The sequence below is a fragment of the Streptomyces thermocarboxydus genome (genome assembly GCF_024760485.1).
Lineage (GTDB): Bacteria > Actinomycetota > Actinomycetes > Streptomycetales > Streptomycetaceae > Streptomyces > Streptomyces cellulosae.
Window position 1 is genome coordinate 6,839,056 of the sequence record NZ_CP058273.1, and the last position, 57,671, is coordinate 6,896,726.

Annotated in this window: 45 protein-coding genes and 1 pseudogene (2 of these 46 only partly in view); 30 read left to right on the forward strand and 16 right to left on the reverse strand. The window is 73.5% G+C overall.

The genetic code is table 11. The features are described from left to right. The 3 genes from AY578_RS31300 to AY578_RS31310 form a co-directional block, all read left to right on the forward strand. Positions 1-354, forward strand: partial view of a roadblock/LC7 domain-containing protein gene (locus AY578_RS31300; protein ID WP_136237508.1) — the 3' portion only. 21 nt of this gene lie to the left of the window's left edge; only the last 354 of its 375 coding nucleotides appear in the window; its start codon lies off the left edge, out of view; its stop codon occupies positions 352-354. A gap of 190 nt (positions 355-544) precedes the next feature. Then, positions 545-2,293, forward strand: coding sequence for a sensor histidine kinase (locus AY578_RS31305; protein WP_136237507.1), 1,749 nt, complete (start codon positions 545-547; stop codon positions 2,291-2,293). Between the two features lie 196 nt (positions 2,294-2,489). Beyond that, positions 2,490-4,862 carry a glycoside hydrolase family 65 protein gene (locus tag AY578_RS31310; RefSeq protein WP_136237506.1) on the forward strand — a complete coding sequence of 791 codons (2,373 nt, stop codon included), beginning with the start codon at positions 2,490-2,492 and terminating at the stop codon, positions 4,860-4,862. Positions 4,863-4,937: 75 nt separating this feature from the next. Here the strand turns inward: AY578_RS31310 and AY578_RS31315 are convergent, their stop codons facing one another. From AY578_RS31315 to AY578_RS31330, 4 genes are all read right to left on the reverse strand, one after another. Then, positions 4,938-6,302, reverse strand: a complete 1,365-nt coding sequence (locus AY578_RS31315; RefSeq protein ID WP_028958959.1) for an FAD-dependent oxidoreductase — start codon at positions 6,300-6,302, stop codon at positions 4,938-4,940. Between the two features lie 127 nt (positions 6,303-6,429). Next, the gene (locus AY578_RS31320) at positions 6,430-9,081 is read right to left on the reverse strand and encodes a SpoIIE family protein phosphatase (protein WP_202415648.1); all 2,652 of its coding nucleotides are present in this window, start codon (positions 9,079-9,081) and stop codon (positions 6,430-6,432) included. A gap of 606 nt (positions 9,082-9,687) precedes the next feature. Continuing rightward, positions 9,688-10,233 carry a hypothetical protein gene (locus AY578_RS31325; RefSeq protein WP_026244182.1) on the reverse strand — a complete coding sequence of 182 codons (546 nt, stop codon included), beginning with the start codon at positions 10,231-10,233 and terminating at the stop codon, positions 9,688-9,690. Between the two features lie 30 nt (positions 10,234-10,263). Then, positions 10,264-10,809: an ATP-binding protein gene (locus AY578_RS31330; RefSeq protein ID WP_258906618.1), complete on the reverse strand. Its 546-nt coding sequence runs from the start codon at positions 10,807-10,809 to the stop codon at positions 10,264-10,266. 174 nt (positions 10,810-10,983) lie between these two features. Here AY578_RS31330 and AY578_RS31335 point away from each other — a divergent pair, with 174 nt between their 5' ends. Both AY578_RS31335 and AY578_RS31340 read left to right on the forward strand, forming a co-directional pair. Then, positions 10,984-11,238 carry a DUF397 domain-containing protein gene (locus tag AY578_RS31335; RefSeq protein WP_078504683.1) on the forward strand — a complete coding sequence of 85 codons (255 nt, stop codon included), beginning with the start codon at positions 10,984-10,986 and terminating at the stop codon, positions 11,236-11,238. Positions 11,239-11,439: 201 nt separating this feature from the next. Next, complete coding sequence (locus AY578_RS31340; RefSeq protein WP_028958956.1) at positions 11,440-12,363, forward strand: helix-turn-helix domain-containing protein; 924 nt, start codon at positions 11,440-11,442, stop codon at positions 12,361-12,363. Positions 12,364-12,445: 82 nt separating this feature from the next. On the opposite strand, the gene AY578_RS31345 is transcribed toward AY578_RS31340, so the two are convergent. Then, a complete protein-coding gene (locus tag AY578_RS31345) occupies positions 12,446-13,267 on the reverse strand; it encodes an SAM-dependent methyltransferase (protein ID WP_019527264.1) in 822 nt (273 codons plus the stop codon). A gap of 231 nt (positions 13,268-13,498) precedes the next feature. Between AY578_RS31345 and AY578_RS31350 the strand changes: the two genes are divergently transcribed. The 3 genes from AY578_RS31350 to AY578_RS31360 all read left to right on the forward strand — a co-directional run bounded on the left by AY578_RS31350 (position 13,499) and on the right by AY578_RS31360 (position 18,220). Continuing rightward, positions 13,499-15,892 (forward strand): molybdopterin oxidoreductase family protein, encoded by a 2,394-nt coding sequence (locus tag AY578_RS31350; RefSeq protein WP_136237504.1) that lies wholly within the window; start codon positions 13,499-13,501, stop codon positions 15,890-15,892. Then, a complete protein-coding gene (locus AY578_RS31355) occupies positions 15,889-16,380 on the forward strand; it encodes a hypothetical protein (protein ID WP_028958954.1) in 492 nt (163 codons plus the stop codon). The genes AY578_RS31350 and AY578_RS31355 overlap by 4 nt, the downstream gene beginning before the upstream one ends. Positions 16,381-16,513: 133 nt before the next feature. Next, positions 16,514-18,220 (forward strand): tetratricopeptide repeat protein, encoded by a 1,707-nt coding sequence (locus AY578_RS31360; protein WP_019527267.1) that lies wholly within the window; start codon positions 16,514-16,516, stop codon positions 18,218-18,220. Between the two features lie 70 nt (positions 18,221-18,290). Here AY578_RS31360 and AY578_RS31365 read toward each other — a convergent pair whose 3' ends face one another. Then, positions 18,291-18,494: a hypothetical protein gene (locus AY578_RS31365; protein WP_026244183.1), complete on the reverse strand. Its 204-nt coding sequence runs from the start codon at positions 18,492-18,494 to the stop codon at positions 18,291-18,293. Positions 18,495-18,608: 114 nt separating this feature from the next. Here AY578_RS31365 and AY578_RS31370 point away from each other — a divergent pair, with 114 nt between their 5' ends. From AY578_RS31370 to AY578_RS31410, 9 genes and pseudogenes are all read left to right on the forward strand, one after another. Beyond that, on the forward strand, positions 18,609-18,821 hold the full coding sequence (locus AY578_RS31370; protein WP_019527269.1) for a hypothetical protein: 213 nt from the start codon (positions 18,609-18,611) through the stop codon (positions 18,819-18,821). A 429-nt stretch (positions 18,822-19,250) separates the two neighbouring features. Next, positions 19,251-20,153 (forward strand): bis(hydroxyethyl) terephthalate hydrolase, encoded by a 903-nt coding sequence (gene bdeA, locus AY578_RS31375; RefSeq protein WP_026244184.1) that lies wholly within the window; start codon positions 19,251-19,253, stop codon positions 20,151-20,153. 210 nt (positions 20,154-20,363) lie between these two features. Then, a pseudogene (locus AY578_RS34190) lies at positions 20,364-23,161 on the forward strand (helix-turn-helix transcriptional regulator). Between the two features lie 143 nt (positions 23,162-23,304). Further along, positions 23,305-24,576 carry an RsbRD N-terminal domain-containing protein gene (locus AY578_RS31385; protein WP_258906624.1) on the forward strand — a complete coding sequence of 424 codons (1,272 nt, stop codon included), beginning with the start codon at positions 23,305-23,307 and terminating at the stop codon, positions 24,574-24,576. 498 nt (positions 24,577-25,074) lie between these two features. Beyond that, positions 25,075-25,863 carry an ABC transporter ATP-binding protein gene (locus AY578_RS31390; RefSeq protein WP_136237503.1) on the forward strand — a complete coding sequence of 263 codons (789 nt, stop codon included), beginning with the start codon at positions 25,075-25,077 and terminating at the stop codon, positions 25,861-25,863. Next, complete coding sequence (locus tag AY578_RS31395; protein ID WP_052183361.1) at positions 25,860-26,696, forward strand: ABC transporter ATP-binding protein; 837 nt, start codon at positions 25,860-25,862, stop codon at positions 26,694-26,696. Before AY578_RS31390 ends, AY578_RS31395 begins: the two co-directional genes overlap by 4 nt. Beyond that, on the forward strand, positions 26,693-27,589 hold the full coding sequence (locus tag AY578_RS31400) for a branched-chain amino acid ABC transporter permease (RefSeq protein WP_019527275.1): 897 nt from the start codon (positions 26,693-26,695) through the stop codon (positions 27,587-27,589). Before AY578_RS31395 ends, AY578_RS31400 begins: the two co-directional genes overlap by 4 nt. Next, positions 27,582-28,724 carry a branched-chain amino acid ABC transporter permease gene (locus AY578_RS31405; RefSeq protein WP_028960992.1) on the forward strand — a complete coding sequence of 381 codons (1,143 nt, stop codon included), beginning with the start codon at positions 27,582-27,584 and terminating at the stop codon, positions 28,722-28,724. The genes AY578_RS31400 and AY578_RS31405 overlap by 8 nt, the downstream gene beginning before the upstream one ends. Continuing rightward, positions 28,721-30,001: an ABC transporter substrate-binding protein gene (locus AY578_RS31410; protein WP_136237502.1), complete on the forward strand. Its 1,281-nt coding sequence runs from the start codon at positions 28,721-28,723 to the stop codon at positions 29,999-30,001. The genes AY578_RS31405 and AY578_RS31410 overlap by 4 nt, the downstream gene beginning before the upstream one ends. Positions 30,002-30,046: 45 nt before the next feature. On the opposite strand, the gene AY578_RS31415 is transcribed toward AY578_RS31410, so the two are convergent. Together AY578_RS31415 and mgrA are read right to left on the reverse strand one after the other, a co-directional pair. Continuing rightward, positions 30,047-30,526: an MSMEG_6728 family protein gene (locus tag AY578_RS31415; protein ID WP_136237501.1), complete on the reverse strand. Its 480-nt coding sequence runs from the start codon at positions 30,524-30,526 to the stop codon at positions 30,047-30,049. A gap of 104 nt (positions 30,527-30,630) precedes the next feature. Continuing rightward, on the reverse strand, positions 30,631-31,677 hold the full coding sequence (gene mgrA / locus AY578_RS31420) for an L-glyceraldehyde 3-phosphate reductase (protein ID WP_028960995.1): 1,047 nt from the start codon (positions 31,675-31,677) through the stop codon (positions 30,631-30,633). A 222-nt stretch (positions 31,678-31,899) separates the two neighbouring features. Here mgrA and AY578_RS31425 point away from each other — a divergent pair, with 222 nt between their 5' ends. Beyond that, on the forward strand, positions 31,900-32,439 hold the full coding sequence (locus AY578_RS31425) for a snapalysin family zinc-dependent metalloprotease (RefSeq protein ID WP_028960996.1): 540 nt from the start codon (positions 31,900-31,902) through the stop codon (positions 32,437-32,439). Between the two features lie 205 nt (positions 32,440-32,644). Here AY578_RS31425 and AY578_RS31430 read toward each other — a convergent pair whose 3' ends face one another. The 5 genes from AY578_RS31430 to AY578_RS31450 all read right to left on the reverse strand — a co-directional run bounded on the left by AY578_RS31430 (position 32,645) and on the right by AY578_RS31450 (position 39,693). Continuing rightward, positions 32,645-33,967: a lipase family protein gene (locus AY578_RS31430; protein ID WP_028960997.1), complete on the reverse strand. Its 1,323-nt coding sequence runs from the start codon at positions 33,965-33,967 to the stop codon at positions 32,645-32,647. Positions 33,968-34,160: 193 nt separating this feature from the next. Continuing rightward, the gene (locus tag AY578_RS31435; RefSeq protein WP_019527282.1) at positions 34,161-35,333 is read right to left on the reverse strand and encodes a S1 family peptidase; all 1,173 of its coding nucleotides are present in this window, start codon (positions 35,331-35,333) and stop codon (positions 34,161-34,163) included. Between the two features lie 154 nt (positions 35,334-35,487). After that, positions 35,488-37,200, reverse strand: a complete 1,713-nt coding sequence (locus tag AY578_RS31440) for a SpoIIE family protein phosphatase (protein WP_136237500.1) — start codon at positions 37,198-37,200, stop codon at positions 35,488-35,490. Between the two features lie 169 nt (positions 37,201-37,369). Continuing rightward, the gene (locus tag AY578_RS31445; protein ID WP_136237499.1) at positions 37,370-38,308 is read right to left on the reverse strand and encodes a hypothetical protein; all 939 of its coding nucleotides are present in this window, start codon (positions 38,306-38,308) and stop codon (positions 37,370-37,372) included. A 77-nt stretch (positions 38,309-38,385) separates the two neighbouring features. Continuing rightward, the gene (locus AY578_RS31450; RefSeq protein ID WP_019527285.1) at positions 38,386-39,693 is read right to left on the reverse strand and encodes a cation:proton antiporter; all 1,308 of its coding nucleotides are present in this window, start codon (positions 39,691-39,693) and stop codon (positions 38,386-38,388) included. 69 nt (positions 39,694-39,762) lie between these two features. Between AY578_RS31450 and AY578_RS31455 the strand changes: the two genes are divergently transcribed. Next, positions 39,763-40,329, forward strand: a complete 567-nt coding sequence (locus AY578_RS31455) for a DUF2269 family protein (RefSeq protein WP_028960998.1) — start codon at positions 39,763-39,765, stop codon at positions 40,327-40,329. Between the two features lie 36 nt (positions 40,330-40,365). On the opposite strand, the gene htpG is transcribed toward AY578_RS31455, so the two are convergent. Together htpG and AY578_RS31465 are read right to left on the reverse strand one after the other, a co-directional pair. Beyond that, positions 40,366-42,273 (reverse strand): molecular chaperone HtpG, encoded by a 1,908-nt coding sequence (gene htpG / locus AY578_RS31460; protein ID WP_028960999.1) that lies wholly within the window; start codon positions 42,271-42,273, stop codon positions 40,366-40,368. A gap of 68 nt (positions 42,274-42,341) precedes the next feature. Then, positions 42,342-42,977 carry a TetR/AcrR family transcriptional regulator gene (locus tag AY578_RS31465; RefSeq protein ID WP_019527288.1) on the reverse strand — a complete coding sequence of 212 codons (636 nt, stop codon included), beginning with the start codon at positions 42,975-42,977 and terminating at the stop codon, positions 42,342-42,344. Positions 42,978-43,083: 106 nt separating this feature from the next. On the opposite strand from AY578_RS31465, the gene AY578_RS31470 reads away from it, so the two are divergent. From AY578_RS31470 to AY578_RS31505, 8 genes are all read left to right on the forward strand, one after another. Continuing rightward, on the forward strand, positions 43,084-43,995 hold the full coding sequence (locus AY578_RS31470; protein WP_019527289.1) for an NAD(P)-dependent oxidoreductase: 912 nt from the start codon (positions 43,084-43,086) through the stop codon (positions 43,993-43,995). Between the two features lie 42 nt (positions 43,996-44,037). Beyond that, a complete protein-coding gene (locus tag AY578_RS31475) occupies positions 44,038-44,844 on the forward strand; it encodes an alpha/beta fold hydrolase (RefSeq protein ID WP_028961000.1) in 807 nt (268 codons plus the stop codon). Then, positions 44,841-46,088 (forward strand): PP2C family protein-serine/threonine phosphatase, encoded by a 1,248-nt coding sequence (locus AY578_RS31480; RefSeq protein WP_028961001.1) that lies wholly within the window; start codon positions 44,841-44,843, stop codon positions 46,086-46,088. Before AY578_RS31475 ends, AY578_RS31480 begins: the two co-directional genes overlap by 4 nt. Before the next feature lie 46 nt (positions 46,089-46,134). Further along, on the forward strand, positions 46,135-46,470 hold the full coding sequence (locus tag AY578_RS31485) for an STAS domain-containing protein (RefSeq protein ID WP_028961002.1): 336 nt from the start codon (positions 46,135-46,137) through the stop codon (positions 46,468-46,470). A gap of 218 nt (positions 46,471-46,688) precedes the next feature. Continuing rightward, positions 46,689-47,828 (forward strand): carboxylate-amine ligase, encoded by a 1,140-nt coding sequence (locus tag AY578_RS31490; RefSeq protein WP_258906637.1) that lies wholly within the window; start codon positions 46,689-46,691, stop codon positions 47,826-47,828. A 157-nt stretch (positions 47,829-47,985) separates the two neighbouring features. After that, positions 47,986-49,770 (forward strand): N-acetylglutaminylglutamine amidotransferase, encoded by a 1,785-nt coding sequence (locus tag AY578_RS31495; RefSeq protein ID WP_137209952.1) that lies wholly within the window; start codon positions 47,986-47,988, stop codon positions 49,768-49,770. Next, entirely contained in the window at positions 49,767-51,866 is a 2,100-nt protein-coding gene (locus AY578_RS31500; protein ID WP_136237492.1) for a S9 family peptidase, read from the forward strand. Before AY578_RS31495 ends, AY578_RS31500 begins: the two co-directional genes overlap by 4 nt. An 88-nt stretch (positions 51,867-51,954) precedes the next feature. Next, positions 51,955-52,398: an ATP-binding protein gene (locus tag AY578_RS31505; RefSeq protein WP_026244188.1), complete on the forward strand. Its 444-nt coding sequence runs from the start codon at positions 51,955-51,957 to the stop codon at positions 52,396-52,398. Between the two features lie 23 nt (positions 52,399-52,421). On the opposite strand, the gene AY578_RS31510 is transcribed toward AY578_RS31505, so the two are convergent. Next, positions 52,422-54,557 carry an alpha-galactosidase gene (locus tag AY578_RS31510; RefSeq protein WP_161108666.1) on the reverse strand — a complete coding sequence of 712 codons (2,136 nt, stop codon included), beginning with the start codon at positions 54,555-54,557 and terminating at the stop codon, positions 52,422-52,424. 178 nt (positions 54,558-54,735) lie between these two features. Between AY578_RS31510 and AY578_RS31515 the strand changes: the two genes are divergently transcribed. The 3 genes from AY578_RS31515 to msrA form a co-directional block, all read left to right on the forward strand. Next, positions 54,736-55,902 carry an ROK family transcriptional regulator gene (locus tag AY578_RS31515; protein ID WP_161108665.1) on the forward strand — a complete coding sequence of 389 codons (1,167 nt, stop codon included), beginning with the start codon at positions 54,736-54,738 and terminating at the stop codon, positions 55,900-55,902. Between the two features lie 263 nt (positions 55,903-56,165). Beyond that, complete coding sequence (locus AY578_RS31520) at positions 56,166-57,275, forward strand: SGNH/GDSL hydrolase family protein (RefSeq protein WP_215188919.1); 1,110 nt, start codon at positions 56,166-56,168, stop codon at positions 57,273-57,275. Between the two features lie 133 nt (positions 57,276-57,408). Continuing rightward, positions 57,409-57,671: the 5' portion of a peptide-methionine (S)-S-oxide reductase MsrA gene (gene msrA, locus AY578_RS31525; RefSeq protein ID WP_019527300.1), read on the forward strand. Its footprint extends 250 nt past the window's final position; 263 of the gene's 513 nt are visible here — the first part of the coding sequence; the start codon lies at positions 57,409-57,411; the stop codon falls past the right edge of the window.

Below are 57,671 nucleotides of genomic sequence, written 5' to 3' on the forward strand. Positions count from 1 at the left end.
CTCAAGGAATGCCTCAGCTCCATCGACGGCGCCACGGCCGCCGCACTCGTCGACTACACCAGCGGCATGGCCCTCGGCACCCTGGGCGGCGGCAAGGACCTCAACCTGGAGGTCGCCGCCGCCGGCAACACCGACGTGGTGCGGTCCAAGCTGCGCACCATGGAGCTGCTGGGGCTGAAGGAGGAGATCGAGGACATCCTGATCACCCTCAACAGCCAGTACCACCTGATCCGCCTGCTCAAGGGGCGCGGCGGCAACGGCCTGTTCCTCTACCTGGTGCTCGACTCGGGCCGCGCCAACCTGGCGATGGCGCGCCATCAGATGCGCCGCATCGAGAACGAGCTGGAGGTCTGACACCCCGCCCGTCCGCGGCCCCGCGCCCCGCCCGCCGGCGCGCGGGGCCGCGGACGTTCCCGTCGGGCATCCCGCCGGATGCGCGGCCTGCCGAATGCCGTACCGTCACGTTTACTGGACCGTTACCGACGCCCGCCCCCGGAGGACGCCGGGCGGGCGGTGCCGGAGTGTGGGGACAGGAGGCACACGGGTGACAGACGCCGGGCGGGACACGCCCCCGGAGCGGGACGAGGACGCGCGCGTACGTTTGCCGCAGCTCAGGCTGGACGAACTGCTGGAGGAGCTGCAGGCGCGGATCGACGCGGCCCGCGGCACCCGCGACCGGGTGCGCAGCCTCCTCGAGGCGGTCCTCTCCGTCGGCCGCGAGCTCGATCTGGAACAGGCGCTGTACTCCATCGTGGAGGCCGCCGCCGCCCTCGTCGACGCCCGGTACGCGGCCCTCGGCGTGATCGGCCCGGACGGCAGGCGGCTGTCCGCCTTCCACACCGTCGGCGTCAGCGACGAGGAGATCGCCCGCATCGGCCACTACCCGGAGGGCCACGGCATCCTCGGCGAGCTGATCCGCCACCCCGAGCCGCTGCGCGTGCCCAAGCTGTCCGAGCACCCCGCCTCCTACGGCTTCCCGCCGCACCACCCGCCGATGAACACCTTCCTCGGCGTCCCGATCCGTGTCCGCGACCAGGTCTTCGGCAACCTGTACCTGACCGAGAAGCGCGGCGGGGCGCAGTTCGACGAGGAGGACGAGTCGGTCCTGTCCACCCTCGCCGTCGCCGCCGGCGTCGCCATCGACAACGCCCGCCTCTACGAGGAGTCCCGGCTGAGGGAGCGCTGGCTCCAGGTCCACGCCGAGATCACCCACGGGCTGATGTCCGGCAGCGGGCGCGGCGACGCACTGCTGCTCGTCGCCGAGCGGGCCCGTGAGATCACCGGCGCCGCCCTCGCCGTCGTCGCCGTGCCCATGGAGGGCATCGACTCGCTGGCCGTGGAACTCGCCCTCGGACAGGACGCCGAGACGCACCGCGGCCTCGTCGTGCCGGTCGAGGGCAGCTTCCTCGGCCAGGCGTTCGCCTCCGCCGCGCCCGTCACCTCCGCGGACATCGCCCACGACGAACGGGTGTTCCCGGGCCCGCAGTCGCTCACCGGCCTGGGTCCCGCCGTGGCGGTGCCGATCGGCGGGGAGGACGGCGTGCGCGGCATCCTGCTGCTGATCCGCGCGGCCGGCGGTCATGTCTTCACGGACAAGGAGATCGAACCGCTGCGGGGCTTCGCCGCCCAGGCCGCCGTGGCGATGGAGCTGGCCGAGCGCCGCCAGGACGCCGAGCAGATCGCCCTCCTGGAGGACCGCGACCGTATCGCCCGCGACCTGCACGACCTGGCCATCCAGCGGCTGTTCGCCACCGGCATGACCCTGCAGAGCGCCGGCCGGTTCATCGAGCACAAGGAGGCCTCCGAGCGGGTGCTGCGGGCCGTCGACGACCTCGACGAGACCATCAAGATCATCCGCTCGACCATCTTCGGCCTGCGCTCCCGCACCCCCGCCGGCGGCTCCGGGACCGGCCTGCGCGCCCGCGTCGTCCGGATCGTCGGGGAGACCGCCCCGCTGCTGGGCTTCGCGCCCAGCGTGCGGATGGAAGGCCTGATCGACACCCATGCGTCCAAGGAGGCCGCCGACCACCTGGTGGCCGTGCTCTCCGAGGCGCTCACCAACGTCGCCCGGCACGCCCGCGCGAGCCGCGCCCAGGTGGCCGTGGAGACTGACGGGCGCGAACTGCGGCTCACGGTCGCGGACGACGGCGTGGGCCTGCCGGCCGGCGGGCGCCGCAGCGGTCTGCGCAACATGGCGGAGCGCGCCGAGCAGCTCGGCGGCTCCTTCGAGGTCACGGAGACCCCGGGCGGCGGCACGACCCTGGTGTGGCGGGTGCCGGTGGGCGACTCGTAGCCCCCGTCCCCGGCGGGGTGTGTTCCGCTCCCGCCGGGGGTACTCGGAGCGCCGTTCCGGTCGCGGCGGGACCGCCCGGCCCCGCGTCCGGGAGGACTCGCCGCCGGTGACGGCGCCGGGCCGCTGCCGGCCCCGGCGCCCTCGCACGGGCCGCACGGCCGCGTGCGCGGCGGTCGTCGGCGGGAGGAGCGGCGAAGTGACGGGCTGGACCTGGAGGTACGAGGGCTACGACCCGGCCGACGAGCGCCTGCGCGAATCGCTGTGCACCCTCGGCAACGGCTACTTCGCCACCCGTGGCGTCCTCGCGGAGTGCACCGCCGACACCGTGCACTACCCCGGCACCTACGCGGCCGGCGTCTACAACCGGCTCGTCTCCTCGGTCGGCGGCCGCCGGGTGGAGAACGAGGACGTCGTCAACCTGCCCAACTGGCTGCCCCTGCGCTTCCGCCGCCCCGGCGGCGCCTGGATCGGTCCCGACACCACGCCCGTCCTCGAGCACAACGTCACCCTGCACCTGTCCTCCGGCCTGATGGAGCGCCTGACCCGGTACGGGCTCGGGGCGGGCGCCGCGCTCCTGGTCCGTCAGCTGCGGTTCGTGCACATGGCCGACCCCCACCTCGCGGGTCTGCGCACCGAGTTCACCGCCGAGGGGTTCTCCGGGCCGCTCGTGGTCGAGGCGGCGCTCGACGGCGGCGTCACCAACGCCGGGGTGCCCCGCTACGCCGACCTGGACGGCCGCCACCTCACCCACGTGGTCACCGGCACCTCGCAGCAGGACGCCGTATGGCTGCGCTGCCGCACCCGGACCTCCGACGTCCGGATCGCCTACGCCGCCCGGCTGACCTCGCCGGCGTCCGTCACCGTCACCCACGACCGGCCCCGCGCGGTGCAGACGACCCGGCTGGAACTGACGGAGGGGAAGACCCTGACGGTCGACAAGGTCGTCGCCCTGCACACCTCCCGCGACGCGGCGATCAGCGACCCGATGCACGCCGCCGTCGACCGGGTGCACCGGGCCGCCCCTTTCGACGAGCTGCTGGCGCCCCATCTGACGGCCTGGCAGCAGCTGTGGCGGCGGTCGGAACCGGACGTGCCGGACGAGGTGGGGCGCATCCTGCGGCTGCACCTCTTCCACGTCCTGCAGACCCTCTCCCCGCACACCGCCGACCTGGACGTGGGGGTGCCGGCGCGCGGGCTGCACGGCGAGGCGTACCGGGGGCACGTGTTCTGGGACGAGCTGTTCGTGCTGCCGTACCTGAACCTGCACTTCCCGGAGGTGTCCCGGGCGCTGCTGCACTACCGGTACCGGCGCCTGGAACGCGCCCGGACGGCGGCTCACGACGCCGGGCGGCGCGGCGCGATGTACCCGTGGCAGTCCGGCAGCGACGGCCGGGAGGAGACCCAGCAGCTGCACCTCAACCCGCGGTCGGGCCGCTGGCTGCCCGACCACTCCCGCCTCCAGCACCACGTGGGCTCGGCGATCGCCTACAACGTGTGGGAGTACTGCGAGGCCGCGGGCGACGAGGAGTTCCTGCACACCAAGGGCGCCGAGATGCTGCTGCAGATCTCCCGCTTCTGGGCCGGCTCCGCCGCCTTCGACGAAGGGCTCGGCCGCTACCGCATCAAGGGCGTGATGGGCCCCGACGAGTACCACGACGCCTACCCGGACGCCGGCCGCCCCGGCCTCGACGACAACGCCTACACCAACGTCACCGCCACCTGGGTGCTGGCCCGCACCCTGGAGGTGCTGCGCCACCTGCCGGAGCCGCGCCGCCGCGAACTGGCCGAGCGCACCGGCCTGGACGAGGCCGAACTCGAGCACTGGGACCACATCTCCCGCACCCTGCACGTCCCTTTCCACGACGGCGTCATCAGCCAGTTCGAGGGGTACGGCGAACTCGCGGAGCTGGACTGGCGGAGCTACCGGCGCCGGTACGGCGACATCCGGCGGCTCGACCGGATCCTGGAGGCCGAGGGAGACTCCGTCAACCGCTACCAGGCGTCCAAGCAGGCGGACGTCCTCATGCTGGGCTACCTGTTCTCACCGGCCGAACTCCAGGGCGTCTTCCGGCGGCTGGGGCTCAGCCTGGACGAGCGGACCTGGCGGCGCACGGTGGACTACTACCTGCACCGCACCAGCCACGGCTCCACCCTCAGCGGCCTGGTGCACGGCTGGGTCCTGGCCCGGGCGCGCCGCAGGGACGCCTGGAAGTTCTGCCAGGAGGCCCTCCAGTCGGACATCGCCGACATCCAGGGCGGCACCACGGGCGAGGGCATCCACCTCGGCGCCATGGCCGGCACCCTCGACCTGGTGCAGCGCGGCCTCACCGGCCTGGAGACCCGGGGCGGCGCCCTGTGGCTCGACCCCGTGCCGCTGCCGGAGCTGTCCTCCTACGGCTTCACCGTCCGCTACCACGGCCACTGGGGGGTACGGCTGCGCCTGGAGAGCGGATCGCTCGAGATCACCGTGCCGTCCGCCGGCCGCTACCCGATCGAGGTGCATCTGCCCGGACACCGCGCGGTGCGCGTGGACCCGGGGGAGACGGCCCGGCTCGCCCTGCTGGAATGACGACGCCGGGCGCCCGGCCGGCACGGAACCGGCCGGACGCCCGGCGGACGGACCCCCGTCGGGGCCCGGGCGACGTCAGGCGCCGCTCTCGCGGAGCATGTCCTCGCGCTCGACGATCTTCACGCGCTCACGGCCCTGCGGCTCGCCCAACGCCTTCTCCGCCGCGTCCAGGCGGTACCAGCCGTCCCAGGTGGTGTAGCGGACACCGCGCTCGGCGAGGAACGCGTCCACGGCCTCGGGGGCCGGCGACGCGGGCGTGCCGAGGCGCCCGTTGGCGTAGTCGTCCAGCAGGTTCGACACGGTCTCGTTGGCGTCGCCCTTGGTGTGCCCGATCAGGCCCACCGGACCACGCCGGATCCAGCCGGTGACGTACGTCGACGACAGGTGCTCGCCGGTCTCCTGGATCACGCGGCCGCCCTCGTCCGGGACGGTGCCCGAGTCGATGTCCCAGGGCAGCTTGGGCAGCTTGTCGGAGAGGTAGCCGACCGCGCGGTACACCGCGGTGACGTCCCAGTCCTTGAACTCGCCGGTGCCCTTGACGTTGCCCGTGCCGTCGAGGGCGGTGCGCTCGGTGCGCAGGCCCACGACCTTGCCGTCCTCGCCGAGGATCTCGGTGGGCGACTCGAAGAAGTGCAGGAACAGCTTGTGCGGACGGTCGCCGACGTCGCGGATCGCCCAGTTCTCCAGGGTCTTGGCGACCATGTCGGCCTGCTTGTTGCCGCGCCGGGTGGCGATCGAGCCGTCGTCGTAGTCGATGTCCTCGGGGTCGACGATGACCTCGATGCTGGGGGAGTGGTCCAGCTCGCGCAGTTCCATCGGGCTGAACTTCGCCTGCGCCGGGCCGCGGCGGCCGAAGACGTGGATCTCCATCGCCTTGTTGGCCTTCAGGCCCTCGTAGACGTTCGGCGGGATCTCCGTGGGCAGCAGCTCGTCGGCCGTCTTGGCGAGGATGCGCGCCACGTCCAGGGCGACGTTGCCGACGCCGAGGACGGCGACCTTCTCGGCCTCCAGCGGCCAGGTGCGGGGCACGTCCGGGTGGCCGTCGTACCAGGACACGAAGTCCGCGGCGCCGTAGGAGCCGTCCAGGTCGATGCCCGGGATCGGCAGCGCGCGGTCGGCCGTGGCGCCGGTGGCGAAGATCACACCGTCGTAGAAGGCGCGGAGGTCGTCGAGGTGCACGTCGGTGCCGTAGTCCACGTTGCCGAACAGCCGGATCTGCGGCTTGTCGAGCACCTGGTGGAGGGCGGTGATGATGCCCTTGATCCGCGGGTGGTCGGGGGCGACGCCGTAACGGATCAGTCCGAACGGCGCCGGCATGCGCTCGAAGATGTCGATGGACACACCGGGGTCGGCGGCCACGTCGGACTTGAGCAGGGCGTCGGCGGCGTAGATCCCGGCGGGGCCGGATCCGACGATGGCTACCCGCAGGGGGCGGGGCATGGTCAGGTTCCCTTCGAGCGATGACAAGCGTCTCGTGGGGAAGCCTAAACTCAGGCTTGCCTTACCTGGTACGCGGGTCCGGCCTATGAGCCCATAAGCCGACCTTATGCCATGTCCCGAGGTGATCTTATGACAAGGCGCCCGGGCTCTCCGGCAGGTTCTGCTCCGCCCAGATCACCTTGCCCGCGGGCAGATAGCGGGTGCCCCAGCGCTCGGCGAGCTGCGCCACCAGGAACAGTCCGCGCCCGCCCTCGTCCGTCATGGTCGCGTACCGCAGATGCGGGGCGGTGCTGCTGGCGTCGTACACCTCGCAGATCAGATGGCGCTCGTACAGCATCCGCACCTGGATGGGGGCGCCGCCGTGCCGCATCGCGTTCGTCACCAGCTCACTGAGGATCAGCTCCGTGCCGAACGTCAGCTCCTCCAGGCCCCACTCGGCGAGCTTCCGCGTCACCGCGGCCCGCAGCTCGCCCACCGCCGCCGGGTCCGCCGGCACCGGCCACTCGGCGATCCGGTCGGCGGGCAGCGCCCGGGCCCGCGCCACGATCAGCGCGATGTCGTCCGCCGCCTTCCCCGGGCGCTGCGAGTCCAGCACGGCCCTGCAGGTCTCCTCCGGGGACGGGCCGGCGCCCGCCAGTGCCTCCCGCAGCCGCTCCAGGCCGACGTCGATGTCGTGCTCACGGTCCTCGACCAGCCCGTCGGTGTACAGCACCAGCCTGCTGCCCTCCGGCAGCTCCAGCTCCGCCGACTCGAACGGCAGCCCGCCCAGGCCCAGCGGGGGACCGGCCGGCACGTCCGGGAACTCCACATGCCCGTCCGGGCGGACCAGCGCCGGCGGCGGATGGCCCGCGCGCGCCACCGCACAGCGCCGCGACACCGGGTCGTACACCGCGTACAGGCACGTCGCCCCGATGACCGGGGCGACGTGCTCGTCCTGCGCCTCGTCCTGGTCGATCCGGCCCACCAGCTCGTCCAGCAGCGCGAGCAGCTCGCCCGGCGGCAGGTCCAGCGCGGAGAAGTTGTGCACCGCCGTGCGCAGCCGGCCCATCGTCGCCGCCGCGTGCAGACCGTGCCCGACGACGTCCCCGACCACCAGCGCCACCCGGGCCCCCGACAGCGGCAGCACGTCGAACCAGTCGCCGCCCACCCCGGCCTGCGCCGGCAGATAGCGGTACGCGATCTCCAGCGCGTTCTGCTCCGGCAGCGTGCGCGGCAGCAGGCTGCGCTGCAGCGTCACCGCCATGCTGTGCTCGCGCGTGTAGCGGCGGGCGTTGTCGATGGACACCGCGGCCCGCGCCACCAGCTCCTCCGCCAGCGCCAGCTCCTCCTCGTCGAACGGCTCCGGCTTGCGCGACCGCCAGAAGCTGACCACGCCCAGGACCAGCGAGCCGGCCCGCAGCGGCACCGTGATCAGCGAGTGGATGCCGTACTCGACGACCTGCGCGGAGCGCTCCTTGTCCTGCGCCTGCCAGCCCGGCGCCTCGTCGAGCCGCGGCTCCAGGACCGCGCGCCCGGTGGCCAGGCTCCGGCCCTGCGGGGACGACTCGACGAAGTGGATCTGCTGGTCCCTCGGGTAGAGCGGGGCGTCCTCCGCGATGCCGGTCCGGGCCGTGCGGCGCAGCGCGGCGGCCGCGTCGGGGTGCCCGCCCGCCAGCACCGACTCGAACAGGTCCACGGTGGCGAAGTCCGCGAACCGGGGCACGGCCAGGTCCGACAGCTCCTGCGCGGTCCGCGCCACGTCCAGACTCGTCCCGATGCCCACGCCCGCGTCGTACAGCATGTTCAGCCGCTCGCGGGACTCCTCCGCCCGGCCGGACAGCGCCCGCAGCTCCGTGGTGTCGCGGACGGTGGTGACGCTGCCCCGGTGCCTTCCCGCCGGGTCGGTGGGCCGCTGGTTGACGGCGAGCAGCCGGTCGCCCACCGGAAGCACCTCGTCCGTGGCCGTGCGGCCCGACGACAGCAGCTCCGTCGTGGCCGGATCCAGACCCAGATTCCGTACGTGCCGGCCCTCGGCGTCCTCGGGGAGGCTGAACAGACGGCGCGCCTCGTCGTTCGCGAGCAGCAGGGTGCCGTCGCCGTCGAGGATCATCACGCCCTCGCGCACCGCGTGCAGCACGGCGTCGTGGTGTTCGTACATCCGGGTCATCTCGTGCGGACCCAGGCCGTGGGTCTGGTGCAGCAGGCGTCTGCTGATCAGGGCCGCCCCGCCGGTCGCCAGGGCCAGCGCGGCGAGCGCCGCGCCCAGCACCAGCGGGAGCTGCGCCTCGGTCGCCCCGCCGACGTTCTCCAGCGTGATGCCGGCCGAGACCAGGCCGACGACCTCGCCGTCCGGGTTCTCCACCGGCACCACGGCCTGCACCAGCCGGCCGATGGTCCCCTCGATCTCCTCCACGACCGGCTCGCCGTTCAGCGCGGGCTCGATGGTGCCGACGAAGTGCTTGCCGATGCGGTCGGGGCGGGGGTGCGTGTACCGGATGCCGTCGGTGTTCATCACCACGACGAAGTCGACGTGCGACCGCTTGCGGGCGGCCTCGGCGCGCGGCTGGAGAACGGCCGTGGGGTCGGGGGAGTCCAGCGCCTCGATCGTGCCGGGGGCGTTGGCGAAGGCCTCGGCGACGGCGAGGGAGCGGTTGCGGGCCTCCTCGGAGTTGTCCCGCTGCGCCTGCAGCACCAGCGCCACGACGGCCGCGACGACCAGCAGCAGCACCATCACCAGGAGCAGCACGAACACCTGTCCGGCGACGCTGCGCCCGCTCAGCACCGACCGCAGCCCCGCCATCGGATGCCACCCGGAGCGACCGCTCTCCTGCCGCCGACGCCGCACGGAAGCCGCCGCGCCGGACCGCTGGGGCGACCGGGTCCGGGATCGACCCATGAGTCGGACCATGTGCCATGTCTACACTGCCGGGCGAATCGAGGCGAGGGTAGGCCGAGGGGCGGCACCTCAGTGAACCTGCGGTTCCTCCCGCCCACCCCAGGGGGCGCGGGGAACCGCGCGCCCGGCCCCTGTGGCGCCGCAGCCGCCATACCACCGCAGGTGGCAGTGGTCCGGGCGGGCGCGGTAAGTGCCGGTGCGGCGCCGCGGGGGTTGTTCGCGCAGTTCCCCGCGCCCCTGGGGAGGCGTGCCACGCGCGAGGCGCGAAAGGTCCGGGGACGGGTGCGGCGCCGTACCGGCTGGTCGCGCGGTTCCCCGCGCCCCTGGGGAGGTGGGGCGGACCGTGGGATCGAAAGAGTGCACGTGTGCGGGTCGCGCGCGGCCTTTCCCCCCGGCCGCGCGCGACCCTCCCCCCGACGCGCGACTCGTCCCCCGAGCAGTCGCGCGTCATCTTGTCCGGGCACGCCCGTCACCGGGGGCCCGGAGTCCGGAGTCCGGAGAACTCTGTGTTCAGTCGGCCAGCGCCCGCGCCAGCTCCGTGCTGGCGCGCGCGACCTCCGTGTCCGGCTCGGACAGGAGCCGGTTCAGCTCCCCGCGCCGCGCCCGCACCGCCTGCCGGGCCGCCCGCTCCCACACCACCGGGTTCTCCCGGCGGTTCAGGAGCTTCGGGTACGCCGCGGCCGTGCTCTCCCACTGCCGGGCGTCGGCGATGGCCTTGAGCAGCTGGATGATCCCCGCCCGCACGGTGACGTGGGGCAGCTGCGCCAGCTCCCAGAGGAAGGGGACCGTGGCGGCGGTCGCCTGCTCCGTGACGAAGCCGTACTGGCAGATCCGTTTCCGCAGATCCTCGAGGGCGGCCCGGGCGGTGTCGGCGTCGCCCCAGGCGATGCCGTTCAGCAGCAGGGGGATGGCGGCCGCCGATCCGGTGGAGTCCTGCATGTCGGCCCACGGCACCTGGGACAGGGCCGCGAGGGGCGTGGACCGTGCCACTCCGGTGGGGGACGTGTGGCGCACTGGGCGCTCGCTGCTCGGCTGTTCCGTAGAAGCGCTGCGCATGGCGTGGGTGCCTTTCCGCGGGCAGTCGGGTCAGGTGGGCGGGCGGGTGGACAACCGGGCCCACACCGTCTTGCCTGCCGGGACGGCGGGGAACCAGCCCCACGCCTCGGACAGGGCGTCGACGATGCGGAGCCCCCGGCCGTGCTCCTCCAGGTCGGCGTCTCCGCCGGGAGGCCGGCGCACGGGCGGGCGGTCGTCGGGGTCGGTGACCGTGAGCAGCAGGTGCGCCGGCTCCAGCCGGAACCCCAGCCGTACGTCCGGCTCACCCGGGCAGCGTGCCGCCGCGTGCGTGACGGCGTTGGCGGCCAGCTCGGTCATGACCAAGGCGGCGTCGTCGCTGCACTGCTGCAGCGACCAGTCCCCGAGGGTGTCGCGGGTGAAGGACCGCACCCGCGCGAGGCCCTCCCTGCTGCAGGCGATGCTCACCGCCGTGTGGGGGGCGGCGGCGGGCACCGTCTGCAGTGGGGACCCGTCCTCGTGCGGCACCGCGGGCAGCGGGCCGAACGACCCGGCGCCGCCTGCCGGTAAGACGGCCGAGGCCGTCGGCCGGAGCGTCAAGTGCGCAGGTGATGACACGGCATCTCCTCGATGCGACGTCAGGACGGGGCGCTCCCACGGGGGTTGACGCCACGGCTATTATCCACGCTGTCAGCGCTCCCGTGCAATTGCACGGGAAATTGCGCGAGAATTTTCGCCAAGTGCGGCGCCGGCCGTGCGGGGCGGGACGAGATCGGCAGCAAGGAGACAGCGGTGCCTGGAGTGCGGAACGGAGTGCGGGCCTCCCAGTTGGACGCCCGCTGGATCAAGAGCCGGCACAGCAACGCCGAAGGCAACTGTGTCGAGGTCGCACCGCTGTCCGGCGGTGACGTCGCGATGCGCAACTCCCGCGACCCCGACGGCCCGGCCCTCGTGTACACCGCCGCCGAGCTGGCCGCCTTCCTGGCGGGCGCCAAGGACGGCGAGTTCGACCACCTGGTCGGACGACGCGGTACCTCGTCCTCATGACGGGTCGTCCCGTCCGAGCGAGGGGCCATCGCGCCCGCTGACCGCCGTGCGGCCGGCGCCGGACCCTTGCCGGGTGCGCCGGCGCCGGTGAAGCGGATTCCAACTGCCCCACTTCGATCGGCATTTCACATCCGGATGCGGTGAGGCAGGGTCAGATGCGATAGTGTGAATCGCCCTTGTGCCGGTCTGCTGGGAGTCAGGATGTCCGCCGCGTCGCATCGTATCTCCCGTCTGGAACCCTACCTGGACAGGCCCGAGCCCGCGCCGACCTTGCTCAAGATGCTGGTGGGCGTGCAGCTGGCCGGTTTCCGTGAGGATTGCGGACTGTCCCAGGACCAGGCGGCCCGCTCCGTCGGCTTCAGCGGGGCCAAGCTGTCCCGCATCGAGTCCGGCAAGGGCCGCCGCCCGCCGACCGAGGCGGATGTGCGGAAGCTGCTCGACCTCTACGGCACCGACGGCTACGAGGCCTCCGTCCTCCTCAAGCTGCTCCAGCGGGCCGGCGAGCCGGGCTGGTGGCAGCGGTACGACAAGCGGCTGATGCCCGAGTGGTTCGACCGCCTGGTCGGACTCCAGGAGGCCGCCGCCACGATCCGTACGTTCGAGATCCAGTACGTCCCCGGACTGCTGCAGACCGCCGACTACACCCGCGCGGTCGTCGAACGCGGACTTCCCAACGCCCCGGCGAGTGAGGTGCAGCGCCGCGTCGAGCTGCGCATGCGCCGCGCCCAGCTGCTGCTCCGCGAGGACGCCCCGCAGCTGTGGGCGGTCATCGACGAGTCGGTCCTGCTGCGCGTCCTCGGCGACCGCACCGTGATGCGCGACCAGCTCGACCATCTCGCGAAGATGGCCGAGCGGCCCAACGTCACCCTGCAGATCGTCCCGCTGAACGTCACCAACGCCTCGGCGCCCGCCATCCCGGTGACCTATCTGCGCTTCGGCGGACTCGACCTGCCCGATGTGGTCTACCTGGAGCACATCAAAAGCGCCAACTTCCTCGAGGACCGCGACGAGACCGAGGAGTACCGGATCGTGCTCGACCGTCTCGCCGACGAGGCGCTCACGCCCCGCGAGTCCGTCGAGATGCTGCGCCGCACGATCGACGAGCGCTACGCGCTGTCCTCCTGATCCAGGATCACTCGCTCCCCGTCAGAACCGACGCACCTCCCCGCCACGAGATCCGGGGAGGGGCGTCGCGCTGTCGTGAGGGTTACGAGGGCAGCCGGCCCACGCCGCCGAACTCGATCCACTCCTGGGTGAGCTGACGGGGCGCCACCTCGGTGTCCGGACGCCAGGTGGAGACCTCCACCAGGCCCGGCTCCAGGATCTCCAGCCCCTCGAAGAGCGCCTCGACGTCCTTCTCCTGGCGGACCCGGCCCCAGTGCCCCTGGGTCGCCTGGTCCATGAAGTCGGTGACGAACTTGCGGACCTTCTCGTCCTCGCTGACCAACTGGCACATCACCATGAAGCTGCCCGGCGCGAGCCGCTCCCGCACCCGGTTGGCGACCGCCAGCGGACCGTCGGTGTCACTGTCCGGGATGCAGTGGAAGACCGAGTTGAACAGCACGCACACCGGCTCGTCGAAGTTGATCAGCCGCTGCGTCTCGGCGTGGCCGAATATCCCGTCGGTGTCGCGCATGTCGGCCTGGATGACCACCGTGCGCTCGTCCTGCTCCAGCAGGGCCCGGCCGTGCACCAGCACCATCGGGTCGTTGTCGACGTACACGACATGGGTGGTGGGGTCGATGCGCTGTGCCACCTGGTGCACGTTGTCCTGCGTGGGCAGGCCGGAGCCGTGGTCCAGGTACTGGCGGATGCCGTACTCCTGGGTGAGCGTGCGGACCACGCGCTGCAGGAAACGGCGGTTGTTCAGCGCCAGCCGGCGGGTGCTCGGCACGACCTTGTCGAGCTCCTCGACCGCGGTGCGGTCCGCAGCGTAGTTGTCCTTGCCGCCGAGGTAGTAGTCGTACATACGCGCGGCCGTCGGCACGGTCGCGTCGATCTCGGTGGACAGCTGCTTACCGGTGTGCATCGTTCCCCCTGCGGAGTGCCGCGCCAACTGGACTGGCTGGACAGGAAATACATCCTAGGGAGGGCCGTACGGCCCTTGCCAGCCCGTCGGCGAACATGACCCCGAAGGAATGGTGAAGGAATGTCAGGTCGTCACGCTGAGTGGCGTGATGTGTGTGATGCGTGATGGTCTGGCCCCGGAAGGTGTGGGTACCCGCCCCGCGCATTGCCGTACCGAGGAGGTCGGACCACCGTGGACCGTACGCCGGACCGGATCGCCAACCCCTGGGGTGCACGCACCCCTTACGCACCCGGCGAGCCCTGGCCGGTGCGCACCGACCTGCACCTCGCGGACGGGGTCACGGAGGAGGACGTCGAGCGGTGGGTGCCGTCCGCGTCGATCCTGCACTCCAACGGCGACGCGATGGACATCGCCGTGCGCGCAGGACGCATCGTCGGCGTCCGCGGCCGCGCGGGCGACCGGGTCAACCGCGGCCGGCTCGGTCCCAAGGACCTCTACGGCTGGCAGGCCAACCACTCCCGGGACCGACTCACCCGCCCCCTCGTCCGCGAGAACGGCCGCCTGGTCGAGACCGACTGGGACACCGCCATGGACCGCGTCGTCTCCCGCACCCGGGCCCTGCTCGACGACCGAGGCCCCGGCTCCGTCGGCTTCTACACCAGCGGACAGCTGTTCCTGGAGGAGTACTACACCCTCTCCGTCCTCGCCCACGCCGGCGTCCGCACCAACCACCTCGACGGCAACACCCGGCTGTGCACGGCCACCGCCGCCGAGGCCCTCAAGGAGAGCTTCGGCTCCGACGGCCAGCCCGGCTCCTACGAGGACATCGACCACGCCGACACCATCGCCCTGTTCGGGCACAACATGGCCGAGACGCAGACGGTGCTGTGGACGCGCGTCCTGGACCGGCTGGAGGGCTCCGACCCGCCCCGGCTGCTGTGCGTCGACCCCCGGTACACCCCCGTCGCCCGCCGCGCCGACATCCACCTGGCGCCGCGCCCCGGCACCAACGTCGCCCTGCTCAACGCCCTGCTCCACGAGATCATCCGCACCGGCCGCACCGACCGCGCCTACCTCGACGCGCACACCGTCGGCTACGACGAACTCGCCGCCGGCGTCGAGCACTGCACCCCGCGCTGGGCCGCGGAGATCTGCGACGTGCCCGCCGCCGAGATCGAACGCGCGGCCGACCTCCTCGGCGACGCGCGGCGGCTCACCTCGACCGTCCTCCAGGGCGTCTACCAGTCCCACCAGGCGTCCGCCGCCGCCGTGCAGGTCAACAACCTGCACCTGATCCGCGGCATGCTCGGCCGCCCCGGCTGCGGACTGATGCAGATGAACGGCCAGCCCACCGCCCAGAACACCCGCGAGTGCGGCGCCGACGGCGACCTCCCCGGCTTCCGCAACTGGCAGAACGACCGGCACGTCGCCGAACTGGCCGAGATCTGGAACGTCGAACCGGACGGCATCCCGCACTACGGCCCGCCCACCCACGCGATGCAGATGTTCCGCTACGCCGAGCAGGGCTCGCTGCGCATGCTGTGGATCTCCGGCACCAACCCGGCCGTGTCCCTGCCCGAACTCGGCCGGATCCGTTCGATCCTCGCGCAGGAACGCCTGTTCGTGGTGGTGCAGGACCTGTTCCTCACCGAGACCGCGCAGCTCGCCGACGTCGTGCTGCCCGCCGCGACCTGGGGCGAGAAGACCGGCGCCTTCACCAACGCCGACCGCACCGTCCACCTCTCCGAGAAGGCCGTGGACCCGCCCGGCGAGGCCCGCGCCGATCTCGACATCTTCCTCGACTTCGCGGCCCGCATGGACTTCCGCGACAAGGACGGCGGCCCCCTGATCCCCTGGTCCGACCCGCAGGGCGCCTTCGCCGCCTGGCAGCGGTGCAGCGCAGGCCGCCCCTGCGACTACACCGGCCTCAGCTACGACAAGCTGCGCGGCGGCGGCATCCAGTGGCCGTGCACCGAGGACGCCCCCGACGGCACCGCCCGTCTCTACACCGACGGCTTCGACCACGCCCACCCCGACCGGTGCGAGAGCTACGGCAAGGACATGGTCACCGGATCCCCCGTCACCCCCGTCGAGTACCGCTCCCTCAACCCGGACGGCAAGGCCGTGATCAAGGCCGCCGAGTACCTCCCGCCCCACGAGGACGCCTCCGCGGAGTACCCGCTCCAGCTGATCACCGGGCGGACCGTCCACCACTTCCACACCCGCACCAAGACCGGCCGCGCCCCCGAGCTGAACGCCGCCGCGCCGGACGTCTGGGCGGAGATCTCCCCGGCGGAGGCCGCCGCGCAGGGCCTGGCCGACGGCGACCTGGTCCAGGTGACCACCCCACGCGGGGCGCTGCGAGCCCGGCTGCGGACCGTGGCGATCCGCGACGGCGTGGTGTTCGTGCCGTTCCACTACGGCTACTGGGACACCCCCGCGGGGCACCGGCCGCCCGACGGCCTCCCCGGCCGCGCCGCCAACGAGACCACGATCACCGACTGGGACCCGCTGTCCAAGCAGCCCCTGTTCAAGACCGCGGCGGCCCGCGTCACCCTGGTCGCCCGGCGCGGGACGCACGAGCAGCGGGCCACGGACGACGCGAGGACGGGGAAGACGGCATGAACGGCATCGGCATCACCCTGCGCGCCCTCCACGACGGCGAGCGCGACCTGGAGACGGACCTCCTCGCCGTCGCCGAGCGGCACCGCACCGAGCACGAGGTGCACCACGTCGCCACCGACGTCGCCCGCTGGTCCCGCGAGCACGCGGCCCGGCTGGCCGCCCTCGGCCCCGACCACGGCGTCGAGCTGTCCGGCCCCCGCGACCACACCGCGCCCGGCGCGCTCACCGCCCTGCGCGAGAAGGCCGCGCAGGCCCTCGGACGGCGCCAGGAGACCGGGCTGCTCCTCCTGGACGACCTGCGCGACCTGCACCTGGCCGCCGCCCGCAACAGCCTCCACTGGGAGATGCTCGCCCAGACCGCGCAGGCCACCCGCGACCGAGCCCTGCTCCACCTCGCGACCGACTGCCACCCGCAGACCCTGCGGCAGATGCGCTGGACCAACACGATGATCAAGGTGCTGTCGCCGCAGCTCCTGGTGAGCGTCTGACGTGCCCCGGGAGGGTTTCCGCGGCGCGACTGCGTGACCGTTCCGGCCCCGCTATCGTCGGTTTCGTCCCCACGGGACGTCGGCCGCCGACGGGCGGCGGCCGGCCCGGCCGGACCCCCGGGAGGCGGGCACCATGGACGGTTACTACGACCTCGGCTCCTACCGACGGCCCGTGTCGACGACCTCCCCCGAGGCCCAACTCTGGTTCGACCGCGGGCTGATGTGGACCTACGCCTTCAACCACGAGGAGGCGGTCGCCTGTTTCCAGAAGGCCGCCGACGCCGACCCGGGCTGTGCGATGGCCCACTGGGGCATCGCCTACGCCCTCGGCCCGAACTACAACAAACCCTGGGAGGCCTTCGACACCGAGGACCTCCACCGCACCGTCGAGCGCACCCACGCGGCCGTCGAACGCGCCCACCGGGCGGCCGAGGCCCGCGCCACCCCCGTCGAGCGCGCCCTCGTCGAGGCCCTGCGCGCCCGCTACCCGCAGGACCGCCCCGCCGGCGACTGCTCCGTCTGGAACGAACCGTACGCGGACCGCATGCTCGCCGTGTACGAGAGCGCGCCCGGCGACCCCGACGTGGCCGCGCTCTGCGCCGACGCGCTGATGAACCTCACCCCGTGGCAGCTGTGGGACCTGAGGACCGGACGCCCCGCCGACGGCGCCCGCACCGTGGAGGCCAGGGAGGTGCTCGACGGCGCCCTCGCCACCGAGGCCGGAGCCACGCACCCCGCCATCGTGCACCTCTACATCCACTTGATGGAGATGTCCCCGACCCCGGAGGCCGCCCTGACCGTCGCCGACCGGCTGCGCGACGCCGCGCCCGACGCCGGGCACCTGCTCCACATGCCCTCGCACCTCGAGGTGCTGTGCGGCGACTACCGCCGCGTCGTCTCGGACAACACCGCCGCCGTCGCCGCCGACGAGAAGTACCTCCAGCGGGCCGGCGCGATGAACTTCTACACGCTCTACCGCTGCCACAACCACCACTTCCGGATCTACGGCGCGATGTTCGCCGGACAGTCCCGGGTGGCCCTGGACGCCGCCGCCCGGCTCGAGGCCGCCGTGCCCGAGAAGCTGCTGAGGGTGGAGAGCCCGCCCATGGCGGACTGGCTGGAGGCGTTCCTGGCGATGCGCTTCCACGTGCTGATCCGCTTCGGCCGCTGGGACGACATCCTCGCGCTGCCGCTCCCCGACGATCCCGAGCTGTACTGCGTCACGACCGCGATGCTGCACTACGCCCGGGGCATCGCCCTCGGCGTGAAGGGCGACACGGACGGCGCCGACGCCGAGCGGGAGAAGTTCCGCGCAGCCGTGGACCGGGTGCCCGACAGCAGGATGCTGTTCAACAACACCTGCCACGACGTCCTCGACATCGCCTCCGCGATGCTCGACGGCGAACTCGCCTACCGCAAGGGCGACTTCGACACCGCCTTCGCCGCGCTGGAGCTGGCCGTCGAACGGGACGACACCCTGCCGTACGACGAGCCGTGGGGCTGGATGCAGCCCACCCGGCACGCGCTCGGCGCGCTGCTCCTCGAACAGGGCCGGGTCGCCGAGGCGGAGGCCGTCTACCGGGCCGACCTGGGCCTGGACGACACCCTGCCCCGGCCGCTCCAGCACCCGAACAACGTCTGGGCGCTGCACGGCTTCCACGAGTGTCTGCTGCGCACCGGCAAGACCGGCGAGGCCGCGATCGTCGCCCGGCAGCTGCGGCAGGCGGCGGCGCTGGCGGACGTACCGGTTCACGCGTCCTGCTTCTGCCGCCTCGACACGCGCGACCACCCGGAGCCTGGGGAGCACGGTCATGGGGTGGGGGAGCACGCCTGCCATTGAGGCGGCCTCTTCGGAAAAGGCGGCGGGCCCGGACGGGGTCCGGGCCCGCCGGCGGGGGCGGCCGTGGCGCTCAGCGGGCTACGACGGCCTGGAACGACTTCATGCAGGTGAAGCAGTGCCGGTCCGTCGTGTCGCGTCGAGGCGATTCCTCCTCCTTCTCCACCCCGCACAGCGTCGAGGTCTTGTCCGGGGTGAGAACGTGCCAGACCGGCTCCCCCGAAGTGTCTGCACCGCACCACATCTCGTGCATTCCCAGCTCCCTCCGGGTAGGCATGGAGGCCGCTTCCATACCAGCACGGCGGGCGTCCGTCCGGCTCGTCCGGCGGGCCAGTCGGGTGACACGCGGTCCCGGCATGCATACGCGACGGCACGGACGGATCCTTGAGGAATGAGGAAGCCTCCGATCGTGGTACACCCGCCGCTCGGCTCGGGCGGCCGGCGCGTCACCGTGCGCGGAGAGATCGTCGGCCTCGCCTGCTCCGACCGGGACGTCGTGGAGTTCCTGCGCCGCGTGGGCCTCCCGGAGGGCGAACGGCTCCTGGACGACCCCGCCTGGGTGAAGTGGGTCGGCGGCCGCGCCCACGTCTACGACGCCGCATAGAACGGCGGCGCCCCGAACCCGGAGCGCCGCCGAAGCCACCGTCGGCGCCGACTCCGGCGGTAACCGTGCCTGCTCGGGTACCCCGCCCGGGCACCTCCATGCAGCGCGCCCCGGGAGCGCGGGGAACTGCGCGACAGGCCCCTGCCGGCCCGCGGGTGCGTACCGAGCTCAAGCTCGCGGATGCCCCCGGGTCACGGGGACGCCACCACCTCAGGGGCGCGGGGAACTGCGCGCCCGGCCCCCACCGGCCCGCGGTGAACCCCTCTCACAAGACCGGTGATTTCACCGATCCCCACCAGTCCTCCCCCCACCGACAGTGGCACCGCCAGTCAAAGGCACCGCCCCGGCACCCGCACGGCTCCCCGGCCCACGCAGTGACCCCGTGCACCGGCCGCCAGGGCGACCCCGTGACAGAGAGGACCACTCGTCGTGCAGCAGCACCCCCACACCACCAGCCGCAGGACCGGCCGCATGGCCGCCCTCACCGCGGCGCTCGCCGCCGTCGTCGGCCTCAGCACCCTCACCGGCCCCGGCGCCCACGCCGCCGACAACCCCTACGAGCGCGGCCCGGCCCCCACCGAGTCCAGCATCGAGGCCCTGCGCGGCCCGTACGCCGTCTCGCAGACCTCCGTCTCCCGGCTCTCCGCGACCGGCTTCGGCGGCGGCACGATCTACTACCCGACCACCACCGCCGACGGCACCTTCGGCGCGATCGCCATCTCGCCCGGTTACACCGCCCTGGAGTCCTCCATCTCCTGGCTGGGCCCGCGCCTGGCATCCCAGGGCTTCGTGGTGTTCACCATCGACACCCTCACCACCCTCGACCAGCCCGGCTCCCGCGGCGACCAGCTGCTGGCCGCGCTGGACTACCTCACCCAGCGCAGCTCGGTCCGCAGCCGCATCGACACCAGCCGGCTGGGCGTCATGGGCCACTCCATGGGCGGCGGCGGCTCCCTCGAGGCCGCCAAGACCCGGCCGTCCCTCAAGGCCGCCATCCCTATGACGCCCTGGAACCTCGACAAGACCTGGCCCGAGCTGCGGACCCCCACCCTGATCTTCGGCGCCGACGCCGACACCATCGCCCCGGTGGCGACCCACGCCAAGCCCTTCTACAACACCCTGCCGTCCTCCCTGGACCGGACGTACATCGAGCTCAACAACGCCACCCACTTCGCCCCGAACTCGTCGAACACGACGATCGCGAAGTACAGCATTTCGTGGCTGAAGCGCTTCATCGACAAGGACACCCGCTACGAGCAGTTCCTCTGCCCGCTGCCGCAGCGGAGCCTGACGATCGACGAGGCACAGGGCAACTGCCCGCACACCTCCTGACGCACACCCTCCGGTGGCGGTCCGCGCGCGGCGCGGGCCGCCACCGCCGTTGTGCGCGGGCACCGCGGCCCGCCGCCGCGCTTGGGCCACGGCACAGTCCGAGAGGGACGTCATCGCCGCAAAAGCCGCTGGTGGCACGGCTGTTCATGTTTCATCCGGTCACGGACGTATACCTTCCGCGCGACCTTACGCGTGAGTAAGGTCGCTGGAATGACCGGACACACGACCGCGCGGCAGCGGCTGACCGCCGAGCTGCTGGACGCGCTGCGCACCGACGGCGGCGTCCGTGTCGTGACCGGTGAACCCGGTTGCGGCCGCACCACGTTCCTCGACCACGCCGCCCGCCTCTTCCGCCCCGGCCCGGTACGGTACGTCCGCGCCGGCGGCGCACATGAGCTGGAGAATTCCTTCCGGACGGCGGGCCCGCTCCTCCTCTGCGTGGACGACGCCGACCGCTGGGACGCTCCGTCCCGTGCCGCGCTCGCCCGCACCGCCGCACGCATACGGGAGACGGCCGTACGCACGACGCTCCTGCTGACGGCCGCCCACCACCGCCCCCTGCCCGCCGAACTGGCGGAGCTGCCCCTCCTCCGTCTCGGCCCGCTCACCTCCGGCGACGCGGCGCTGCTGATCCGGGAGCGCGCGGAGAGCGCCGTCGCCCCCGCCGTACGGGAGGAGTTGATCACGGCGGCGGAGGGCAACCCCGCGCTGCTGCGGGCACTGCTCCGGCGTCTGTCACCGGCCCAGCTGAGCGGGCGGCGCGCTCTGCCCCGACCGCTGGTCGACGGCGAGGTGCTGGCCGACGTGGCCGGTGACCGCCTGCCCGGCGACCCCGGCGACCCCGGCGGCCTGCTGCTGTCCACGGCCGCCGCCGCACGGGCGACGGGGGAGGAGGACGTGGACACGGCACTCGTCGTCCGCGCGTGCCCCACGGCGGCGAACGATCCCTTGCCCGACCTGCTGACCCGCAGCGAGGGCCGACTCCGCTTCCGCAGCGCGCTGATGGCCCGGGCGGTGTACGCCACCGCGCCCCCCGAACACCGCCGCGTGGCGCACCTCGCCCTGGCCGAGGCGGCGACGGACCCGGACGACCTCCTCCCGCTCCTCCACCGCGCATGGGCGGTCTCCGCCCCCGCCCCCACCGTGGCGGCGTCCCTGTCCTCGGCGGCCACCGACCCGTCGTCCTCGGCGCCGCCCACCCTCCGCCGCAGGGCCCTGACCCGCGCGGCCACTCTCACCCTGGACGAGGCGGAACGCGCCCGCCACCACCTCGCAGCCGCCGAGCAGGCACTCCTCGCCGGCCAGGCCGCCGACGCCCTGCGCCTGCTGGAACGGGCACGAGGCGGTACCGCACCGGCCTCGGTGCGCGGAGGCGCGGAACTCCTGCGAGGAGCGGTACTCCTGGCCGACGGCCCGGTGGAGGACGCCCGGGAGTCCTTCCTCCTGGCGGCGGGACTCCTGCCCCCGCCCGCAGCGGCCCGCGCCACCCTGGGCGCGGCGGACGCGGCCTGGTCGGCAGGCGATCCCACAGCCTGTCTGTCAGCTCTGTCCCCCACCCACACACCGCCGACGCTCCCCCTTGCAGAGGCGTGCGTACGAGTTCCCAGAGACCTCGCGTCACCCCGTGGCGGGCAATCGTGCCGCAGGGCGATGGGGGTCCCCCCACTCGAGCGAAGCCGGGAGTGGGGGAGGGCAGGCGCCACGGCGCCCCCCGCAGCGCGCACCCCGCCCACGGACCCTCTGCCGAACGGCACCATGCCAGCGAGCCCCCCGCCGGCAAGCGACCCGTCCCGCGATCACCGCGACGGCATGCGCGCCGTGCTCCTCGCCCGCTTCGACCTCGCCGCCACCCCCCTGCGCCGCGTAGTGGAAACCGGCCTCCACGGCACCACCCCCGATCCCCTCCTCCGCGCAGCCGCAGCCGCACTCCTGCTCGGCGACGTCCCCTCCGCCCGCCGCGCAGGCGCCCGCGCCCTCGCCGCCGCCCGTACCTCCGGCTCCGCCTCCCTCGAACCCCGCGCCCTCGAATACCTCGCCTACGCCGAACTCCGCGCCGGCCGCCACCAGCTGGCCCGCACCCACGCCGAGGAGGGCCTCCGCGCCGCCGAGCGCGCCGGGCAGCGCAACACGGCCGCCCACCACCACGCCGTCCTCGCGCTCGCGCGTCCATCGGAGGGGCGAGGCGGACCTGGTGGCCGAGCACGCCGGAGGCGCCCTGCGCACCGCCCTCCGCCATGGGCTGGCGCAGGCGCGCGACCCTCGCGCACTGGGCCGTCGCCGCTCGGACCTCGGCGCCGGAACGCCCGCGCGAGGCGGCCGGGCGGCTCGGACCGCTGGTCCGCCCCGGCGCCCGCCGCGGCCACTTCGCGGTGTGGATGCTCGCCGTCCCCTGCTTCGTGGAGGCCGCCGCGTCCGCGGGACGCCCCCAGCAGGCGGCGGGGGTGGTGGAGGACTTCGCCCTGTGGGCGGCCTGCGGCGCCGATCCGCAGGCGCCCTCCCAGCTCCTCCGCTGCCGCGCCCTCCTGGCCGGCCCGGACACCGCCGACGAGCTGTACCTGCGCGCCCTCGGCGAGCACGACGACACCGCGGGCGACTTCGAACGCGCCCGCACCGAACTCCTCTACGGCAAGTGGCTGCGCCGCAGACGCCGCCTCCGTGAGGCCCGTACCCGCCTGGAGGAGGCCCGCCTCGGCTTCGAACGCTGCGGCGCCCGGCTGTGGGCGCAGCAGGCCGCCGCCGAACTCCGCGCCGGCGGCGCCGCCCCGTCCGCGGCCCCCGCCGCGTCCTCCGGCGCCGGCGACCTCGCCCGCCTGACCCCGCAGCAGCTGCGGATCGCCCGATACGTCGCCGCGGGCGCCACCAACCGGGAGGTGGCTCTCAGCCTCTCCGTGAGCACCCGCACCGTCGACTACCACCTGCGGAACGTGTTCGCCACGCTCGGCCTCCGTTCCCGGGTCGAGCTGGTGCGTCTGGTCGAGCAGGAGGAAAAGACCGGTGCACGACTCTAGGGACCGACCGGACGGTATGCCATCCTTCGGGGCAGGACGAGTCCGACGGCGGCCGGCCCGCGGGCTCCCCGTACCTGCCGGGCGCCGGTACGGGGCCGCCGCACGGGCACCGCCCGACAGCCCGACCCTGGGGGGAATGCGCGATGCCTCACGCCGTACGGCCACGAACCCTGCTGCGTCCCGGACCCGCGTCCGCACCCCGGTCGCGGACGCCACGCGTGCGGTCGCTGATCGACGCCGACGCGCTGCGCGTGCTGCACCGGGCCGCCCGCGTCCTGCTGGACGACCTGCCGCAGCTCACGGACCGGCTGGTCGCGGCGCTCCAGGAGCAGGAGCCGGCCTACCGGACCGCCGTCGAGGGCGACGCGGTCGCCACCTGGCAGGAGGTGCACCGCTCGCTGCGGCACAGCATCTCCTCGCTGCTGGACCCGCGGGGCGCCCGGGACGGGGCGCGCCGCTGCTCCTGGAAGATCGGCGCTTCCCGCGCCGAGCAGGGCCTGCCCCTGGACGCGGTGCTGCACGGCTTCCGGCTGGGCGGCTCGCTGGTGTGGCAGGGCCTGGTGGACGAGACGTCCCGGGCGGCGCCGGAGGACGTACGGCTGCTGGTGCATGTCGCGTCCGACGTGTGGGACTTCGTCGACGAGCACTGCACGATCGTCGCGGACGCCTACCGGCAGACCGAGCGGCAGATGGCATGGCGAAGGGAGAACAGGGTGCGGCTGCTGGCCGCGGCGCTGCTGGACGGCACCAGCAGGATCGCCGACCTGCCCGAGGCCGCCGAGGCACTGGACCTGCCCGAGCACGGCCGGTACGTCGTCGTCGCAGTCGAGGGGACCCGGTCCCCGGGCTGTACGGGCGCCCAGGCGGCCCTCGCCCCGGATGTGCGCGTGCACTGGCACACCGGCGTGGACGCCGAACACGGCATCGTCCTCGTCGAGGGCGACCCGTCAGCCATCGTCCCGGACGAACAGCCGCCCGGCGTCCGGGTGGGCGTCAGCGGTGTGGTCGACGGACTGGCCGCCGTGGGCGAGGCGCGTCAACTGGCGGACACCGCACTGCGTTTGTGCCCCGAGGCGGGCGGCACGGTCCGGCTCGACGAGCACCTGCCGGCGGCGCTGGTCGCGTCGAACCCCGACCTCGCCGCGGCGCTGGCCGACCGGCTCCTCGGCCCCCTGGCCGTCCTGGAACCCGCCGACGCCGAAGTCCTCCTCGACACCCTCGCCACCTGGCTGGCCTGCGACGGCTCCGCCCAGCGCGCGGCCCGCCGCCTCTACTGCCACCGCAACACGGTCCTCAACCGCCTCCGCCGCTACGAACAACTGACGGGCCGCAACCTCTCCCGCCCCACAGACCTGGTCGAAACGACCCTGGCCCTGACAGCCCACAACCTCCTCAACCCCACACGGCACGCGTAAGGCCGCCCCAAAGGGGCGCGGGGAACTGCGCGCTCAACCCCCCCACCGGCCGGCGGTCGCATCACACCATCGCCGCCCCGCGCCCGGACACGCGCATCCGCTGACCGCCCCGCACGCAGACGCGCCTGAAGGGGCGCGGGGAACTGCGCGCTCAGCCCTCACCGGCCGGCGGTCGCATCACACCATCGCCGCCCCGCGCCCGGACACGCGGATCCGCTGACCGCCCCGCGCGCAGACGCGCCTGAAGGGGCGCGGGGAACTGCGCGACCAGCCCCCCACCGCTCCCGCAGCCGCGACACAACAGAACCGACCCGCCCCTTGGGCGCACCGACAGGCCGGCCGCCCGCATGGGCACCCGCACAACCCACCCCCACCCCCGTTGGTACACCGCAGCACACCCCCACAGACCGCTGTACCCCCTCCCCACCCCCGTGCTGTCGTAAGCACCCCTTCCCCCGAAGCCGTCGCAACCCCGTGCGACGACCCCGAGGAGTCGTGATGCCCGAAGCACCACCGGACGCCGGCGGCGGCAACACCCTGCACGTCGAGAACGTCGACGTGACCTACGGCCGCGCCCTGTCCGCCCTCCGCTCCGTGTCCCTGACCGTGCCGCCCGCCACGGTCGTGGCCCTGCTCGGCGCGAACGGCGCCGGCAAGACCACGCTGCTGCGCGCCGTCTCCGGCACGCTCCGCCTGCACCGCGGCGCGGTCACGGCCGGCCGTATCCGCTACGGCGACACGGAGCTCGACGGCAAGGACCCGGTCGCCGCGGTCCGCGCCGGCGTCGTCCAAGTGCCCGAGGGACGGCGGGTGTTCGCCGGGCTGTCCGTCGACGAGAACCTCCGCTCCGGCGGCCTCGGCCTCGGCCGCCGTGGACGCGCCCAGGTGCAGGAGGCCCGCGACCGCGTCTTCACGCTCTTCCCGCGGCTCGCCGAACGCACCCACCAGCCGGCAGGGCTGCTGTCCGGCGGCGAGCAGCAGATGCTGGCGATCGGCCGCGCCCTGATGGCCGCGCCCCGCCTGCTGCTCCTGGACGAGCCCTCCCTGGGCCTCGCCCCGCAGATGGTGCGGCGCATCGCGGAGGTGATCCGCGAGATCAACGAACAAGGCACCGCCGTGCTCCTCGTCGAGCAGAACGCCGGCATGGCGCTCTCCCTCGCGAGCCACGCGCACGTACTCGAAGTGGGGGAGACCCGCCTGTCCGGCCCCGCCGGGGAACTCGCCCGCACCGACGCCGTACGCCGCCTCTACCTGGGCGAGCCGGCGCAGGACCAGGGGGCGGCGTGAACGACCGCACCACCAAGACCCGCGCCGGCGCAACCCACGCCACCACCACCGCGCCCCCCGAACTGGCCGTCCGTGACGTCACCGTCCGCTTCGCCGGCCTCACCGCCCTCGACGGCGTGTCCTTCACCGTCGCCCCCGGCTCGGTGCACGCGCTGATCGGCCCGAACGGCGCGGGCAAGTCCACCTGCTTCAACGTGCTGTCCGGCCTGTGCCGCCCCGACGCCGGCACGGTCACCCTCGGCGGCACGGAGCTGACCCGGCTCGCCCCGCACCGCATCGCCGCGCTCGGCGTGGCCCGTACCTTCCAGAACATCGTCACCACCCAGGGCACCGTCGCCGACAACCTGATGCTCGGCCGGCACGCCCTCACCCGCGCCGGGTTCACCGCGAGCGCCCTGCGGCTGCCGGGCGCCCGGCGGGAACAGCGCGAACACCTCGCCCGCGCCCGGGAGATCGCCGAACTCACCGGCCTGGGCCCCTACTTCGACGCACCGGTCGGCCTGCTGTCCTACGGCGACCGCAAGCGCGTCGAACTCGCCCGCGCCCTCTGCCTGGAGCCCCGTGTGCTGCTGCTCGACGAACCGGTGGCCGGCATGAACGCCGCCGAACGCGCCCGCACCGCCGAGGTGGTGGCGCAGCTGCGCGCCGAACTCGGACTGTCCGTCGTCCTCGTGGAGCACGACATGGGCCTGGTGATGCGTCTCGCCGACGAGGTCACCGTGCTGGACTTCGGCCGGCCCATCGCGCACGGCACCCCCGACGAGATCCGCCGGGACCCGGAGGTCCTGCGCGCCTACCTCGGCACCGACGCGACCGGGGAGGACGCGGCATGACGGATCTCCTGGACAGCCTGCTGGGCGGACTGGCCCTCGGCGCGGTGTACGCGCTGGTCGCCCTCGGCTTCGTCGTCATCTTCAAGGCCTCGGGCGTGCTCAACTTCGCCCACGGCTCCCTGCTGCTGTTCGGCGGTTACCTGATCGCCGTCCTCCACGACGACCTGGGCTTCGCCGGGGCGCTCGCCCTGGCGGTCGTCGTGACGGCCGCCCTGGCCGGGGCGCTGGACCGCTTCCTGCTGCAACGCGGCGGTCACGACGCCCACTCCGCGCATGTGCAGACCATCGTCACCATCGGCGTCGACATCGTCCTGCTCACCGAGCTGGCCCGGCGTATCGGCGGCGACCTGCTGACGCTGGGCGACCCGTGGGGCGACGCGGTGACCGAACTCGGCCCGTTGACCGTCGCGGACAGTCGGCTCGCCGCGATCGCCGTGTCGGCGGTCGTCATCACCGGGGTCTTCGCCCTGTTCCGGTTCACCTCCTGGGGCCTGTCGCTGCGGGCCGCGGCGGAGGACATGGAGGCCGCCGCGCTGATGGGAGTACGCCTCGGCCGGGTGCGGGCCGGCGCCTGGTGCCTGGCGGGCGCGCTGGCCGCGCTGGCCGCCGTGTTCCTCGCCGCGTTCCCCGCCCCGGGCCTGGAGCGCACCACCGGCCAGATCGCGCTCAACGCCTTCCCCGCCGCCATCCTCGGCGGGCTCGCCTCCCCGACGGGCGCCCTCGCGGGCAGTCTCGTCATCGGGCTGACCGAGGCGCTCGTCGTCGGCTACCAGTCCGAACTGCACGTGCTGGGGGACGGGTTCGGCGAGGTCGCCCCGTACGCCGTGATGCTGCTGGTGCTCCTGGTGCGGCCCAACGGGCTGTTCGGCGCGAGGGGAGCGGCCCGTGTCTGACCGGATCACCGCGCTCCTCACCCGCCGCCGCGCCACCCTGCTCGTCGTCGCCGTGGTGCTGTGCCTGCCGCCGTTCTACCTCGACGCGTTCTGGCTGCGCATCGGCCTGTTCTCCATGGCGGCCGCGATCGGCGCCATCGGTCTCGCCCTGCTCAGCGGCACCGCGGGACAGCTCTCCCTCGGCCACGCCTTCTTCCTCGCCGTCGGCGCGTACGGCTACACCTGGCTGGCCGGCGACCCGGGACCGGGCCTGCCGACCGCCCTCGCCGTGCCCCTCGCGGTGCTGATGGCGGGCCTGGCCGGCGGGCTGTTCAGTCCCGTCGCCGGCCGGGTCAAGGGCATCTACCTGGGCATCGCCACCCTCGCCCTGGTCTTCCTCGGCCACCACGTCCTGCTCACCGCCGAGTCGGTCACCGGCGGCTTCAACGGCCGCTCCGTGCCCCCGCTCTCCGTCGGCGGGTTCACCTTCGACGCGGACGGCGAACTGAACGTCCTCGGTGTGCCGTTCGGCGCGGAGGAGCGGCTGTGGTTCCTGGGCCTGGCGCTGTTCGCGCTCACCTGGTTCACCGCCCGCGGTCTGCTCCGCTCCCGACCCGGCCGGGCGCTGGCCGCCCTCCGCGACAGCGAGACCGCCGCCGCCGTGATGGGCGTCGACGTGGCCCGGCACCGCTCCGCCGCGTTCGTGGTGTCGTCGATGTACGCGGGCCTCGCCGGGGTGCTGCTGGCGCTCGCCTTCCGCCGGGTGGTGCCCGACTACTTCGGACTTGTGCTGTCCGTCGACTACCTCGCCATGATCGTCATCGGCGGCCTCGGCTCGGTCGCCGGCGCCACCGCCGGCGCCGTCTTCGTCACCGCGCTGCCGCTGCTGATGACCCGCTACGCCGACCAGCTCCCGCTGGTCGCCGCGCCCGGCTCCACGGAGGGCGCCGTCGGCCCCACCGAGGCCGCCCGCTACCTGTACGGCGCCGCCATCGTCCTCGTCCTGCTGTACGCCCCCGACGGGCTGCACGGTCTGGTCCGCCGGGCCCGTGACCGCCTGCGGCGCCGCCGCACCCCGACCACCGCACCGCACACCGCCGTTCCCTCACCCCCGCCGCCGGCCGCGGCCGCACGACCCAAGGAGCACACCCCGTGACCACCAGACACACCCGCCGCCCCCGCGTCCGCGCCGCCGGGGCCGTCCTCGCCGGCACCCTGGCCCTGCTGCTCGCCGCCACCGGATGCAGCTCCAAGGCGGAAGGCGACGGCAAGGGCGACTCCGCCGACGGCGTCCGCACCGGACCCGGCGTCGACGACGACACCGTCCGGCTCGGCGCCCTCACCGACCTGACCGGTCCCTACGCCACGCTCGGCAAGAGCATCGTGCAGGCCCAGCAGATGTGGGCCGACGAGGTCAACGCCAAGGGCGGCATCTGCGACCGGAAGGTCGAGATCGTCGTCAAGGACCACGGCTACGACGTGCAGAAGGCCGTCACCGCCTACGCCGACATCGCCCCCGACGTGGTGGCGCTGCCGCAGGTCATCGGCTCCCCGGTGGTGGCCGCCCTGCTCGACGACATCGAGCGGGACAAGATGCTCACCTTCCCGCAGGCCTGGGCCGCCTCCCTGCTCGGCAAGGACGCCGTCCAGGTGCTCGGCACCACCTACGACGTCGACATGATCGCCGCCGTCGACTTCCTCACCCGCACCAAGGGCCTGAAGAAGGGTGACACCATCGGCCACGTCTACTTCGAGGGTGACTACGGCGCCAACGCCCTGGAGGGATCCACCTGGGCGGCAGAACGGGCCGGGATGAAGGTGGCGGGGCAGAAGATCCAGGCCACCGACACCGACCTGTCGGCACAGGTGTCGGCGCTGCGCAAGCAAGGCGTCAAGGCCGTCCTGATCAGTGCGGGACCGGCGCAGACGGCGTCCCTGGTGGGCGTGGCCGCCTCGCGCGGCCTGAAGGTGCCCGTGGTCAGCAGCGCCCCCGGCTTCGCGCCCCAGCTGATGGAGACGCCGGCCGCGCCCGCCCTCGCGGCCATGCTCAACGTGGTCAGCGCGGCGCCCGCCGTCAGCTCCGACCTGCCCGGGGTGAAGACCATGGTGGCGTCGTACAGGAAGAAGTACCCGGACTCGCCCGTCGACTCCGGCGTGCTCTCCGGCTACAACGCGGCCAGGCTCATCGGCGACGACCTCGCCAAGGCGTGCGAGGCGGGCGGCCTGACCAGGGAGGACGTGGTCAAGGCGCACCGCTCGCAGACCAACGCCGACACCGGGCTCGGCACGCCGCAGAACTTCTCCGACGTGAACCGTCCCGCCGCCGTCGAGACCTACGTGCTCAAGCCGGACGCCAAGGCGGTCGGCGGCGTCGTCAACGCCGAGGACGCGCACGCCGCACCCGGCGTCGAGGAGTACCTGTCCTCCCGCTGAGGCACAGGTGAAGCCCCGGTGCGCCCCACAGGGGAGCGCCGGGGCTCAGGCCGCCGCCTCCGGGTCGCGGTCGGAGGAGGGCCAGACGTACGGCAGGTCGTCCGGCTCGTCGGGGAACAGCTCCCGGTACGCCTCCGGGTCCTTGCGCACCAGCGCGGAGCGGTGGCTGCGGTGCACGGCCTCGTCGCCCAGCCACGGCGGCAGCTCACCGGCCTGAGCCAGCTCCTCCTGGCTCCGCACCGGCTCCCCGGGCCGTACCGTCGCCAGGTCGGCGACCAGGGTGGCCGCGCAGCTGTCCTGGTGGCCCCGCTCGCGCCACACCCGGCAGACGTCCAGGCCGTACCGCACCAGCGCCTCCTCGTACCCCCTCCACATGCGCACGGCGGGATGACGGCGCCAGCCGTAGCCCGGCACGATCAGCCCGCGCAGCACCTGGAGCGCCTCCACCCGCTGCTTGCCGAGCCGCTTCCGGTCCAGGACCAGCGCGGATGCGCAGAAATCGGGGTAGGGGAGGAAGGTCTGCACGGGGGCCGTCCGGGGAGGTGGGGGGACCAAGCGGGTCGAGCGGTCTGCAGCACCTCGGTTCCCAGAACCGGGCGGGACACACCTCGCCCGCCCGGCACCGGGGGTCAGCCCAGCGCGCCGAGGCGGGCGTCCCGCCACAGGTCCACGCCGCCGTCCGTGGCGTACGAGTCGATCTCGGCCAGCTCCTCGGCGGTGAAGTCCAGGTTCTCCAGCGCGGCCACGTTCTGCTCCAGCTGCTCGGTGCGGGAGGCGCCGATGACCAGCGACGTCACCCGCGGGTCGCGCAGCGCCCAGGCCAGCGCCATCTGCGCCAGGGTCTGCCCGCGCCGGGCCGCGATGTCGTTGAGCGCCCGCAGCCTGCGCAGCATGTCGTCCGTCAGCCAGCCCGCGTCGAACGAGGTGCCCGCCGCGGCCCGCGAGTCCTCGGGCACGCCGTTCAGGTAGCGCCCGGTGAGCAGCCCCTGCGCAAGGGCGGTGAACCCGATGACGCCGAAGCCCTCCTCGTCGGCCACGTCCAGCAGGCCGTCCGTCTCGATCCAGCGGTTCAGCATGTTGTACGACGGCTGGTGGATCAGCAGCGGGGTGCCCAGGTCGCGCAGGATCTCCGCCGCCTGACGGCTGCGCTCGGCGTCGTACGAGGAGATGCCGACGTAGAGCGCCTTGCCCTGGCGGACCGCGGTGTCCAGGGCGCCCATGGTCTCCTCGAGCGGCGTGGTGGCGTCCAGCCGGTGCGAGTAGAAGATGTCCACGTACTCCAGACCCATCCGCTTCAGGGACTGGTCCAGCGACGCCAGCAGGTACTTCCGGGAGCCGCCGCCCTGGCCGTAGGGGCCGGGCCACATGTCCCAGCCGGCCTTGGTGGAGATGATCATCTCGTCCCGGTACGGCGCCAGGTCCTGCTTCATCAGCCGGCCGAAGTTGATCTCGGCGGAGCCGTAGGGCGGGCCGTAGTTGTTGGCCAGGTCGTGGTGGGTGATGCCCAGGTCGAAGGCGCGCAGCGCGATGGCCCGCTGGCTCTCGAAGGACCGGTCGTCACCGAAGTTGTGCCAGTAGCCGAGCGACAGCAGGGGCAGGTCGAGCCCCGAGCGCCCGGTGCGCCGGTAGCGCATGGTGCCGTCGTAGCGGTCGGGGGCGGCGAGGTGGTGGTTCATCGGTGCGGTCTCCGGTGGTGCGAACGGGGTGTCCCGTGGGACGGTGTTGATCCTGGGCCCACAGTGCCCCCGAGTGATCCGGAAGTCCAACCGGTACGTCGCATGGGATTGAGCAGCGGGACTTCTGAATCGCCGGGGTCCGGTGATTGACCGGCCGGGCGGCGGGAAGCCGCTCGAAAGCGGCACTTCGACCGCCGCTGTTCCCCCCACAGGAGGTCGACCATGCGGATCCGTACGCTCGCCGGCGCCGTGGCCGCCGTGTTCGTCCTGTCGAGCCCCGTGGTGGGCGGACAGGCCGTGGCGGTCAGGACGGCCGACTCGGCGGCGCCTTCGGGGGAGACCCGGGTGCTGACCTACGACACCGGACGGGCGGGGGAGTTCGCGTCCGCGGTGGACCGGGGAGCGGCGATCTGGAACGACAGCCTTGACGCGGTGGAACTGCGGCCCGCCGCGGCGGGGGAAGCCGCGGACATCCGCATCGTCGTGGTCGACGGCTGGCCGCGCACGGTGCCCGGCGGCCTGGGCGGCGGCACCGTCTACTTCGGCCGGGCGGCGGTGGCGGAGGGTCACTCCACCGTCCGTATAGCCGCCCACGAACTGGGGCACGTCCTGGGCCTGCCGGACCGTAAGCCGGGACCGTGCTCCGAACTGATGTCCGGCGCCAGCGCCGGGCCGTCCTGCAGGTCCACCCTGCCGAACGCGGCCGAGCGGGCGGAGGTCGAGGAGAAGTTCGAACGGGCCCCGGCCGGGCTGTTCATGTGACCGATGTGACGACTGAGCCGATCTCCGCTATGGTTTTCTCAGGTCACGGCGAGGACGAAACCCCGCCGCCCGGCCGTGCGTTGGTGGTCCAAGGAAAGACGCCTCGCTTCCTGCGGGGAGATGCAGGTGCAAGGCCTGCCCGGCGCTCCAGTTCATGAGCCCCGTCCCGCGGTCGCGGTGCGGGGCTCATGTCATTCCCGTGTGCTCACGGCTGGACGGGCATGGTCCGGCAGTTGGAGCTCGTCGCCTTGCCCTTGAGCCGGTCGGTCAGCCACTCCACCGCGTCGCCCTGGTCGGTCAGCAGGGGCACCAGATGGTTGGTGAGCAGCTTGTCGCCCAGGTTCGGCAGCCTGACCGCCTTGTAGGTGACGTCGGCGCCCTTGTCGCACCAGTCCACGGCCAGTTGCCGCGCCTGCGCGTGCGGCACGATGTCGTCCTTCGTGCCCGTCGCCAGGCGGACCGGCCCGGTGGGCTTCAGCCGGCCGAGACGCTGGTCGTCCAGGACGGCCTGGGCGGCGGGCTCTCCGGCGATGATCTCGCCGACGGACTTCCCGCTCTTCGTCCACTTGGTGCTCTTCGTGAAGCCGTAACCCAGGATCGCGTCGCCCACGCAGGTGGTGGAGATGTCCTTCAGCGCCTTGCGTCCGGCGTCGTTCAGGTTCGCCTCGACGACGTCCCGCAGCGCCGGCGCGGTCTGTGCGAACCCGTTGATGGACCAGCCGAGAGCGCCGGCCAGCGCGCTGCCGTCGATGCCCTTCGTCACCTCCGTCAGGTCGGCGGGCGGCGCGCCGCTGTAGGTGCCGGCCAGCGGGATCTCGGGCGCGTACGTGCTGTGGAGCTCGGCCGCGGCGGCGCTGGCCCCGCCGCCCTGGCTGTAGCCGTACATCCCCACCCGGGAGGCGGCGGTGACGGACGCGCCGGGCACGGAGCGGGCCGCGCGGGCCGCGTCCAGCATGGCGTGGCCCTCGTCGACGCGGTTGACGTAGGTGTGCAGCCGGTCGGTGGCGCCGAGGCCGACGTAGTCGGTGACGACGACCGCCGCGCCGGTGGCCAGCAGCCGGTAGACGGCGAGGGTCTCGTAACCGAAGGACACCGTCTGGCCGGTGAGGGTCAGCGGGTTCTCCAGGGCGAGGGAGGGCGCGCACTGGTCGCCCTGGCCCATGGTGCCGGAGCCGACGACCACCAGGGGGCGCGGTCCGGACCCCTTCCAGTCGGCGGACGGCTCGATGTAGGCGCCGGTGACGGCCACCGGCTCCCCGTTGGTGTCCGTGGACGTGTACATCAGGCGGGTGGCCGTGCCCGGCAGGCGCCGGCCGTTCAGGCCGGGCAGGCTCAGCCCGAGGCGCAGGGGCTCATGGCGGATCAGCTTGCCGTTGCCCGACGGGAGTTCGGCGGGCGGGGTGTAGAAGGCGGGGATGGTGACGCCCCGCGACACGACGGGGTCGGCCGCCGCGGCGGGCGACGCGGACGCGCACACACAGGCCGTCGTCGCGACGACGGTGGTCAGCACGCTGCTGATACGGCTCACGGCTCTCTCCTTGCTGCGGCTGCAGAAGATGAACCCGAAAACTAACAGCGTTCACTTACCGCCGGTAACCCACGAGTAAGTTACGGACGGGTAACTCTTGTGAACGATGGACCGGACCACTCCGGACAGCGCGAGAAGCGGGCCCCGCCCAGGAGTTCGGCAGGGCCCGCCGGTGTGCGGAGGGGGAGAGCCGTCAGGCCGTGTGCAGCGTCAGCCCGTAGCGGTTGAGGATCTCGTTGACCGGCTGGAACCAGGTCTCACCCCCACTGGAGCAGTTGCCCCAGCCGCCGGAGGTGACGCCCTGCGCCTGGTCGCCGCTGATGAACGAGCCGCCCGAGTCGCCGCCCTCGGCGCACACGCTGGTCTTCGTCATCTGGTGCACCGCGCCCTGGGCGTAGTTCACGGTCTCGTTCTTCGCCAGCACGGTGCCGCAGTGCCAGTGGGTGGTCGAGCCCGAGCGGCAGATCGAGGCGCCGACCGGGGCCTCGGCCGAGCCGCGCACCAGCTGGTCGGAGACGGTGCCCCAGCCGAGCACCACCGGCACGGTCCACCAGCCGCTGCCCACGTTCACCCAGGCGTAGTCGTTGTCCGGGAACGAGGAGCCCTGGAAGTTGCCGATGTACGAGCCGTCCCAGCCGCGCACCTGCTGGCCGGCGCCTCCGCAGTGCCCGGCGGTGACGAAGCCGCCGTGCACCGAGAAGCCTATGGAGCAGCGGACGTTGCCCGTGTAGTACGGGTCGCCGCCGACCGTGCCCGCGGCGAACGTGGACGGCGCGTCCGCCACCGTCCGCACCGTCACCGGACCGGCCGCGCGCGCCTTCCTCACGAAGGCGCGGACATCGTTGTCGGTCCGCGCGTCCTCGACCACGTTCACCACGACCGTGTTGGCGGCCGGGTCCACGGCCCAACTGGCCACGCCCGCCGGGGCGTCGAGGCGGTCGAGGCTGGACTTGGCGCTGTTCAGCTGCCGTTCGGTGTGCTCGACGGTGCGCACGGCGGCACCGGACTCGCGCAGGGTGCGGACGGTCGTGGCGTCGGCGTCCGGGGTGACGGCGACGGTCAGTTCTCCGCTCCGGGCGTCGAACCAGGAGCCCCCGTAGGCGGATCCGGCGGTCTTGCGCGCCGTGGGGAGCAGCGCGGTGGCCCGCTGCTCGGCGGCCAGCCGGGCCTCCGCCTCGGCGCGGGTCAGGCCCAGGTCGCGTCGCATCGCGTCGAGCAGTGCGGGGGAGGCGGGTGCGGAGGCGTCGGCCGCGGCGGAGGCGGGGACCTCCTGCGCCGAGGCGGGGAGGGTGCCGGCCGCCGCCCAGCTGCCGATCAGCAGCGCCGCGGCCACGGCCGCGTGCGTGAGTCCGGTGCGTCGTCTCATGGAAGGTCGCCCTTCGTCGTTCCAGCAGAGGTGGGGGTGGAACACACACGTCTGAGAGCGCTCTCTAACGAGTCGGGGCGAAGCCTAGCGACTTGATCATGGCAGGTCTATGCCAAGTTTCCGGCCGTGCGGCCGAAAGCCCGCTCCAGGGGCCCTACTGCACGGGCACGCGCACGGTGAGGAGGGCGACGTCGTCGTCGTTCCCGGCCGGGCGGGCGCGCTCGAGCACCAGGTCGGTGAACCGGGCCGGCGGGTGCTCCGCCAGCGCCGCCGCGTGCGTGCGCAGCAGCTCCAGGCCCTCGTCCAGGGACCGGCTCGGCTCCTCGATCAGACCGTCCGTGTAGAACAACAGCGTCGCCCCAGGCGGCACTTCGGTCTTCCCGTCGGGACGCGGCCGCTCCAGGGCGGTGCCGAGCAGCATGCCGTGTCCGCCGTCGAGGAACCGCGCCTCGCCGTCCCGTGTGACCAGCAGCGGGGGAGGGTGTCCCGCGTTGGTCCACTCCAGCGTCCACCGCCCGTCGTCCTCCCGGGACAGACGGGCGAACACCAGGGTCGCCATGGTGACGTCGGTGATGTGCACGGCCGCCCGGTCGAGCTGCGACACGATGACGCTGGGCGGCTCCTCCTGGCTCCACGCGTACGCCCGCAGCACGTTGCGCAGCTGAGCCATGCCCGCCGCCGCGTCCAGGTCGTGCCCGACGACGTCCCCGACGGCCAGCGCGGTCGCCCCGTCCGGCAGCACGAACGCGTCGTACCAGTCACCGCCCACCTGCGAGGCGTCCGGGGCGGCCAGGTACCGCGCGTACATCTCCAGGCCGGGCACGTGCGGGAGCTGCGGCAGCAGATGGCGCTGCATGGTCTCGGCGACCGTGCGCTGCCGTTCGTAGAGCCGGGCGTTGTCCAGCGCCAGCCCCGCCCGCCGGCAGATGTCCTCCAGCAGCGGCAGGTCGTCCGCGGTGAACGCCTCCGCCCGCCCGGCACGCCCCAGGGTCAGGGCGCCCAGTACCTCCCGCACCCCGCGGATCGGCGCCACGGCCGCCGAGTGGATGCCGGACTCCGCGAACAGGCGGGCCTGCTCCGCCCCGAGCGGGGAGTCCGCCGCGAGCCGCGGGGAGGGCGCGTCCAGCGCGGGGGAGACCCCGCGCAGCGCCCGCGCCAGCGGCAGCAGCGAGTCCTCCGGGACGGGGGAGAGGGGGCCTTCGAGGTCGTCGCGCCGCACCAGGTCGCCGCCCTCGGCGTGGACCACGGTCGACCGGCGCACCCGGCCGCGCTCGGCGGCCAGGTCGACGACCGCCCAGTCGGCCAGCTGCGGCACGACCAGCCGCACCAGCCTGCGCAGCGCCTGCTCGACGTCCAGCGTGGCGGTCAGCTGGGTGGTGGTCTCCGCCAGCAGCGCCAGCCGCTCCAGCTCGGGCAGCGGGCTGCCGAACCGGTCGCCGGGGGTGCGGGTCTCCTCCGGGTCGTGCGGCGCGTGGAACAGCACCAGCGTGCGGACCGTCCCGTCGTCCGTGCGGCACGGAGTGACCAGCCAGGACACCCGCATGAGGGACCCGTCGCCGCGCTCGAACCACTCCTCCTCCGACTGCACGGTCCGGCCCGCCATGTAGGCCTGCCGCATCCCGCACTGGGCGCGCGGCAGGGTGGCGCCGTACCGGCTGCGGTGCAGCAGCTCGTGCGCGTCCCGGCCGCGGAACTCCCTGGCCGGGCGCCCGAGCAGCTTCTCGGCCCGCGCGTTCACCGCCACGACCGCGCCCGTCGCGTCCACCACGTACGCGCCGGTGTCCAGGGACGCCAGCAGCGAGCTCAGCGACGCCGGCACAGCCCGTTCCGCGCCGTCCGCGGCGTCCGGCGTGTCGTCGTACGTCATCCGGCGGCCCCCGTCCGGCGGGTGGCCCGTCCCCGCTCCGTCACGTGACGCACCTCCCGAGTTCCGCTCCGTCCGGGCGCCTCCGCCCGGGCGTCCCCGCGGGCGGCTGCGGCCCCCGGGTACCCGGAGCGCCGCGCCTGTCCCTCCCCGCCGTGCTGCCACTGCCCTGTCACGCGCCGTCCCCCTCCGCCCGTTCGGCCCGGCGCGCGGCGGCATCCGCCTCGCGCTCGGCCCCCTTCAGCTCCTCCGCCGCGGCTTGGTCGTGCTCCCGCGCCTCGGCGAGCTCCGCGTCCGCCCGCTCCTGTTCCGTACGGGCCCGCGTGAGCTGTTCCTCCAGGGCGGCCACCCGCTCCCCGGCCTCCCGCTCCAGCTCCTCCGCCCGTTCCAGTGCCGCCGCGGACTCCTCGCGTGCCGTGCGCCGCTCGCGCAGCCGCGCCTGCGCGGCCCGAGCCTCCTCCCGGGCCCGGGCGGCGCGTTCCTCCCGCTCGGCGCGCCGCCGCTCGGCCTCCTCGTCCTTCTTCTTCCGTGCCGGCGTCGTGTCCGTACGCGGCTTCCTGGCGCGGGAGGGATCGCGGCGGGGAGGTGCGGCGGCGACCGCGTCCGCGCCGAACTCCGAGGGCGGGGTGAGCACACCCTCCACCCGGCCCGCCTCCCACACCGCGGCGGCCTCCGGGTCGGCGAGCACAGCCCGCAGCGTCGTCTCGACGTCCCGCTGCACCGCGTCCGACAGCGGATGCCCCGCCTCCCGCGCCAGCGCCGCCGCCTGCCGCGACATCTCGGAGACGATGCGACGACGCTGCGCCGACAGCTCCTTCAGACCGCTCGGGTCCAGCGTCGCGTACGCCTCCCGCAGCGCCCGCCCCAGCTCCAGGAACCGCTCCGCCTCCTCGGGCCGCGACCGCCGCAGCAGGTTCGCGGCCCACCCGGCGAGGGTGGGACGGCGGGCGGCGTGGATACGGCGGGCGTCCTGGGCGCGGCGCCGGGTGCGGGCCCGCGCGGCGTGCTCCTCCCGCCGGGCGACGAACTCCGACGGCGGCAGCGCGTACAGCTCGTCGAGGACCGCCTCGACGTCGTCCTCGGGGCCGGGCCGCCCGTCCTCGCGCCGCATGATCTCCACGAAACACCGAACCCGGCGCCCCCGCACATCGGGACGGACCGCCTGTCGGACGTTCGTGACCAGGGCGTTCACAGGCGCTCGCCCGCCACCTCGTGGTCGTCGGGATCCGGCCCGGCGCCGTTCGCCCTGGCGCGGAGCAGCCGCAGCCGGTCCAGACGGGAGATCACGGGCGTGGCGCTCACCCCGTGCAGCACCACCGAGGCGACCACGGTGAACGTCACCACCGCCCACAGCACCTCGGGCGGCACCCCGAAGTCGTGCGAGGCCAGCGCGTACGCCAGGTAGAACAGCGAGCCGATGCCGCGGATGCCGAAGAACGCGGTGACCACCCGCTCGCGCGGGCCCGCCGCCGCGCCGAACTGGGCCACCCACCCGGCCAGCGGGCGGACGACGAGCAGCAGGAGCACCGCCACCGCCGCCCCCTGCCAGCTCAGCGGGGCGAGCCCGCCCTGGGCGACGAACGCGCCCACCAGGAACAGCAGCACCGCCGTCAGCAGCCGCTCGAGCTGCTCCACGAAGTCGTGCAGCACCCCGTGGTAGCCGTTGGTCCGTTCCGCCGCGCGGATCCGGCAGGCGGTGACGAACACCGCCAGGAAGCCGTAGCCGTGCACCAGTTCCGTCACCCCGTACGCGAGGAACGTCGCGGCGAGGGCGACGAACCCCTCGCTGTGCTCCGACAGCCGCATCGCCTGCCACCGGGCCCGGAAGAACAGCCGGCCCAGCAGCGCCCCGACGGCCAGGCCCGCGGCCACGCCCGCCGTGCACTTGTAGAGCACGTCCACCAGCAGCCAGTGGCCGACGCCGCCATCTGTGAGGTTCCCGCCCGCGGCGGCCAGGGCCATCGCGGCGGCCACGAACGGGAACGCGAGCCCGTCGTTCAGCCCCGCCTCACCGGTCAGGGTGAAGCGGACCTCGTCCTCGTCGTGCTCCGCGTCCGTCGGCTCACCGACGCGCACCTCGGAGGCGAGCACCGGGTCGGTCGGCGCGAGCACCCCCGCCAGCAGCAGCGCGGCGGCCGCCGGCCAGCCCAGCAGACCCCAGGACAGGGCGGCCACGGCGGCTATGGTCAGCGGCATCGTGATGCCCAGCTGACGCCACACGCCCTGCCAGCTCACGCGGCCGAAGGGCCGGTTCAGAGCGAGGCCCGCGCCCATGAGCGAGAGCACCACGCAGATCTCCGCGAGGTGCTCCACCCACACCCCGTCCGCCACCGGATCGATCTCGGGCAGCGGGAGGGGCAGCACCTGGACGGCGGCGCCGAGCGCCAGGAACACCAGGGGCAGCGACAGCGGCCTGCGGGCCAGCAGGCGCGGCAGCACGGCCGCGCCCAGGGCGACCGCGCCGAGAAGGGCGAAGAGGAAGTCTGCTGTGGTCACCGCTCACTCGTGCCCCGGCCTCCCGTGACGTACGCCCGTGTCGGTACGCGCGGTTACTCCCGCCGTGGGATGTCCCGGCCGGGCGGGCACGGCACCGTGGACGGCGTGAAACTCCAACGTCCCGCACGCCGGGCGCTCCTCGTCGTCCATGTCGTCGCCTCCGCCGGCTGGCTGGGGCTCTCCGCCGGGCTGCTCGCCCTCGGCCTGTCCGCGAACACCACCGGCTCGGCCGCCACGCTGGAGGCGGCCGTACGGTCCATGCAGCTGTTCGCCGACTGGCTGCTGCTGCCGATCGCCCTGCTGACCCTTGTCAGCGGGCTGGTCCTGGCCCTGGGCACGCCCTGGGGTCTTGCCCGGCACCGCTGGGTGTGGACCAAGTTCTGGCTGACCCTCGCCACCACCACCGCGACCGCCTTCGCGCTGCGGCCGGGTGTGAACGAGGCGGTGGCGGCCGTGTCCGCCGGACATGCGCTGCCCGACGGCGAGGACGTCCTGATGGGCCCGGTGGTGTCCCTGTCCGCCTACGTCTTCATGACGGTGATCTCGGTCCTCAAGCCCTGGGGGCTCACCCGCCGCGGCAGGCGGCTGCGGGAGGCGGCCCGCAAGGGGAGGTCCGCCGAGCCCGCCCGCGTCTGACGGGCGGGCCGCGGCGTCCGGGAGAGCCGCCTCACCTCACAGCGTGCGCTCCAGCCGGTCCGCCATCAGCCGCACGAACCGCGCCGGGTCCTTCGGCCGGCCGCCCTCCGCCACGACGGCGAGGGTGTACAGCAGCTCGGCGGTGTCGGTGAGCTCCGAGCGGTCCTCCCGCTCCGTGTACGCCTCGTTCAGCCCCTTCACCAGGGCGTGGTCCGGGTTGAGCTCGAGGATGCGCTTGCTGTGCGGCACCTCCTGGCCCATGGCCCGGTACATGCTCTCCAGCGCCGGAGTGAGGTCGTTCGCGTCGGCGACGAGACAGGCCGGGGACCGGGTGAGCCGCGTCGACAGGCGCACCTCCTTGACGTCGTCGTCCAGCCGCTCCCGCATCCAGCCGAGCAGCCCCGCGTACGCCTCGGCCTGCTGCTTCTGCTCGTCCTCGCTCGTGTCGTCCTCGCGCGCGTCCAGGTCGATCTCGCCCTTGGCGACGGACCGCAGCCGCTTGCCCTCGAACTCGCCGACGGCGTCCACCCACACCTCGTCGACCGGGTCGGTGAGCAGCAGCACCTCGATGCCGCGCTCCCGGAACGCCTCCATGTGCGGGGAGTTGTCGATCGTCTCGCGGGACTCGCCGGTGATGTAGTAGATGTCGTCCTGGCCCTCCGGCATCCGCTCCACGTACCGCTTGAGCGTGACCGCCTCGCCGTCCTCGTGCGTGGAGGCGAACGACGCCACCGCCAGCAGCGCGTCCCGGTTGTCGGGGTCGGTGACCAGACCCTCCTTCAGCACCGCGCCGAACTCCCGCCAGAACGTGGCGTACTTGTCCGGGTCCCCGGTCATCACGCTCTTCACCGAGGACAGCACCTTCTTGGTGAGCCGGCGCTGCATCATCCGGATGTGCCGGTCCTGCTGGAGGATCTCGCGGGACACGTTGAGCGACAGGTCCTGCGCGTCCACCACGCCCTTCACGAACCGCAGGTACGCCGGGAGCAGCGCCTCGCAGTCGTCCATGATGAACACGCGCTTCACGTACAGCTGGAGACCGTGCCGCATGTTCTGCCGGAACAGGTCGTGCGGGGCGTGCGACGGGACGAACAGCAGGGCCTGGTACTCGAAAGTGCCTTCCGCGTGCAGCTGGATCGTCTCCAGCGGCTCGCGCCAGTCGTGGCCGATGTGCTTGTACAGCTCGTGGTACTCGTCCTCGGACACCTCGTCGCGCGGGCGCGCCCACAGCGCCTTCATCGAGTTCAGCGTCTCGGGCCCGGCGGCCTCACCGTCGTCGCCCTTCCCGTTCTTCTCACCGACCAGCCGGATCGGCCAGGTGATGAAGTCCGAGTAGCGCTTGACGATCTCCTTGATCTTCCACACCGACGTGTAGTCGTGCAGCTGGTTGTCCGGGTCGGCCGGCTTCAGGTGCAGGACGACGGAGGTGCCCTGCGGCGCGTCGTCGACCCGCTCCAGCGTGTACGTGCCCTCGCCGCGCGAGGACCAGCGGGTGCCCTGCTTCTCGCCGGCCTTGCGGGTCACCAGGGTCACCTCGTCGGCGACCATGAACCCGGAGTAGAAGCCGACGCCGAACTGCCCGATCAGCCCCTCCGCCCCGGCGGCGTCCTGCGCCTCCTTCAGCTCCTTCAGGAACTGCGCCGTGCCGGAGTTGGCGATGGTGCCGATCAGCTCGCCGACCTCGTCGTACGACATGCCGATGCCGTTGTCCCGCACGGTGAGCGTCCGGGCGTCCTGGTCGGTCTCCAGCTCGATGTGGAGGTCGGAGACGTCGGCGTCGAGCGTGTCGTCGCGCAGCTTGGCCAGCCGCAGCTTGTCGAGCGCGTCCGAGGCGTTGGAGACGAGCTCACGGAGGAAGACGTCCTTGTTCGAGTAGACCGAGTGGATCATCAGCTGGAGCAGCTGACGGGCCTCTACCTGGAACTCAAACGTTTCGGTCGACATGGTGCGCGATTACCTCACTGGTCCATGAAACGCCGGATACTGGCGCGATCACTGTAGTCAACGCGGCGTCAGCTGCCCGCGGATCCGCCCGATCCGCCGCCCTTCAGGGGCAGGGGCCGGGTCACCGCCGCGTCCAGCAGGGGGCCGAGTTCGCGGGCCGCCGACGTCAGGGCGCGGACGCTGCGCTCGGCCCGGGCGATCAGGATGGCCCCTTCGAGGGAGCTGATCATCAGCGTGGCGAGCGGCCGGCTGCGCTCCTCGGGCACGCCCATGTCCCTCAGGGCGCCGGCCACCGCGCCCGTCCACCGGGTGAAGGCGGCCTCGGCGGCCGCCCGCGTGGAGTCGGCCGTACGGGCGCAGTCCACCGTGGCCGCCGCGACCGGGCAGCCGCCGTCGAACCCCTCGGTCTCGTACTCGTCGGTCCACTGGCGGACCATCTCGGCGAACAGCCCGGACGGGGTCGGCTCGGGCAGCGCGGCGAGGAACCGCGCCACCCGGTTCCCGGCGTACCGGCCGGCCCAGCCGACGGCCTCGTTGACGAGCTGCTCCTTGCCGTCGGGGAAGTAGTGCTGGAGCGAACCGCGCGGCGCCCCCGCGTGGGCGGCCACCTCGCGCATGCCCGTGGCGCCGACTCCCTCGCGCCGGATCAGCTGGGCGGCGCTGAACACCATCCGCTCCCGCGGCCCCCGCTCGGCGCCTGCCATCCGGCCTCCCGCATCTCGTCACGCTTTGTGCGTATCCACCCTATGACGGTCGTCATAGTCGCGGCTACTATGACAACGGTCATAACAGCGAGGGCGGTGGTGCGGCATGCGGGTGGGCTTCGTCGGACTCGGGGTCATGGGGCGGCCCATGGCGCTCAACCTCGCGCGCGCCGGGATCCCGCTCGTGCTGTGGAACCGCACCCCGGAGCGGTGCGCGCCCCTGCGCGCCGCCGGGGCCGACGTGGCCGCGAGCCCCGCCGAGGTGTTCGAGCGGGCGGACACCGTGCTGCTGATGCTGGCCGACGAGGCGGCCGTCGACGCCGTGCTCGGCCGCGGCACCCCCGGCTTCGGCGGGCGCGTCGCCGGACGCACCGTCGTCCACATGGGCACCACGTCCGCCGAGTACTCCGCCGCGCTGGAGAAGGACGTACGCGCCGCCGGTGGCGCCTACGCCGAGGTGCCCGTCTCCGGCTCCCGCGTCCCCGCCGAGCAGGGCGAGCTCGTCGCGATGCTCGCGGGCGAGGACTCCGTCCTCGCCCAGGTGCGCCCGCTGCTCGCCCCGATGTGCCGGGAGAGCTTCGACTGCGGGCCCGTGCCGGGCGCCCTGCTGATGAAGCTCGCCGTCAACCTCTTCCTGATCACCCAGGTCACCGGGCTCACCGAGGCGTTCCACTTCGCCGACCGGCACGGCCTCGACCGCGCCCGCTTCCTCGACGTGCTGGACGCGGGCCCCATGGCCAGCTCCGTGTCCCGGATGAAGGCGCCCAAGCTGCTCGTCCGGGACTTCGCGGTCCAGGCCGCCGCCACCGACGTACTCAAGAACAACCGCCTGATCGCCGAGGCCGCCCGCGCGGCGGGGGTCGCCTCACCACTGCTCGACGTGTGCCACGCCCTCTTCGAGGAGACCGTGGCGGGCGGACACGGCGGCGAGGACATGGTGGCCGTGCTGCGCGCCCTGGAAGCCCGCACCGACGCGGCTCCCGCCCCCCTCGCGGGCCCCGGCGGCGGCCCCGCCTGAGCAAGGCGACGACCAACCGGCCCAGCGTGCGAGCATGGGCGGATGAGCATCCTCCGCAGGAACAACGTCCGTGTGACCGGGGCCACCACCGGGCGTCCTGTCGTCCTCGTGCACGGCTTCGGCTGTGACCAGAACATGTGGCGTCTGGTCGAGCCGCTTCTCGCCGAGGACCACCCGCTGGTGCTCTTCGACTACGTCGGGGCCGGGCGCTCCGACCTGTCCGCCTGGCAGGAGGACCGGTACTCCTCCCTCGACGGCTACGCCCGCGACCTGGTCGAGGTCTGCGAGGAGCTGGACCTGCGCGACGCGGTCGTCGTCGGCCACTCGGTGAGCTCCATGACCGGCGTGCTGGCCGCGGCCGCCGCCCCCGAGCGCATCGGCGCCCTCGTCATGGTGTGCCCCTCGCCCCGCTACATCGACGAGGACGGCTACCGCGGCGGCTTCTCCGCCGAGGACATCGAGGAACTGCTCGAGTCCCTGGAGTCGAACTACCTCGGCTGGTCGGCGACCATGGCCCCGGTCATCATGGGAAACCCGGACCGTCCGGAGCTCGGCGAGGAACTGACCAACAGCTTCTGCGCGACCGACCCGGACATCGCCCGGGTCTTCGCCCGCACGACGTTCCTCTCCGACAGCCGCAAGGACCTCGAGACCGTGACCGTCCCCACCCTGATCCTGGAGTGCGAGCAGGACGTCATCGCGCCCCGCGAGGTCGGCGCGTACGTCCACGCCGCCGTGCCCGGCAGCGAACTGGTCACCCTGGACGCCGTCGGCCACTGCCCGCAGCTCAGCGCCCCCGAGGCCACCGCATCGGCGATCAGCGCCTTCCTCTCCCCGGGAGTCCGTTGAACCCGGGCGCCGCGGACGACCCCGGCGCGGAGACGCCCGGCGCCCGACCCGCGTTCAGCTCCCTGCTGGAGGACTCGGCGGAGGACCTGTACGAGTCGGCGCCGTGCGGCTACCTGTCCACCCTGATGGACGGCACCATCGCCAAGATCAACGCCACCCTCCTGGGCTGGCTCGGCCTGTCCCGTGAGGAGGTCGTCGGCCGCAAGCGGTTCAGCGACCTCCTCACGGTCGGCGGCCGGCTCTACCACGAGACGCACTTCGCCCCGCTGCTGCGCATGCAGGGCCACCTCGGCGGCGTCGCGCTGGAGATGCGCACCGCCGCCGGACCCCGGCTGCCGGTCCTGGTCACCTCCACCCTCAAGCGCGGCCCCGACGGCGAACCCCTGCTGATCCGCACCACCGTCTTCGACGCCACGGACCGGCGCTCCTACGAGCAGGAACTGCTGCGCGCCCGCCGGGCCGCCGACGAGGCCCGCGAACAGGCCGAGGCCGACCGCGCCCAGCTGCGCGAGGCCCTGGCCGTGCTCCAGCGCAGCCTGCTGCCCGCCACCCTCCCCGACCTGCCCGGCGTGGAGACGGCCGGCTACTACCACCCGGCCTCCCCGACGGAGCTCGGCGGTGACTTCTACGACCTGTTCGAGCTCGACGACACCCGGACCGCCTTCTTCCTCGGCGACGTCTGCGGCAAGGGCCCCCAGGCCGCGGCCGTGACCTCGCTCACCCGCTACACCCTGCGCGCCGCCATGATCCAGGACGCCGACCCGGCGGACAACCTGCGCATCCTCAACCGGGCCCTCATGGCGCGCTACACCGGCGACGACCCCCGCTACTGCACCGCCGTGGCCGGCGTCTTCGAACGGGTGGGGGACACCCTGACCGTCCGGCTCGCCTCCGGCGGCCATCCCCCCGCGCTGGTCCTGCGGGCCGACGGCACGGCCGAGTTCCTGAGCACCCGGGGCGGCATGCTGGTCGGCGTCCTCGCCGCGGCGCAGTTCGTCGAGGTGCGCACCGTGCTGCGGCCCGGCGACACGCTGCTGCTCTACACCGACGGCCTCACCGAGGCCCGCGTCGGCCCCGGCAGGGAACTCTACGGCTACGAAGCCCTGCTGGAGTTCGCCACCGCGCGCGCCCCCGCGGGCAGCCGCGCGCTCGTCGACGCCTTCACCGGCCTGCTGCGCGACTTCGGCGACGGCCTCGACGACGACACCGCGCTCCTCGCGATCGGCGTCCCCGCCACCCCCTGATCCTCCTCCCCAGCACCAGTTTCACGGAACGAACAGAGCGACCCCCATGAAACCCCTGACGATCGTCTCGTCCCGCACGCCCGCCGGCCCCCTCCTCGAGGTGGCCGGCGACCTCGACCACAGCAACGCCCACCACCTGCGCGGGGCCGCTGTCGCCGCGGTCGTCCCCGCCGGGCTGACGCTCGTGCTGGACCTGGGCGAGCTGGGCTTCTGCGACTCCAGCGGCATCACCGCGCTGATCGCCGTCCGCAACCACGTGGTCGCGGCGGGCGCCGCACTGGTCCTCGTGGCCGTCCCCGAGGCGCTGCGCCGGCTGCTGCACCTCACCGGCCTCGACCAGGTCTTCGATCTGCGCGACAGCCACCGCCTCCCGACGACCTGACCGCCCGCCCCTGCCGGGTGAGGCGCCTGTCCCTGCCGGGTGACGCGCCCGCCCTCGCCCGGGTCCACGCACCCCCGGTCCCGGTCCGTACACCGTTGACGAGGGCCGTTCGATTGCTCTTGCGCCATCCGGGGCACCCGGGGTGTGCCGAAAGCGCCGCCGGTGGCTCCTGAGCCGCCGCGGGGCCGGCACAGGACTAGCGCAAGGGGAAACCGGCGGTGACGGTGCGTATCGGAGCAGAGGAAGAATTCCACGTCCTGGACGCGGAGAGCGGGCGACTCGTGCCACGGGCCGGACGCCTGTTGGAAAGACTCGGCACCACCGGTTTCAGCAGCGAGCTGCAACAGTCCGCGGTGGAGAGCAACAGTGAGGTCCACGACACGCTCGACGGGCTCTACGCCGACCTGTCCGGCACCCGGCGACGCCTGGCCGCCGCGGCCGCCCAGGAGGGCCTGGCCGTCGTCGCCGCCGGCACCGTGCCGCTGGCCCGGGTGACCCCGCGCGACGTCACCGCCGACCCCCGCTTCAAGCGGATGGCGGACGAGTACCGCCGGGTCGCCGACGAGCAGCTCATCTGCAGCGCCCAGGTGCACGCCGACGTGCCCGACCGCGACACCGCGGTCCGCGCCATGTGCCTGGTGTCGCCCTGGCTGCCGCCGCTGCTCGCGCTGTCCGCCAGCTCCCCGTACTGGCTGGGCTCCGACACCGGCTACGCCTCCTGGCGCACCATGCTCTGGCAGCGCTGGCCCACCGCGGGCCCGGCCGGCTGCTACCGCGACGCCGCCGAGTACGACGCCGCCGTCGCGGAACTGATCGGCTCCGGCGTCATCAGCGACAGCGGCATGCTCTACCAGGACGTCCGCCCCTCCGCCCACCAGCGCACGCTCGAGCTGCGGATCGGGGACGCCTGCCCGCGCGCCGAGACGGTGGTGCTGATCGCCGGACTGTTCCGGGCGCTGGTGCGCGACGCCTGCCACCGCCTGGAGCGCGGCGCCGGCCCGCGCTGCGACGGCCACCATGAGTGGCTGCGCGCCGCCGGCTGGCGCGCCGCGCGCTCCGGCCTGGAGGGCCCGCTGGTCGACCCGTGGACCCGCCGCGCCGCGCCGGCCCACCTGGTGCTGCGCCGCATGCTGCACCGGCTGCGCCCGGCCCTGGAGGCGTCCGGCGACTTCGCCACGGTGCGCGACCTGCTCGACGAGACGCTCGCCGCCGGCAGCGCCGCACGGTCCGCGAGGCCGCCTGCCGGCCCGGCCGATCTCCCGTGGACCCGCCGCCCGCGCCCCCAGGTCGCCACCACCCATCACGCCAACGGCCGCTCGCGCCTCCACCCGGTCACCGCCCCGGGCACGCCGGGCTGATCCGGCGCACGGGCCCGCGCCGCGTCCGGCGACGGGCCCGCCACCCGATCCCGAACCAGGAGAGTGATCAACTTCCCATGTCCAGGACCAGCCACGCCGTCACCCAGCAGGACACCGCCCCCAGGGACCGGGAACCGAGGGAAGGGAGGAACCACTGATGTGCGGCCTCAGCGGGGAGATACGGCTCGACGGCGGACGGCCCGACATCGCGGCGGTGGAGCGCATGACCGACCGGCTCGCACCGCGCGGCCCGGACGGACGCGGCCTGTGGTCCCAGGGCCCGGTCGCCCTCGGCCACCGCCGGCTGAAGATCATCGACCTGTCGGAGTGCGGCGCCCAGCCCATGACCGACCCGGGCGCCCGCCTCACCGGCGTCTTCAACGGCTGCGTCTACAACTACCGTGAGCTGCGCGACGAACTGCACGCCCTCGGGCACCGCTTCTTCTCGCACTCCGACACCGAGGTCGTGCTCAAGGCGTACCAGCAGTGGGGCGCCGGCTGCGTCGACCGGTTCCACGGCATGTTCGCCTTCGTGATCGTCGAGCAGGACACCGGACGCGTCGTCCTCGCCCGCGACCGGCTCGGCATCAAGCCGCTCTACCTGTCGGCCACGTCGGAGCGCCTGCGGTTCGCCTCCTCGCTGCCCGCCCTGCTCGCGGCAGGCGGCGTCGACACCTCCCTCGACCCGGTCGCCCTGCACCAGTACCTGAGCTGGCACGCCACCGTGGTCGCGCCCCGCACCGTCCTCAACGGCGTGCGCAAGCTGCCCCCGGCCACCGTGCGCGTCGTCGAGCCCGACGGCACCCAGCACGACCGCCGCTACTGGCACCCCCTCCACACCCGGCGCCCCGCGTACGCGGACCTCACCGCCGACGACTGGACCGACGCCGTCCTGGACGCCCTGCGCACCGCCGTGCGCCGCCGCATGGTCGCCGACGTGCCCGTGGGCGTGCTGCTCTCCGGCGGCCTGGACTCCAGCCTGATCGTCGCGCTGCTGGCCGACGAGGGGCAGCGGGACCTGGCGACCTTCAGCGTCGGCTTCGAGTCCGAGGGCGACGAGGACGGCGACGAGTTCCACTACTCGGACCTGGTGGCCCGGCACTTCGACACCCGCCACCACCAGCTGATGGTGCCCTCCGACCGGGTCGCCGGCGCCCTCGACGACGCCGTCCGCGCCATGAGCGAGCCCATGATGAGCCACGACGTGGTCGCCTTCCACCTGCTGTCCGAGCAGGTCGCCAAGGAGGTCAAGGTCGTGCAGAGCGGGCAGGGCGCCGACGAGGTGTTCGCCGGCTACGACTGGTACCCGGCGATGGCGGGCGCGCCCCGCGAGCGCGCCGCCCAGGCGTACATCGACGCCTACGCCGACCGCTCCCACGCCGACATGGCGCATGTGCTGCGGCCGGAGATGCTGCCCGGCCGGGACACCTCGGCCGAGTTCATCCACGAGCACATGGCACAGGACGGCGCCGACACCGCGCTCGACGCGCAACTGCGCCTGGACACCCTGGTGATGATGATCGACGACCCCGTCAAGCGGGTCGACAACATGACCATGGACTGGGGTCTGGAGGCCCGGGTGCCGTTCCTCGACCACGAACTGGTGGAGCTCGCCGCCGCCTGCCCGCCCGAGCTGAAACTCGCCGACGGGGGCAAGGGCGTCCTGAAGGCCGCGGGCCGCCGGGTCCTGCCGCGCGAGGTCGTCGACCGGCCCAAGGGCTACTTCCCGGTCCCGGCGATCCGGCACATGGCCGGGCCCGTCCTCCAGCGGGTCCGCGACACCATGACCGCACCCGAGGCCCGCAATCGCGGCGTCTTCCGTGAGGACTACGTGGAGCGGCTGCTTGCCGAGCCCGACGCCCACCGCACCCGGCGCGGGGCCAACGCCCTCTGGCAGATCGCCCTGCTGGAGACCTGGCTCCAGACCCACGGGATCCGATGACGGCGTCCCGGAACCCCGGCAGCGCGCTCTACGCCCCGGAGTCCGCCCCCCTGGCCGACACCGCGGCGCCGTACGACCTGCCGCCCCCGGCGGTGCACGGCTGCTGGTACCCCTCCGCCGACCCGAGCGGCCGGCATGTCGCGTTCATCTGCGACCGGGCCGGGGTGCCGCAGCTGTGGACCGGTCCCGTCGACGGCCCGGAGGCGCACCGCCTCGACGCCGACCCGCACCCCGTCACGGAGGTGGCCTGGTCGCCGGACGGCCGGTGGATCGCGTACACCACGGCGCCCGGCGGCGGCGAGCTGACCCGGGTGCTGTGCGTACGCCCCGACGGCACCGGCCGGCACCTGCTGGCCGGCGGCGAGTCCGGCACCTCCGCGCGGCTCGGCTCCTGGCAGCACGACGGCTCCGCGATCGCGGTGACCGTCACCGAGTCCGTCCCGCCCGGCCACGCCGACCGGTACCACGCGGAGGCGTCCGTACCGCCCGGCACCGAACACGCCCCGCAGTGGGCGGGCCGCGACGGCCGGGCCGTCCTGCTCGACCCGGCCGGAGGACGGCTCGGGGCGGCCGACGGCGGCGTACGGCCTGCCTCCGACCGGGAGCTGGAGGAGCGGACCCTGTCCGCCTATCTCGTCGACCCGGAGGGCACCGCCGCGCCCGTCCTGCTGTTCAGCGAACGCGGCGCCGCCAACCAGCGGGTGTGCGACCTCAGCCGCGACGGCCGCCTCGCCCTCGTCTACCGGGGCCCGCGCGGACGCCGCGAGGCCCTGGTCGTGCGCACCGAGGACTCCGCCGTGACCTGCGCCTTCCCGGTCGCCGACGGCGACCCCTGGATCGGCGGCTTCTCCCCGTCCGCGGGCACGGTCTGGCTGCGCAGCGACGCCGGACGCGAGTACGCGGCCCTGCTCGCCGCCCACCTGGACCCGCGCGGCGAACTGCGCACCACCCGCGTCGTCGCCGAGCGGGAGGACTGCGGCCTCGAACTCCTCGCCCTCGGCCACGACGGCCGCCGCGCCGTGCTGGCGTGGAACCGGCACGGGGTCAGCGACCTCGAACTTCTCGTGCTCAGGTCCGCTCCGCCGCACGGCACCGGGACGGGCGCCGCGCCCCCGCCCTCGGCCGGCGACGCGCGCCGCGTCGACCTGCCCCACGAGGTCGTCACCCGGATCGCGCCCACCGCCGACCCCGACGCCCCCGTCGTCGCGCTGTCCGGATCGCGTCGCCACCCCGGCGTGTGGTGGCTGCCGCACGGCGCGCCCCTGCGCACCCCCTGGTCCTCCCGCGACGAGGACGCCTTCCCGCCGGGTTTCACCCCGGTGCGCCCCACGCCCGTGCGGCCGGTCGCCCGGGACGGCCTCCAGCTCGGCGGCTGGTACTACCGCGCCCCCGGCCGCTCGCCCGGCGAACCCGCGCCCTGCGTGCTCCATCTGCACGGCGGTCCCGAGGAGCAGGAACGCCCCGTCCTCGACCCCCTGTACCTGGAGCTGCTCAACCGGGGCCTGGACGTGTTCGCCCCCGATGTGCGCGGCTCCTCCGGGCACGGCCGCAGCTTCACCGACGCCGACCTGGGCGCCGGACGCTTCTCCGCCATCAACGACGTCGCGGACTGCGCGGCGCACGTCATGGTGGAGGGCCTCGCCGACCCCCGGCGGATGGCTGTGATGGGCCGCTCCTACGGCGGCTACCTCACCATGGCGTCCCTGGTGTGGCACCCCGACCTGTTCCGCACCGGCGTCGCCGTGTGCGGCATGTCGGACCTGACCACCTTCTTCGCCGGGACCGAGCCGTGGATCGCGCAGTCCGCCGCGCACAAGTACGGCCATCCGGAACGAGACCGCGACCTGCTGCGTGCCCTGTCGCCGATGAGCAGGATCGACTCCCTGCGCGTCCCGGTCCTGGCCGTGCACGGCGAGCACGACACCAACGTGCCGCCCGGAGAGTCCGAGCAGTTCATCAGGGCCGCGCGGGAACGGGGTCTTGAGGCGGAGCTGCTCCTGCTACGTGACGAAGGTCACGATTTCCGCCGTGCCGACAACCGCCGCCTGTTCCGACGCACCGCAGGTGAGTGGCTCGAGCGGCACCTGGCGGGCTGACCTGTCGGACGTACCTGTCACACTTCTTGGGCGTGCGGGGGAGCGATGCGGGTAGTCGCGCGGTGTGATCGAGTAAAAGGCGGACCGGATGGATTCAGTTCCTGTCGACGAGGGGGAAACGGTGTCAGGCGCACCCCGGCTGCGGGCTTCGTACGCCCTGAACGCCGAGGGCGCGTGGATAGCGCAGGCACGCCACCTCGCGGCCGAGTTCCTCGGCCGGGCCCGGACGGAGGACGGCCTGCCGGTGCCGGAGCGCGTGGTGGAGATCACCCAGCTCGTGGTCAGCGAACTGGTGACCAACGCCCGTAAGTACGCTCCGGGCCCCGTCGCACTGGACCTGCGGATCTTCGGCGACGCCGTCGAGGTGGTCGTCCGTGACGGCAACCCGGAGGTGCCGCGGCCCCGGGACGCCGACCCCGGCCGGGTGGGACAGCACGGCCTGGAGATCGTCATGGCCGTCGCCGAGGCCCTCGACGTCCGTCAGGAGGCGGAGGGCAAGAGTGTCGCCGCGCGCATCGCCCTCTCCGTCTGACCGCTTCTCCCTTTCTCAGCCCGTCACCGAGTCGTCTCCGGCACCCGCTCCAGGTGGATCAGGGCGCTCGCCCAGTCGCCGCTCGGCAGACCGACGTCCAGCCCGTACTCCGTCAGCACCGTGGCGTGGTGCACCGCGCCCGTCGCCGTGTCCCGGAAGCGGACGCCCGGCGGCAGCCCCCGCAGCCGCAGCGGCACCCGCGGCGACCCATGGCGCGGGCCGGCGCGGAAGGCCAGCACCACCGCCTCGCTCCCGTCCGGGGCCGCGTACTGCACGGCCGACGTGCCGTCGCCGTACGGGTCGCCGATCCGGTACTGGTCGCCGTGCTGCACCAGATGCCGGATCTCCTTGTAGCGGGCCACCAGCCCGGCGGCCTCGGCCAGTTCCTCCTCGCTCCAGCGGGTGAGGTCCCCGCCGATCCCCAGCAGCCCCGCCATCGCCACGTGGAACCGGAAGCTCAGCGGTACGGACAGCCGGGTGAGCTGATTGGGCACGTCGGTCACCCACGCCGACATCACCCGCGCCGGGTACACCTGGCTGAAGCCCTGCTGGATGCCCAGCCGGTCCACGGCGTCGGTGTTGTCGGACGTCCACGCCTGGTCGGTGCGGGCCAGGATGCCCAGGTCGACCCGGCCGCCGCCCCCGCTGCACGTCTCGATCCGCAGCTCCGGACGGGCAGCACGCAGCCGGTCCAGCACGCCGTACAGGTGGTGCACGTAGCGCGTCCACAGCCGGTCGTTGCCGTCCTCCTGGCCCGGCCAGCCGGACTCGCCGAAGACGCGGTTCATGTCCCACTTGAGGAAGTCCACGCGGTGCTCGGCGACCAGCCGGGTGAGCCAGCCGAACGCCCAGTCGGCGACGTCCTGCCGGGCGAAGTTCAGCACGAGCTGGTTGCGCAGCTCGCTGCGCGGCCGGCCCGGCAGGTGCAGCACCCAGTCGGGGTGCGCCCGGTACAGGTCGCTGTCCGGGTTGACCATCTCCGGCTCCACCCAGACGCCGAACCGCATGCCGAGCCGGTGCACGGCGTCGGACAGCGGCCGCAGACCGTCCGGGAAGCGGTCCGGTGCCGGCGTCCAGTCGCCGAGGCCCGCCCGGTCGCTGCGGCGGGCGCCGAACCAGCCGTCGTCCACGACGTAGAGCTCCACCCCGAGCCGCGCCGCCCGCTCGGCGAGCGCCAGCTGGCTCGCCTCGTCCACGTCGAAGCCGGTGGCCTCCCAGGAGTTGTAGAGCACCGGCGCCGTCTCGTCCGCGTGCCGCAGCACATGGGTCCGGACGTACGCGTGCCACGCCCGGCTCGCCGCGCCGAAACCGCCGTCGGTGAACAGCCCGGCCGCCACCGGCGTGGTGAACTCCTCGCCCGGTGCGAGCGGTACGCGCGTCCCCTCGTGACCCACGCCGCCGGTCAGCCCCGCCCGCCCGTCCGGCGTGCGCTGCACGGTGATCCGCCAGCTGCCGCTCCACGCCAGGGCCGTGCTCCACACCCTGCCCCGGTCCTCGTCGGCGGTGCCGTCGTCGAGCATGGTCCAGGGGTTGGCTTGATGGCTGGTGATGCCGCGCCGGCTGGTCAGCACGGTCTCCCCGTACGGCAGCCGCTCCCTGTGCAGCCGCGTCTCCGCCGACCACTGGCCGGTGACATGGCTCAGCCGGTAGTCCGCCAGCGGCGGCAGCGTCCACGCGGCGGAGTCGGCGCGCAGCAGGTCCACCCGCTCGTCGCCGTCGTTGCGCAGCACGGTCCAGCGCTCGATCACGTCCGTGTCGGCGCGCACCCGGTAGTGCAGCGCGACCGACAGCGGGACCACCCGGTCCCGGAACTCCAGGACCAGCTCCTCACAGGCCGGTACGGAGTCGTCCACCCGGTGGCCGGCGGGCTCCCACTCGAAGGCGCGGGAGCCGTCCGCGTACCGCACCTGGAGCGAGGGCGGCCCGTAGCGGGTGCCGCCGTCCACGGGCAGTTCCTCGCCCACGGCCGGCCGGCCCTCGAAGCTGTTCGACGGCTCCGCGAAGGGCGCCGCCAGCGCGTCCGCCTCCCCGGGGGTGAGGCGGGGGCCCCACGCCACATGACAGGGCGCGCCGGTCTCGTCGATCCGCAGCGCGTACGACGTGCGCGGGGTGGTCAGCAGCCAGACCCCGGTGTCCGGGGAGCGGGTGATGAGCGGCATGGTGCCTCACGATCGGCGTCGGGGGATTGCACCGCACACCCAAGCCTGGCCTTCGATCGCGTGTCAAGAGTGGTTCCCATCTTGCATTTACAAGGCGGAAGAGGGCCTCTCATGGCCTTCAAAAGAAAGAGCAGCTCTTTCATTGACACCGGAAATTAAGGACCCTAAGTTCCCGGCCATGCCCTCGACCCCGCCCGCCGAGACGTTCCCGGCGCACACCCCGGCCGCCTCCCAGATCTTCACCACCGTCCTGACGCACGGCCCCCTGACCCGGCAGGAGGCGGCCCGGCGGACGGGCCTGTCCCCGGCCGCGGTCACCAAGGCGGTACGGCCGCTGATCGAGGCCGGCTTCCTGGTGGAGGACGCGGGCGCGGAGACCCGGCCGGCGCTGGGCCGCCCGGCCAACCCGGTGCGGGTCGACGGCGGCCGGGCGCTGTTCATCGGGCTGAAGGCGACCGGTGACGAGATCATCGGCGTGCTCACCGACCTGTGCTGCCGCATCCGCGTCGCCCGGCGCGTCCCCCTGACCGGCCGCGCGCCGCGCGAGGTGCTCCCGGTCGCCGCCGACCTCGTACGGGAACTGCTCACCGAGGCCGAGGGGTTCGGCGTCCAGGTCCTGGGGCTCGGCATCGCCGTCGCGGGTGACGTGGACCGCGCCACGGGCACCGTGCGCTTCTCGCCCTTCCTGGAGTGGCGCGACGTCCCCCTCGTCGCGCTCGCCGAGGAGGCGAGCGGGCTGCCGGTCACCGTCGACAACGACGTCCGCGCGCTGACCGTGGCCGAGCAGTGGTTCGGCGACGGCGTGGGCCTGTCCGACTTCGCCGTCGTCACCGTGGGCGCGGGCATCGGCTGCGGGCTCGTGGTGCACGGGCGGGTCGTCTCCGGCTCGCACGGCGTCGCGGGCGAGATCGGCCATGTCCAAGTCGTCCCGGACGGCCCGCCCTGCCGCTGCGGCGACCGCGGCTGCCTGGAGGCCGTCGCCTCCGACGCGGCGATCACCGCCCGGGTCCGCGAGGTGACCGGCGTCCCGGTCGCCGACGCCACGGAGGCCCTCGCCCTGGCCCGCGCGGGCGACGAGGGGGCGCGCGCCGTCTACGCCCGGGCGGGGGAGGCCATCGGCCGGGGGATCGCCACCGTGGCCAATCTGCTCGGTCCGGAGCGCGTGATCATCTCCGGTGAGGGTCTCGCCGCGTACGACCTGTTCGCCGGGCAGGTCCGTGACGCCTTCGCCGCGGCCGCGTTCGGCTCCGCAGCCCGCTGCGAGCTGCGCACCCGCCCGCTGCCGTTCGAGGAGTGGGCCCGGGGCGCCGCCGCCACGGCCATCCAGTCCTTCGCCGGGCGCTGACGCCCGGGCCGGGACCGGGAGATGAACGGCCGATGACGGCCTGATGCAGCCGGTGCCGGGCCGCACAGGTGCAGTTAATCTCACTACGGGTCACTTCATCATCACGGGACACGTGGGAGGCGACGCTGAACACCACCACGCTCCACCCTCGAAGGACTCCCCCGCGGGGGATCCGGCTGCGCGGGCTGTTCGTCCTGGCCCTGCTCGCCGCCCTCCTCGGTCCCACCCCCTCGGCGGCCGGGACCGCACCGCCCCGGCACGACGTGGTCACCTGGGCGACCAGCGCCTTCCGGCTGGGCTCGGGTGTGCCCGACCGCGCCTACCGGCTGGTGGTGCACACCAGCGTCGGCGGCGACCGGATGCGCGTACGGCTCTCCAACGCCTTCGGCGACCGGCCGCTCACCTTCGACAGCGTGTACGCCGGTCTCCAGCAGGAGGGCGCCGCCCTGCTCCCCGGCAGCAACCGCCGGGTCACCTTCGACGGCCGCACGAGCGTCACGATCCCGCCCGGCGGCCTCGTCCTCGGCGACCCGCTCCCCGGCCGGGTCCGCGCCCGCACCAACCTGGTCGTCAGCCTGCACAGTCCCGACGCAGGCGGTCCCGCCACCGGGCACCGGCTGGCCATGCAGACCTCGTACCTCACCCAGGGCGACCACACCGCCGACGAGAGCGCCGTCCCCTGGACGAGGACCGTCACGTCCTGGTTCTACCTGGACGCCGTCACCGTCCGCGCCCCCGCCCGTACCGGCGCGGTCGTGGCGCTCGGCGACTCCATCACCGACGGCTGGGAGTCCACCACGGACCTCAACCGCCGCTGGCCCGACCACCTCTCCCGCCGCCTCCAGCACTCCCTCGCCACCACCGTCCGGGGCGTGGCCAACGCGGGCATCTCCGCCAACAAGGTGCTCGCGGACACCGCCTCGCCCAGCGCCCTGAACCGCCTCGACCGCGACGTGCTGTCCCACCCGGGCGTCCGCACGGTCCTGCTGTTCGAGGGCGTCAACGACCTCAAGGCGCACACCGGCGTCACGGCCCAGGACCTGATCGACGGCTACCGGCAGCTCACCGACCGCGTCCACGCGGCCGGGCACTGCGTGGTCGCCGCCACGATCGCGCCGTTCAAGGGCTGGTCCGAGTGGGACCCGGAGGGCGAGGCGGTCCGTCAGGAGGTCAACGCGTTCATCCGCTCCGGCGGGCCGTTCGACGCCGTGGCCGACTTCGACCGGGCCGTGCGCAGCCCCGACGACCCCGAGTCCGTCCGGCCCGAGTACGACAACGGCGACCACCTCCACTTCACCGACGAGGGCATGCGGGCGATGGCCGACGAGGTCCGCCTGAAGGACCTGGAGTGCGCCGGGGGGCCCAGGCGCTGACCCCGCCCGGCGCTCCACGGGAGAACCGGGCGACCCGGTGTCCGGCGCACCGGGCGCGGACGGAACAATGCAGGTCCCGGCACGGTTCTCACTGAGGAACGTCGCAGCACACCTGGGAGAAGGGCGACACACGATGACAAGGACCGAGGAGAAGGCGCTGCTCGCGGGCGGCTGCTTCTGGGGCATGCAGGAGCTGATCCGCACGCTGCCGGGCGTGCTGAGCACCCGGGTGGGGTACAGCGGCGGCGACGTCCCCAACGCGACCTACCGCAACCACGGCACCCACGCCGAGTCCATCGAGATCACCTACGACCCGACGGTCACCGACTACCGGACGATCCTGGAGTACTTCTTCCAGATCCACGACCCGACGACGAAGAACCGCCAGGGCAACGA

Coding starts and splice junctions, on each gene's coding strand:
- AY578_RS31390 (WP_136237503.1), top strand. CDS start 25,075: ATGCCCGAAGCACCACCGGACGCCGGCGGCGGCAACACCCTGCACGTC.
- AY578_RS31455 (WP_028960998.1), top strand. CDS start 39,763: ATGTCCCGGCCGGGCGGGCACGGCACCGTGGACGGCGTGAAACTCCAA.
- AY578_RS31425 (WP_028960996.1), top strand. CDS start 31,900: ATGCGGATCCGTACGCTCGCCGGCGCCGTGGCCGCCGTGTTCGTCCTG.
- AY578_RS31500 (WP_136237492.1), top strand. CDS start 49,767: ATGACGGCGTCCCGGAACCCCGGCAGCGCGCTCTACGCCCCGGAGTCC.
- AY578_RS31400 (WP_019527275.1), top strand. CDS start 26,693: ATGACGGATCTCCTGGACAGCCTGCTGGGCGGACTGGCCCTCGGCGCG.
- AY578_RS31315 (WP_028958959.1), bottom strand. CDS start 6,302: ATGCCCCGCCCCCTGCGGGTAGCCATCGTCGGATCCGGCCCCGCCGGG.
- AY578_RS31440 (WP_136237500.1), bottom strand. CDS start 37,200: ATGACGTACGACGACACGCCGGACGCCGCGGACGGCGCGGAACGGGCT.
- mgrA (WP_028960995.1), bottom strand. CDS start 31,677: ATGAACCACCACCTCGCCGCCCCCGACCGCTACGACGGCACCATGCGC.
- AY578_RS31445 (WP_136237499.1), bottom strand. CDS start 38,308: ATGCGGCGCGAGGACGGGCGGCCCGGCCCCGAGGACGACGTCGAGGCG.
- AY578_RS31360 (WP_019527267.1), top strand. CDS start 16,514: ATGGACGGTTACTACGACCTCGGCTCCTACCGACGGCCCGTGTCGACG.
- htpG (WP_028960999.1), bottom strand. CDS start 42,273: ATGTCGACCGAAACGTTTGAGTTCCAGGTAGAGGCCCGTCAGCTGCTC.
- AY578_RS31345 (WP_019527264.1), bottom strand. CDS start 13,267: ATGCACACCGGTAAGCAGCTGTCCACCGAGATCGACGCGACCGTGCCG.
- AY578_RS31465 (WP_019527288.1), bottom strand. CDS start 42,977: ATGGCAGGCGCCGAGCGGGGGCCGCGGGAGCGGATGGTGTTCAGCGCC.
- AY578_RS31340 (WP_028958956.1), top strand. CDS start 11,440: ATGTCCGCCGCGTCGCATCGTATCTCCCGTCTGGAACCCTACCTGGAC.
- AY578_RS31325 (WP_026244182.1), bottom strand. CDS start 10,233: ATGCGCAGCGCTTCTACGGAACAGCCGAGCAGCGAGCGCCCAGTGCGC.
- AY578_RS31385 (WP_258906624.1), top strand. CDS start 23,305: ATGCCTCACGCCGTACGGCCACGAACCCTGCTGCGTCCCGGACCCGCG.
- AY578_RS31370 (WP_019527269.1), top strand. CDS start 18,609: ATGAGGAAGCCTCCGATCGTGGTACACCCGCCGCTCGGCTCGGGCGGC.
- AY578_RS31365 (WP_026244183.1), bottom strand. CDS start 18,494: ATGCCTACCCGGAGGGAGCTGGGAATGCACGAGATGTGGTGCGGTGCA.
- AY578_RS31470 (WP_019527289.1), top strand. CDS start 43,084: ATGCGGGTGGGCTTCGTCGGACTCGGGGTCATGGGGCGGCCCATGGCG.
- AY578_RS31355 (WP_028958954.1), top strand. CDS start 15,889: ATGAACGGCATCGGCATCACCCTGCGCGCCCTCCACGACGGCGAGCGC.
- AY578_RS31435 (WP_019527282.1), bottom strand. CDS start 35,333: ATGAGACGACGCACCGGACTCACGCACGCGGCCGTGGCCGCGGCGCTG.
- AY578_RS31505 (WP_026244188.1), top strand. CDS start 51,955: ATGGATTCAGTTCCTGTCGACGAGGGGGAAACGGTGTCAGGCGCACCC.
- AY578_RS31475 (WP_028961000.1), top strand. CDS start 44,038: ATGAGCATCCTCCGCAGGAACAACGTCCGTGTGACCGGGGCCACCACC.
- AY578_RS31515 (WP_161108665.1), top strand. CDS start 54,736: ATGCCCTCGACCCCGCCCGCCGAGACGTTCCCGGCGCACACCCCGGCC.
- AY578_RS31510 (WP_161108666.1), bottom strand. CDS start 54,557: ATGCCGCTCATCACCCGCTCCCCGGACACCGGGGTCTGGCTGCTGACC.
- AY578_RS31495 (WP_137209952.1), top strand. CDS start 47,986: ATGTGCGGCCTCAGCGGGGAGATACGGCTCGACGGCGGACGGCCCGAC.
- AY578_RS31320 (WP_202415648.1), bottom strand. CDS start 9,081: ATGGCGGGGCTGCGGTCGGTGCTGAGCGGGCGCAGCGTCGCCGGACAG.
- AY578_RS31485 (WP_028961002.1), top strand. CDS start 46,135: ATGAAACCCCTGACGATCGTCTCGTCCCGCACGCCCGCCGGCCCCCTC.